Source organism: Polaromonas sp. 39-63-25 (assembly GCF_002278925.1).
GTDB lineage: Bacteria > Pseudomonadota > Gammaproteobacteria > Burkholderiales > Burkholderiaceae_C > Polaromonas.
Genome location: NZ_NCJH01000015.1, coordinates 1 through 57,671 on the forward strand (window position 1 = coordinate 1; position 57,671 = coordinate 57,671).

A 57,671-nucleotide genomic window follows, 5' to 3' on the forward strand; every position below is an offset into this window, starting at 1 on the left:
CGCCCCGGCGGGCGACTCACTTTCTCTTGCTTCGCCAAGAGAAAGTAAGCAAAGAGAAGGCGACCCGATGGTCTGGGTCCCTCCGCTTCGCTGCGGGCAGCCTGCGGTGCTCGACAAAAGCGGGGTCTCGCTCGAACTCGCCTTCGGCTCAGACAATCGCGAGCCCTGATCCGCTTTTGTCTGCGCTCCTCGGCCCAGCCCGACGGGTGTGGGAAACGAATACGAATGCAAATGCGGATGCGGGGAGGCGAGGACGCGCTTTGCGCGTCCTCGCCGGAGCCCGATTACGTACCCGTACCCGCTCCCGACCCCACCACCCTTCTGGCTGCGCCGAGGAGCGGAGGTCCAGCCGGATCAGGACGGGCGATTGTCTGAGCGCAGCGAGTTCGAGCCCGGCCCCGGCTGGACCGAGCACCGCAGGTTGCCCCCGTAGCGCAAGCGAAGGGGGTCGCAGACAGCAGGGTCGCCTTTTCTTTTGCTTACTTTTCTTTTGGCGACGCAAAAGAAAAGTGAGTTGCCGCCGGGCAACCCCCGGCTTGCTGGCAGACAGCCCGCCTCCAAACCCTGCCCCGCGACAGCCGCGACACCCTCTTCCTGCTGGTGGTCATCGCCTGGGTGCTGTTGCCGCAAGTCAGCGAGTTGCCCTGGTGGTGCAGCGCGCTGGCGGCCGGTATGCTGCTGTGGCGCGGCCGGCTGGCCTTTGGCAACAAACCGCTGCCGAACAGATGGTGGCTGCTGGGTCTGCTGGCCGTTTCCATCGCCGCCACGCTGGCGACCCACCGCACGTTGCTGGGCCGGGATGCCGGCGTCACGCTGATCGTGATCTTGCTGGCGCTCAAGACGCTGGAACTGCGCGCCAGGCGCGACGCCTTTGTGGTGTTTTTCCTGAGCTTCTTCACGATGCTCACCAATTTTTTCTACTCCCAGTCGCTGCTGACGGCCTTCAGCATGCTGCTGGGCCTGCTGGGCCTGTTGACGGCCCTGGTCAACGCCCACATGCCGGTCGGCAAGCCGCCGCTGCTGCAGGCCGCAAAAACCGCCGGATGGATGGCGCTGCTCGGTGCGCCGGTGATGGTGCTGCTGTTTGTGCTGTTTCCGCGCCTGGCGCCGCTGTGGGGCGTGCCCTCGGATGCCATGACGGGCCGCAGCGGCCTGAGCGCCACCATGCAGGTCGGCACCATTGCCAGCCTGGCACTCGACAGCAGCATCGCCATGCGGATTGCGTTTGAAGGCCGGCCGCCGCCGCAGCGCGAGCTGTACTTTCGCGGGCCCGTGCTCTCTGCCTTCGACGGGCGCGAGTGGCGGCCCTCCAGCACATCGAGTTTTCCCCAGCGCTACCGCCTTCCCGCCAGCCTGGAAGTTCAAGGCCCGCCCGTCGCCTACCAGGTCACGCTGGAGCCCACGAGCCGGCCCTGGCTGTTTGTGATGGAGGCCGCGGCCGAGAGCCCCAGCCTGCCTCCCGGCTACCGGACCCGCATGAACAGCGACCTGCAATGGCTGACAGACCGGCCCATCACCGACCTGGTTCGCTACCAGGTGAAAAGCCACCCGGTGTTCAGGCACGGACCCGACCGGCAGGAAGTAGGCCTGCAGGAGTTTGTCGAACTGCCGCCCGGCTTCAACCCGCGCACCCTGGCGCTGGCCGCCGAGATCCGGCGCGACCCGCGTTACGCACGGGCCGACACCGAGGCGCTGGTGCAGGCGGTCATGGAGAGATTGCGCACAGGCGGCTACACCTACACGCTGGAGCCCGACGTGTACGGCGCCAACACCGCCGACGAGTTCTGGTTCGACCGCAAGGAAGGTTTCTGCGAACACATCGCATCAAGCTTTGTGGTGCTGATGCGCGCCATGGACGTGCCGACCCGCATCGTCACCGGCTACCAGGGCGGCGAGATCAACTCCGTCGACGGCTTCTGGGTGCTGCGCCAGAGCGACGCTCACGCCTGGGCCGAAGTCTGGCAGGCCGGCCAGGGCTGGGTGCGTGTGGACCCGACCTCGGCCGTATCGCCAGGACGCACCGGCGCCTTCCAGCGGCTGGCGGCACCGCAAGGGCTGGTTGGGCAGGCCCTGGGCACCTTCAGCCCGACGCTGTCGGCGCAGCTGCGCGCCACCTGGGAGGCCGTCAACAACCGCTGGAACCAGTGGATCCTCACCTACACCCAGGGCAAGCAGCTGCAACTGCTCAAGGACATCGGTTTTGAATCCCCAAGCTGGGAAGACCTCGCCTACGTGCTGATCGGCATCGTCGTGGCGCTCAGCCTGGCCGGGGCGGCCTGGACCCTGTGGGACCGCAGCCAGCACGACCCCTGGCTGCGCCTGCTGGGCCGCGCCCGCAAACAGCTGGCCAGGGCCGGGCTGGACAGCCATGCGGCCACCTCCCCGCGCCAACTGGCGCTGCAGGTTTTGCAGCGATACGGCGACGAGGGCCAGGCGCTGCACGACTGGCTGCTGCAACTGGAAGCGCAGCGTTATGCAGCCACGCCCACCGGCGGCACAGCCACCCCCTTGGCCCGGCTCAAGAAACAATATGCCGGCCTGCGCTGGCCGGCCTGACTTTTTTTCCCGCCCGACATAGTGGGTTATGCGCTTGGCGCCATACTGTCAGCCTACCGCGCTTTCTTTCCGTTTTTCTGGACCCGCCCTCTTCCGCATGATTGCCCGCCCGTTTTCTCCCCCTGCCTCGCCCCGCTTCCTGGCTGCTCTGCTTTTGATAGCTGTCGGCGCAGGCACAGCAAGCGCCAGCACCGCAAAAGACCTCAAACCCCGAAGGATCAAGGTGCAGCAGGCGGCCGGGCAGGACACCGCCTACGCTGGCCGCCCCGAAGCCATGCGTTTTGCCGAAGACATGGCCAGCCGGCGCGACCTCGACGTGTCATGGGTGCGCAACGCCATCGGCCAGGCGCGCTTCAGCCCCACCGTCGCGCGGCTGATGCAGCCGCCGGCCAAAACGTTCACCAAGAACTGGCGCGTCTACCGCAGCCGTTTCATCGACCCGGTGCGCATCGCAGCCGGCGCAGCTTTCTGGCAAGACAACCAGGCCAGCCTGGCGCGCGCTGAACAGGAATATGGTGTGCCCGCCGACATCATCGTCGGCATCATCGGCGTGGAAACCATTTACGGGCGCGACACCGGCAAGTTCCGCGTGCTGGACGCGCTGACCACGCTGGCCTTCGACTTTCCGTCCAGCCATCCGCGCGCCAGCGAACGTAGCGCATTTTTCAAAGGCGAACTCGAACAGTTCCTGAGCCACCAGAGCCGCCTGGGCAGCGACCCCTTGGGCCCCCGCGGCAGTTATGCCGGCGCCATGGGCATGCCGCAGTTCATGCCTTCGAGCTGGGTCAAGTACGCGGTGGACTTCGACGGCGACGGCAAGGTGGACTTGTGGAACAGCCCCGCCGACGTGATCGGCTCGGTCGCCAGTTATTTCAAGGCCTTCAACTGGCAACCCGGCATGCCCACGCATTACCCGGTCCGTTTTGATGCGGCCACGCTGGACATGGACACGCTGATGGCCCCCGACATTTTGCCGACCTTCAGCATGGCCAGCTTCACCGCCAGGGGCGCAGTACTTGAAGGCCAGGCGCTGAACCACACCGGCCCGCTGGCGCTGATCGAGCTGCTCAATGGCGACCCCAACAACGGCGGCAGCGCGCCGAGTTACGTCGCGGGGACTGAAAATTTCTATGCCATCACGCGCTACAACTGGAGCAGTTATTACGCGATGGCGGTGATTGAGCTGGGGCGGGAAGTGGCGGCGCGGGTGAAATGAGATTGTCAAGTAAGAGCTGCCACGCAGACTCTTGCTGTTGCACCGGCTGTGCTTTGGAACCTATCTGGTTGGAGGAAAGAACTCAACAACGGACAGGTCCGACAAGAAAAACGGGTCGATGGTGTATTGATCTTCCCCCAGATACTTGCTGTGGTCGTTTGGTCCGCTGATGATCGTTTCTGGTTTGAAGCTTGCCTTCAACAACACGCCACCCGATTGAACCGCATTCAGTCCGCCACCAAACATCCTCGCAGTCTCGATGCTCGACGTCCACGCCAAACCAATGGAGTGATTCTGCCAACGGCTCCGGTTTTCCCCGCGGTACAACTCCATCGACGTTCCCGTGTAAGGGCAAAGAATGCGACGTAGCAGCCGTACAAGTAACTGATCATCTGCAATCTGCTCTCGCATGACATGGCCCGCTTCAATCCAATACGTCCCAAAGCTGTCACGTACCTCTGAGACTGCGCCTGCGTCGTGTAGGAGTGACGTGGCATATGAACCCCAGCACTTCTGCTGCGCAATGATGCGGAACTTGTCGAGTGTCACGCGGCTATGCCCTAAACCGGCTCAATCGTGATGTCCACCAACATCTCCTCCTCCCCGCCGCCATGGCGTATGCCCTTGATGGGCGGGCAGGCGTTGTAGTCGGTGCCGACGGCCAGACGCACGTGGCGCTGGTCGATGGGGCAGCTGTGCGTCACGTCGATGCTGACCCAGCGCCGGGCCGCCACGTCGAGGCAGATGTCGGCCCAGGCGTGGCTGGCGAGGTCGGGTTCGTTGGCGGCGTAAAAATAACCGCTGACATACCGCGCCGGAATGCCCAGGCTGCGGCAGACGGCCACCATCACATGGGCCTGGTCCTGGCAGACACCGGCGCCGGCTTCAAAGGCCTGCAGCGCCGTGGTGGTCACGCTGGTGCTATTTTTTTGATAGCTGACAGCGTCCGCTACGCCTTGGCTCAGGGCCAAAAGCATGCTCAAGTCCGTAACACCAGCCTGCGTGGACGGCGGCACAAAGCGGCGGCCGAACTCGGCCAGCGAAGGATGCGGCGCCGCGAGCGCCGTCGGCCTCAGGAAAAAGGCCGGGTGCGGCATCGCCGCGTCGTCGGTGAATTCGGCGATGCCCAGCGTGTCGACCTGCCCCGCCGCGTTGACCAGGCTGCCGGTCACGTGAGCCGCCGCTTCGGCGACAAAGGTGTAGGAGTGAATGCTGTTGGCGAAGCCGTCATGCTGCTCATGCAGCACACCCGGCGCGCCCAGCGTCCAGAAAAGGACGGTTTGCGAGGGGCCGGACTTCGGCGTCAGCCACAGCGTCTGCAGCGCATAACGCAGGGGCTCGGTGTAGTGGTAACGCGTGGTGTGCCGGACGTGTAACTTCATAGGGCCCCCACGTTCGCTCGCTTCGAGCCTGCGGCAGCTCCCTGCCCCTCGCACTGAAAAAGGGGCCTCTGCGCCTGCGGCCCGGCAAAGCCGGTTCCGCGGCCCCTGCTTGATTGGAAAGTCCCACGTTCGTTCACTGCGCGCTCCAGGAAGGGGTGGCTTGCCTGGCGTGACCAGGCGCGCGGTGGTGCTTCACGCCGTCGCCGGAACCAGGAAGTCGCGGCTGATGTGGGTGCCGAGTTCGTTCACGCGGTCGAGGAACTGCGTCAGGTAGGCGTGCAGGCCGGTGGCCAGGATCTCGTCGATGCGTGCGTACTGCAAATCGGCATTGAGCTTGCCGGCGCGGCGCACGGTCTCGCAGGTCTGGTCGTCGGTGACCCTCGCCAGGTTGCTCACCACCTCCTGCAGGCTGGCGGCCAGCGAGCGCGGCATGTCGGCGCGCAGGATCAGCAACTCGGCCACGCGTTCGGGCTTGATCACGTTGCGGTAAACCCGGCGGTAAATCTCGAAGGCGCTGACGCTGCGCAGGATCGCGCTCCAGTGGTAGAAGTCGTACTCCTGGTCTTTCACACTGGCCGCGCCGTAAAAGTCGCTTTGCACCGCGTGGAACTTCACATCCACCAGGCGCGCGGTGTTGTCGGCGCGTTCGAGGAAGGTCCCCAGCCGCATGAAGTACAGCGCCTCGTCCTGCAGCATGGTGCCGACGGTAACGCCGCGCGACAGATGCGAGCGGAACTTGACCCATTCAAAAAACTGGCTGGGGTCGCGCTCGAAGTCGCCGTTGCGCAACATGCGGAAAATTTCGAGGTAGGTCTGGTTCTGCGTTTCCCAGACCTCGGTGGTCAGCGTGCCGCGCACGGCGCGCGCGTTCTCGCGAGCGTTTTTCAGGCAGGAGATGATGCTCGACGAATTTTTCTCGTCACGCACCATGAAGTCCATCACATCGCGCGCGTTCACGCCGCCGTATTTGCTTTCATAGGCGGCCGAGAGTTCGCTGATGCTGAGCAGGCCCTTCCAGCCCACTTGCGCCACGGCCGTGGATTGCGGCAGCAGCGAGGTCTGGTAATTGACGTCCAGCATGCGCGCGGTGTTTTCGGCGCGCTCTGTGTAGCGCGACATCCAGAAAAGGTGATCAGCGGTTCTTGAAAGCATGGTGATTCCCTTCCTTCAGTTGGAGGCCAGCGACTGCGTCTGGGACTGCCCGGATTGCGATTGGGACTGGGTCTGCATGGGGCTGTCGCCATCTTCAAGCACCCAGGTGTCCTTGGTGCCGCCGCCCTGCGAGGAGTTGACCACCAGTGAGCCGTCCTTCAATGCCACACGGGTCAGGCCGCCCGGCACCATCTGCACGGTTTTTCCGCTCAGCACAAACGGCCGCAGATCGATGTGGCGCGGCGCGATGCCGCTTTCGACATAAGTCGGGCAAGTCGACAGGCTCAGCGTCGGCTGGGCGATGTAGCCGGCCGGGTTGGCCAGCACGGCCTTGCGGAAGTCCTCGATTTCGGCCTGTGTCGCCGCCGGGCCGACCAGCATGCCGTAACCACCGGCGCCGTGCACTTCCTTGACAACCAGGTCTTTCATGTTGGCCAGCGTGTACTTCAGGTCGTCTGCATTGCGGCACATGTAGGTCGGGACGTTTTTCAGGATGGGTTTTTCACCGAGGTAGAACTCGATCATCTTGGGCACATAGGGGTAAATCGACTTGTCGTCGGCCACCCCGGTGCCGATGGCGTTGCACAGCGCCACGTTGCCGCTGCGATAAACGTTGAGCAGGCCGGCACAGCCGAGTGTGGAAGTCGGACGGAAGGCCAGCGGGTCGAGGAAGTCATCGTCAACGCGGCGGTAAATCACGTCCACACGTTTCGGGCCGCGCGTGGTGCGCATGTAGACGAAGTTGTCCTTGACGAACAGGTCCTGCCCCTCGACCAGCTCGACGCCCATCTGCTGGGCCAGGAAGGCGTGTTCAAAATAGGCCGAGTTGTACATGCCGGGCGTCAGCACCACCACCGTCGGTTCGGCGCGGTGCGCCGGCGAGTTGTCGCGCAGGGTTTCCAGCAGCAGGTCGGGGTAATGCGCAACCGGGGCAACGCGGTTCTCGCTGAACAGGTCGGGGAAAAGCCGCATCATCATCTTGCGGTCTTCCAGCATGTAGCTCACGCCGCTGGGAACGCGCAGGTTGTCCTCGAGCACGTAGTACTCGCCCTCGCCCTGCGCGTTGGGCGCGCGCACGATGTCGATGCCGCTGATGTGCGAGTAGATGTTGCCGGGCACCTCGACGCCCATCATCTCGGGGCGGAACTGCGCGTTCTGGAAAATCTGCTCGGACGGAATCACACCGGCCTTGATGATCTCCTGGTCGTGGTAGACATCGTGGATGAAGCGATTCAGCGCGGTGACGCGCTGGATCAGCCCTTTTTCCATGCTGGCCCACTCGTGCGCGGGGATGATGCGCGGGATCAGGTCGAAGGGAATCAGCCTTTCGGTGCCGCCGGTTTCGGAGTTGCCGTCGTCCTTGTCACCATACACGGCGAAGGTGATGCCAACGCGGCGGAAGATCATTTCGGCTTCTGCGCGCCTGGCCTGCATGACCTGATCTGGTTGTCTGGCCAGCCAGCGCTGGTAGGCCTGGTAGTGCTCGCGGACGCTGGACGCCGTTGCATTCATCTCATCAAACATGGGGCGGCTCATCGGCTTGGTCTCCAGCAGGTTTACGAATGGATCGTTATGCAGCTAGCTTAGCAAGTAATGCGCCAGCCGTTCGTAGGCCGATCACTATTTGTGCAGATTTCTGCTTAGGGCGCCGCGTCCATCCGGTGCTGCCAGTAACGCAGCGCCGCCTGCCGCTGGCAGCGGACCTCCGCCGGGTGCTGGCTGGCCCAGGTGGCGGCGCCGCAGACCGGGGAAGCGACCACAACAATCCCGCGCTCGCGGTAACGCGCCAGCACCGCCTGCGCCGGGTGGCCAAAACGGTTGCGGTAACCGGCCTGCGCCAGCGCCAGCGTGGGCTGCACCGCATCCAGAAACGCCGCGCTGGACGAGGTCTTGCTGCCGTGGTGCGGCACCAGCAACACGTCGGCCCGCAGCGGCGCGCCGGCGGCCACCAGGCGCTGCTCCTGCGCCAGCTCGATGTCGCCGGCCAGCAAGGCGCTGCGCCGACCGTTGGACAGGCGCAGCACGCAGCTCATCGCGTTGGACCGGGCCGGCGTTGCATAGTCGCCGGCGGCCGGATGCAGGACCTCGAAATCGACCCCGTCCCACTGCCAGCGCTGGCCCGCCACACAGCGGGTGGCCGGGCGCAGCGCCTGCAGCTCGTGGCCGTCTTCGATGGAACTGAGCAGGGCCGCCTGCGGTTGCATCGCCAGCACGGCCGGCGCGCCGCCAATGTGGTCGCTGTCGCGATGGCTCAGCATCAGCGTGTCCACGCGCTCGCCGAGGGCACGCAACAAAGGCACCAGCACCCGGTGCCCGGCGTCGCTCTCGCGCGAAAAGCGCGGCCCGCTGTCATAAACCAGCGTGTGGCCGGCGGTGCGAACGACCAGCGCATTGCCCTGTCCCACATCGGCGGCGATCAGTTCGAACTCCCCGGCCGGCGGGCGCAGCGGCTGCCAGAGCAGTACCGGCAGCAGCAGCGGCAGACCCAGCGCCCGCCAGTGCCAGGGCAGACGCATGGCCAGCAACAGACCGCCAGCCACACCGGCCACCGCACACCACAGCGGCGCGGCCGCCACGCTGATGCTGGCCAGCGGCCAGCGCGCCAGCCATTGCAAAAATACCATCAGGGCCGCAACCGCCCCGGCGGCCAGATCCCAGACCGGCGCCCACACCACGCCCAGCATGGTCAACGGCGTCACGAGCAAGGTCACCCACGGAATCGCCAGGCCGTTGGCGAGCAGGCCAACCAGCGACACCTGGTTGAACAGCAGCAGCGACAGCGGCGCCAGCGCCAGGGTCACAATCCATTGCTCGCGGGCAGAACGAAGCACAGACTTTGCTGCAGCACCCAGCCAGACGGGCAGCATGGCCGTCCAGCGCGAAGTTTGAGAGTCGTTTTGGCCTCCAGCCCTTTCTCCACGGGCGCCGGTAGCTCCTGAATTTGTAGCATGCTGCGGCGGGTGCGAGCCCGCTGCGAACAATACGCCTACCGCCACAAACGACAGCCAGAAGCCGGCCTGCAGCAAGGCCCAGGGATCCAGCGCCACCACCACCGCCATGGCCAGCAGCCACACCTGCGGCCACGGCCAGCGTTTGCCGCTCTGGCGCAGCAGCACCACGGCCGCCAGCATCCAGACCGTGCGCTGCGCCGGCACGCCCCAGCCGGAAAACAGCGCGTACGCCGCGGCCAGCAGCAGGCCGCCCCAGGCTGCGGCGCTGGCGGCCGGAACCGCCAGACACAGGGCCGGGCTCCAGCGCGCCGAACGCCGCCACAGCCAGCCGACGGCCTGCGCGGCCAGCCAGGCAAACATGGTGATGTGCAATCCTGAGATGGACATGAGGTGGGCCACCCCAGTGGCGCGGAACACATCCCAGTCGGCGCGTTCGATGGCGTTCTGGTCGCCGACCAGCAGGGCCGCCACCACGCCGGCCAGTTGACGATCGCTCACGCGTGCATACACCGCGTCACGCATCCACTGCCGCGCCCGCTCGACCGGATGGCGCCAGCCGTCGGCCAGCATCTGCGGCGGCGCATCGCGCGGTCCGGCACGCACATAACCGGTGGCTTGCAGGCCCTGCTCCCACAGCCAGAGTTCGTAGTCGAAGCCGTGCGGATTGCTGTTGCCGTGCGGCGCCTTCAGTCGCACCGTCATCCGCCACTGCTCGCCAGCACGCAGGTTTTGCGGCTGGCGCTGCAGGGCAAGAAGCGCCGCGGGAGCGTCCAGGCTTTCGGTATCCACGGCTTCCCGGCTGCCAAAACCTGCATACCAGCCGAGGTAGAGCTGCGGCGGCATAACCACCGGCTGCCCGTCCAGCCGGGCGCTCTCCACCGCGAACCGGAAACGCAAGCCGTCGTCGCTGCGCTGGGGCATGGCCAGCACCCGGCCCGTCACCACGATGTCCCTGCCTTCCAGCGCCGGAGCCAGTGCACCGGCCTGGAAGGCAGCCGCGCGCAGGCCGGTCAGTGCAAACCCTGCCGCCAGTGCGAGCACCAGTGTCGCCAGGCTGCGCGCGGACCAGGCCGCCTTCGCCGGGGAGGTTACCGCCGCCACCAGGCCGGCCAGCACGGTAGCAGCGCCGGCGATGCCGGCATACCATCCGGCATCCCACAGCCCGCGCTGCTGCAACTGCAGGGCGGCGCCCGCCACAAAACCGAGCAGGACCGGGCCCAGCAGCCTGGCCCCGGGAGGCGTCGCGGCTGACATCACTTTCACCAAAACGCCCCCCTGTTTTTTTCTGCCCGGCAGTTTCCGATCCCGTGCTTAACGGAGAACTCAGGCCTCGCGCTGACAGCCATGTCGGTCTTTGGCGCAGCTCTTGCTTGTAGGGATCGCGTTAAAACCGCTATTCAGCCGCCGGTTGCGACCGGCGTGCTGTTTCTGCGGCATAGTGCCAACACAGCTCCTGAAATATTCGAAAAGCGAGATTGCCTTGTCCATTCACGTTGCCCTCAGTCACATCACCCACTACCAATACGACCGGCTGGTTCGCCTCGGCCCGCAGGTGGTCAGGCTGCGACCAGCGCCGCACAGCCGCACCAAGGTGTTGTCGTATTCGCTGACGGTGGAGCCCAAGGGCCATTTCATCAACTGGCAGCAGGATCCGTTTGCCAACTACCAGGCAAGGCTGGTGTTTCCCGAGCCAACGCGCGAGTTCAAGGTCACGGTGGACCTGGTCGTCGAAATGGCGGTGTTCAACCCGTTCGACTTTTTCCTCGAGCCCGAAGCCGAGGAGTTCCCTTTCAAGTACAGCAAGGAACAGGCGCATGAGCTGGCGCCCTACCTTGCCACCGAGCCGGCCACACCGTTGCTCAAGAGTTATCTGGCCGGCATCGACCGCACGCCCAAACGCACCATCGACTTCCTGGTCGGGCTGAACCAGAAGCTGCAGCACGACATCAAGTACGCGATCCGCATGGAGCCGGGCGTGCAGACGCCGGAAGAAACCCTGCAGCTCGCCGTCGGTTCCTGCCGCGACACCGGCTGGCTCATGGTGCAGCTGTTTCGCCACCTCGGCCTGGCCGCTCGTTTTGTCTCGGGTTACCTGATCCAGCTCAAGGCCGACGTCAAGTCGCTCGACGGCCCCAGCGGCGCCGAGGCCGACTTCACCGACCTGCACGCCTGGTGCGAGGTGTTTCTGCCCGGCGCCGGCTGGGTCGGCCTGGACCCGACCTCGGGCCTGATGGCCGGCGAAGGCCACATCCCGCTGGCCTGCACGCCCGAGCCCTCGAGCGCGGCACCGATTGAAGGCGGCGTGGACAAGAGCGAAGTGGAATTTGCCCACCACATGGGTGTGCAGCGCATCTACGAATCCCCGCGCGTGACCCAGCCTTATACAGACGCGCTGTGGGCCGATGTGCTCAAGCTCGGCCACCAGGTGGACCAGGACCTGCTCGCTGGCGATGTGCGCCTGACCATGGGCGGCGAGCCGACTTTTGTCGCCACGCAGGACCGTGATGCGGCCGAATGGAACATCGACGCGCTGGGCCCGACCAAACGCGGCTACGCGACCGAACTCGTGCAGAAGCTGCGCGCCGAATACGGCAACGGTGGCTTCCTGCATTTCGGCCAGGGCAAGTGGTACCCGGGCGAGCAGCTGCCGCGCTGGGCCCTGAGCATTTTCTGGCGCAAGGACGGCCAGCCGGTCTGGCAGAACCCGGCGCTGTTCACCGACGAACGCCAACCCTGCAGCTACACCAGTGACGATGCGCGCCGTTTCACCGAGACGCTGGCCGGCAAGCTGGGCCTGTCCGCCCAACACATCACGCCGGGCTACGAAGACACCTGGTACTACCTGTGGCGCGAGCGCCGGCTGCCGGTCAATGTGGACCCGTTCGACACCAAGCTCGACGATGCGATGGAGCGCGCGCGCCTGCGCCGCGTGTTCTCGCAGGGGCTGGACGCGGTGGTGGGTTATGTGCTGCCGCTCAAGGTTCGTGATGAAAGCGCAAAAGGCAAAGGGCCCCAATGGTCCACCGGCCCCTGGTTTTTCCGCGATGAACGCATGTATTTGATGCCCGGCGACTCGCCCATGGGTTACCGCCTGCCTCTGGATTCGGTGCCCTGGGTCTCGAAAACCGATTTCCCCTACATGACCGAGGCCGACCCGTTTGCGCCGCGGGATGAATTGCCGTCTGCAGATACGCTCGCCGAGCGCTACAACGCAGCCCGCAGCCTGAGCGTGCCCGCTCCGGCCGCACCTGTTGTCTCCGCAGCCGTGGCCGGCGCCCGGCACAACAGTGCCAGCATGCTGGCACAGTACATGGCGCGTTACATGACGGGCAACGCTTCGCGCAACGAAGCCAGCCGTTTGATGCAGTTCAGGAACACCACGTCCAGCGTGGACATTCGCTTCGACCAGGGCGCCAAACCGGGCGTCCGGCCGGCGGCCACGGCGGCACCGGCCATTGCGCCGGCCGACCCCTCTGCCCGCATGCCCAAACCCGGCGAGTCCGCCGCCTGGCTGACACGCACCGCGCTGTGTGTGGAAGTGCGCGACCCGACGCGCGCCAATGGCCCCCAAGACAAACCCAAGGCAGCGCCCAAGGAAAAAGGCGCGAAGGCTGAGACCGGCGCGCTCTACATCTTCATGCCGCCGCTGGAGCGCCTCGAAGACTACCTGGACCTGCTGGCCGCGGTAGAGGCCAGCGCGCAGGCCCTTAGCCTGCAGATCGTGCTCGAAGGTTACCCGCCGCCACGCGACCCGCGCCTGAAGATGCTGCAGGTCACGCCCGACCCCGGCGTAATCGAAGTCAACATCCACCCGGCCTACAACTGGAACGAGCTGGTCGAACACACCGAGTTCCTCTACAAGATCGCGCACGAGACACGCCTGTCGGCCGAAAAGTTCATGACCGACGGTCGCCACACCGGCACCGGCGGCGGCAACCACTTTGTGCTCGGCGGCGCCACACCACCGGACAGCCCCTTCCTGCGCAAGCCGGAAATGCTGGGCAGCCTGATTGCCTACTGGCATAACCACCCCTCGCTGAGCTATCTGTTCTCGGGCATGTTCATCGGCCCGACCAGCCAGGCGCCGCGCGTCGATGAAGCGCGCAACGACCAGCTGTATGAACTGGAAATCGCGCTACGCGAAATCGCCGCCAACCGCGAAAAATACGGCCAGGACATGCCGCCGTGGATCGTCGATCGCACGCTGCGCAACATCCTGGTCGACGTCACCGGCAACACGCACCGCAGCGAGTTCTGCATCGACAAGATGTACTCGCCCGACTCGGCCACCGGCCGCCTGGGCCTGCTGGAGCTGCGCGCCTTCGAGATGCCGCCGCACGCCCGCATGAGCATCGTGCAGCAGTTGCTGCTGCGCGCGCTGGTGGCGCGTTTCTGGAACAAGCCTTACCACGGCCGAATGACGCGCTGGGGCACCGAGCTGCACGACCGCTTTTTGCTGCCGGGTTTTGTGCGCATGGACTTTGCCGACGTGCTGACCGAGCTCAACGAAGCCGGCTACGCCTTCGACATGGCCTGGTTCGAACCCCATTTCGAGTTCCGCTTCCCGATGATCGGCCAGGTCAAGGCCAACAGCATCGAGCTGACCCTGCGCAGCGCGCTGGAGCCCTGGCATGTGATGGGCGAGGAAGGCTCATCCGGCGGCACCGTGCGTTATGTGGATTCCTCGCTCGAACGTGTCGAGGTCCATGTCACCGGCCTCAACGACAACCGCTACGTCATCACCGCCAACGGCCGCGCCCTGCCGCTGCAGAGCACCGGCACGGTCGGCGAATACGTGGCTGGCGTGCGTTACAAGGCCTGGAACCCGCCCTCGGCCCTGCACCCGTCGATCGGCGTGCATGCGCCGCTGACCTTTGACATCGTCGACACCTGGATGGAACGCTCGCTGGGCGGCTGCCAGTACCACGTGGCGCATCCGGGCGGCCTGAGTTACGACACCCTGCCCGTCAATTCGTACGAAGCCGAAAGCCGGCGCCTGAACCGCTTTTTCCAGATGGGCCACACCGCAGGCAAGATGCGCGTCCAGCCGGCGCAGCCGAGCCGGGAGTTTCCGTTCACGCTGGATCTGCGTTAGCGCCCCCGGCGAGTACGCGCAGACGGTCCACGCAGACCCTGAATGCGCCGTGCAGTTCCGCCGGCTGGCGAATCTCGAAGTCAAACGACAGCCGGGCCAGCTGGCGCGCAAACCAGTCCAGGTCATCGGCCTGCGCGTGCAACAGCACGCCACCGGCGCAGGGCTGGAACAGGCCGACACCTTCAAACAGTTGTTCCTGCGCGGTTTCCATCGCGGTGCGCAGCAACACCTGGATGCTGAAGGCCCGCGGCAAGGTGGCGATCCCCAGCGCGAGATGTTGCACCGCGTCGAAGTCTGCCGGTGGCGTGAACACGGCATTGAGCGCCTGCACCTCCAGCACCCGGTCCAGCCGGAAGGAACGCAGATCCCGGCGCAGGTGGCACAGGCCCACCGCATACCAGCGCCCCCCGCGGTGGGCCAGGCCATAAGGGTCCAGATCCCGCTCGGTGAGCACACCATCGGCAGAACGGTAAGCCAGGTGCACACGCTGGCAGCCGTGGGCAGCGCTGCTCAGGGCCAGCAAGGCGGTGTTGTCGCTCGGGGCGACTGAACGGGCCATATCCAGCCTCACCGTCTCGCCCAGAGCCCGGATGCGGTTTTTGAGCTTGCCGGGCATCACGCGCTCCAGCTTGGCCTGCGCGCTTTGCACCGCGGGCGCTGCTTCGGCCAGGCCCAGGCCACGCGCCGCCACCAGGCCGACCGACAGGGCCAGCGCCTCGTCGTCGGTAAACATCATGGGCGGCAGCTTGAAGCCGGCCATCAGCCGGTAACAGCCGTAGCGGCCACGCTCGGCCAGCACCGGAATACCCAGGTCTTCCAGCCTGGCGATGTAGCGGCGCAAGGTGCGGCCGTCCACCTCCAGCCGCCGCGCGAGTTCGGCGCCACTGAGGCGGCCATGGGTCTGGAGCAGTTCCAGCACCGTGAGCACGCGTGTGGTGGGCGAATACATGCGAACGAGTTTAAAACCTAATCAGGGCCAATATCGCCCTATTACGCTTTTACATTGAATTCCTCAGGGGCCGATGACCGGCCTCAGACACAAGGAAATATCCATGAGCATCGCCATCCAGGCCGCTACCGCCCGCCACAAAGAAAGCGGGCGGCATGATTTCGATTTCCTGCACGGCCGCTGGCGGGTGCACAACAGGCGCCTGCGCCAACGCCTTCTAGGGTGCACCGAATGGGACAGCTTTGAAGCCACGCAATACTGCCAGCCTCTGCTGGACGGCCTCGGCAACACGGACGAAATGCGCAACGAGGCGGGGCCTGTGGGCGTTTCACTGCGCCTGTTTGACCTGCAGGCCCGGCAGTGGGTGATCTACTGGGTCGCCCCGCATGACGGTCTCCTGCAGCCTCCCGTGCGCGGGGCTTTTGCGGGGGGTACCGGCATTTTTGAAGGCACAGACGTTCATGACGGCCGGCCGGTGCGCGTTCGCTACATCTGGTCCAACACAAGCGGTGACACCCCGCAATGGGAACAGGCCTACTCGGCCGATGAAGGCATCAGCTGGGAGAACAACTGGGTCATGTCGTTCACACGCACGGAAGCTTGAAATGGACATGCCCGCTTTGACCCAGACCGCCCACCTGTGGCTGTTTTTTGCCATGGTGTTCGGCATCATCGTGCTACCGGGCCTGGACATGGCCTTTGTCATGGCCAGTTCGCTGATGGACGGACGCCGTTCCGGCCTGTCTGCGGTCGCCGGCATCGTGGCCGGCGGCGCGGTGCATGTGACCCTGGGCGCCATCGGCATTGGCGTGGTACTCAAGCTGTTCCCGGCGGCGTTCAACGCCATGCTGATGGCCGGGGCGCTGTACATCGCCTGGATCGGCCTGTCACTGTGGCGCGGCGCTTCGGCGCTGGGCGAGGTCGGGGAAACACGCTCTCGCTCCCTGCCGGCGACTTTCGGCCGCGCCCTGCTGACCTGCCTGCTGAACCCGAAAGCCTATGTCTTCATGCTCGCCGTCTTTCCGCAATTCCTGCGGCCCGAGTACGGGCCGGTCTGGCTGCAGGCCGTGGTTCTGGGGCTGATCATCGCCTTGACACAGGCGGGGGTGTATGGCGCCCTGGCCCTGGGCGCAGCGGGTGCCCGGGACTGGCTGCGCGGCCATCCTGAAGGTCAGGTCAAGGCCGGCCAGGCTGTCGGCGCAGTGCTGGTGCTGGGGGCTCTGTACACCGCATGGGGAGGATGGCGCGGTTTTTGACAGGTGCGTCCCCGCTGGCCTCGGGATCGCCCATAAATTGTCTTATGGCTGCAACAACGGTGGCCACTTGCGCTGCCATCGTGTGCTCCGGGCCAGAACAATAGGCCGCGGACCTGCCCGCGCGTTAGGGAAGCGCTGAAGAAGTCCTTGCGGATGCGCGGCAGCCGGATCGGGATGGAATGCAGGGCGGATTTCGCAGCCAATAGCTGACTATTGGCAAGAAATTCAACGCCGCAGACCGCCCGAGCCCGGCTGATCGCGCGCCGCAGGGGACTTGTTCAGCGCTTCCTTAGGCATAAAGGCATACTTGGGCCACCGTGGAAAACAACCCCTCCCTTTTCGCAGCCGCCGCGCTGGAAGCACTTGGCGACCTGGCAGCAGCGTTGGCGCTGCCGGCTTCCATCGGTCATTTTGACGAGTTGCACGGCCGGACCCTGGACAAGGCCCCGCCCGCGGCCAGTCAGATGCAGGGCCAAAGTCAAAGCCAGACCCCACAAATGCTGCAGCTGGCGGGTGCCCCCGCGGCGCCCGTTCCAGCGTCCGGTGCCGGCCCCACCGCTGCCCCGGCGGCCAGCCTGGCACCCGACTGGAGCCGCTTCTTCAACTTCCTGGGCGGCGACGGTTTTGACGACCTGAACCACCGCACCGCCAACCTGCAGCGCCAGATCCGCGACAACGGCGTGACCTACAACGTTTATGCCGATGCCAACGGCCCGCAGCGGCCCTGGTCGCTGGACCTGTTTCCGCTGATCCTGTCCGCGCAGGACTGGGCGCAGATTGCCGCCGGTGTGCAGCAGCGCGCCCGGCTGCTGGAGCGCATCATGGCCGACGTGTACGGCCCCCAGCAGTTGCTGGCGCTGGGCCTGCTGCCTGCAGCGCTGGTGCAGGGCCACCCCGGCTACCTGCGCGCCATGCACGGCGTAGTGCCGGCCGGCGGCACTTTTCTGCACATCGCCGCCTTCGACCTGGCGCGCGGCCCCGACGGGCGCTGGTGGGTGGTGTCGCAACGCACCCAGGCACCTTCAGGCCTGGGTTACCTGCTGGAAAACCGGCTCGCGATCTCGCGGCTGTTTCCCGAGGCCTTCCGCGAACTGAAGGTGCAGCGCCTGGCGGCCTCCTACAAGGCGCTGGTCGATGGCATGAAGGCGGCCAGCCCGGCGCACGCGCGCGGCGAGGAAAGTCGCATCGTGCTGCTGACCCCCGGTCCCTACAACGAAACCTATTTCGAACATGCCTACCTCGCACGTTACCTCGGCCTGACTTTGGTCGAAGGCAGCGACCTGCTGGTGCGCGACGACAAGCTCTACCTCAAGACGCTGCAGGGGCTGGAGCCCGTGCACGGCCTGCTCAAGCGCCTGGACGACGAGTTTCTGGACCCGCTGGAACTGCGTTCAGACTCCACGCTCGGCGTGCCCGGCCTGCTGCAAGCCATACGTGCAGGCAACGTGCTGGTGGCCAATGCCCCGGGCTCGGCCTTTCTCGAATCCAGCGCGCTGCTGGGCTTTCTGCCGGCACTGTCGCGCCACCTGCTCGACGAGCCACTGGCCCTGCCCTCGCTGGCCACCTGGTGGTGCGGCGAGCAGGCTGCGCTGCAGGCGGTCCTGCCGCGCCTGAAGGAATGTGTCATCAAGGGCACCTATCCGGCGTCGGGCATTGAATCGGTGATTGCGCAGACCTTGTCGCGCCGCGAACTCGATGAATGGGCCGGTCGCCTGGTCCGGCGTAGCGAGGACTACACCGTGCAGGCCTACCTGCCGCTGTCCCAGACCCCCACTTGGCAGGGGCAGCGGATTGCCCCGCGCTCGACCATGCTGCGTGTGTTTGCGGTGGCCGACGGCGCGGGCTCCTGGCAGGTTCTGCCCGGCGGGCTCGCGCGGCTGGCCGGCCCTAACGACAAGATTGCATCCATGCAGCAAGGCGGCAGCAGCGCCGATGTGTGGGCGCTGGCTGAATCTGCACCGCCGCGCAAGGCGACGACCGGCGCCGCCACGGGCTCCCCCACCGACAACGGCTCACCGTCGGCCGTCAGCCTGGCGGCGGAACCGGGCGCCCAGCCCCGAGCGGCGACCCCTGTGCGGCACAAGCCCCCGGTCACCAGCCGCGCCGCCGAAAACCTGTTCTGGCTGGGCCGCTACACCGAGCGCACCGAAAACGCCATCCGCATGGCCCAGCTGACCCTGCAGTCCCTCAACGGTGAATACCAGACTTCACAACCGCTGCTGGCCTGGCTGTCCGAGCTGGCAGTGAAAAACGGCCTGGTGATGGACACGGTGCCGCCTGCGACGCAGTCGCGCCGCGTGTTCGAACGCTCACTGATTGCCAGCCTGGCCGATACCGATCAGGCCGCCAGCGTCGGCTACAGCCTGCGTGCGCTCAAGGGCGCGGCTTCGGCGGTGCGCGAGCGGCTGTCGCAGGAGCAGTGGCACGTGATCATGCGGGCCGAGGCTGATTTTTTCTCACGCTGCAAAGCCTTCAGCGGCCCCGAACACCCCGCGTCGCAGGCGCTCGAATACTCGTCGGTGGAAGCGCTGGCCGCGCTGGAGTCGGCCAGTGGTTTCCTGGCCGCCATGACCGGCGCGCAAACCGACCGCATGAGCCGCGACGACGGCTGGCGCCTGCTCAGCACGGGGCGCCACATCGAGCGGCTGAACACGCTGGCGTCCGCACTGATCCTCGGCTTTGAAACCGGCGCCGTTTTCGACGAAGGCGGCTTCGGCGCCATCCTCGCACTGTTCGACAGCACCATCACCTTCCATGCCCAATACCAGCAGCAGCGCGATGTGCGGGCGCTGCTTGACCTGCTGGTGCTGGACCGCGACAACCCGCGCTCGCTCGGCTGGGTCACCCAGACGCTGCGCGGCCGCCTGGCGCGCCTGGCCGAAAACACCGTGGGTGCACCGCAGCCGGTGCCCGACCTGACGCCCGCCCTGCCCGACCCCGGCAGCTGGCTGCTCAGCGACCTGTGCATCCCCGCCGCCGGCGCGCCGAACAGCGAACCGTACGCAGGCCTGCTGGCGCAGCTCGAGTTGTGCTGCAGTGCCGCCTTCGAGCTGTCGGACACGCTGAGCCGGCGCTACTTCAGCCACGTGGCCCCTGACGAACACAGCCTGGGCGCCTGAGTTCCCGGCGCCGGCTGCACCTTTCCTTTTTCCCGCCATGCTGCTTCACCTTGTTCATGAGACGCGTTATGCGTACAGCCCCACCGTCGAAAGTGCCCACCATGTGCTGCACCTCAAGCCGGCCAGCCACGCCGGCCAGCAACTGCTGCGCCACCAGCTGACGATCAGCCCGCAGCCGGCACGGCTGCAGGAACGGACCGACGTGTATGGCAACACCCGCACCTATTTCTCGCTGCACACGCCGCACGACAAGCTGACGGTGGTCGCCGACAGCATCGTCTCCACCCTGGCGCTTGCCGCAACGCCCGAAGACGCGCCGGCAGGCCTGTCCTGGGAGCAGGTGCGTGAGCAGTTCCGCTACCGCGCCGGCGCCGCCTATGACAGTGCCTGCGAATTCCTGTTCGCCTCGCCCTACATTCCGCGCGACGAGGCGTTTGCGGAATTTGCACGGCCCAGCTTCACCCCCGGGCGGCCCTTGCCCGAAGCGGCGCAGGACCTGATGGAACGCATCCACACCGGCATGGTCTATGACAGCGAAAGCACCGAGGTGGGCACGCCGGCGCTGGAGGCGCTGCAACTGGGCAAAGGCGTGTGCCAGGACTTTGCCCACATCATGGTCGCCTGCTGCCGCGCCATGGGTGTGCCGGCGCGTTATGTCAGCGGCTACCTGCTGACCACGCCCGCACCCGGCCAGCCGCGCCTGATCGGCAGCGATGCCTCCCATGCCTGGGCCTCGGTGTACTGCCCGGTGGAAAGCGAGGCCGGCGGCCTGGCGCTGGCGGAAGGACAAAGCCCGGGCGTCTGGCTGGACTTCGACCCCACCAACAACCGCGCCCCGGGCGAGGACTATGTCACGCTGGCCACGGGTCGCGATTTCCTGGACGTCTCGCCGATGCGCGGCGTGATACGCGGCGGTGCGCGCCACGTGCTGGACGTGGCGGTGACGATGACCCCCATCGCCAAGCTGCCCGAGCCCGAGTGATGCCGCCGGACGGCGGCGCCCGGACTAGAATTGCTGGTCGTCCATCAGAATAGCTATCTTTTTCATAGCTGCTTTCGCCCGTCGAATAAGGGCCCAGCGCCTATTTCGTTCAATTTTTTCGACCCACCCCCTTCAGGAGCGTTTCATGACCCAACCCACCGGCCCCATCTACGACAAGCTGAAAACCCTGGGCATCACCCTGCCGCCGGTCTCCACACCGGCAGCGGCCTATGTGCCTTTTGTGCAGACCGGCAAACTGGTTTTCCTCTCCGGCCACATTGCCAGAAAAGACGGCAAGCCCTGGGTTGGGCAACTCGGCAAGACCATGAGCACCGAGGAAGGCAAGGCCGCGGCACGCGCCATTGCGATCGACCTGATGGGCACGCTGCATGCAGCCGTCGGTGATCTCGGCAAGATCACACGCATCGTCAAGGTGATGAGCCTGGTCAACTCGACCGGCGACTTCACCGAGCAGCATCTGGTGACCAACGGCGCCAGCGAACTGCTGGGCGAGGTGTTCGGTCCGGCCGGCAGCCATGCCCGCAGCGCTTTTGGTGTCGCGCAAATCCCCATGGGCGCCTGCGTCGAGATTGAGCTGATCGCCGAAGTGGCATAAGCACACCCCGTGGAGCCTTCGCCTCCTCCCCCTTGCAGGGGGCGGCGCCTTGCGACCGGCGAAGCCGGATCGCGGCCCCTGCTGGCAATGCGGTGCAGCCTCTTTACCGTTCGGGCTGAGCGTGTCGAAGCCTGTCCGCCTTGTGAGGCCCCTTCGACAGGCTCAGGGCGAACGGACAAATGGTAAGTTCAGGCGCGTTCGCTGACCCAGCCCTGCACCGAAGCCAGCGCCGCTGGCAGTTTGGACGCATCGGTGCCGCCAGCCATGGCCATGTCAGCCTTGCCGCCGCCCTTGCCGCCGACCTGCTGGGCCACGAAGTTGACGAGTTCGCCGGCCTTGACCTTGCCCACGCTGTCGGCAGTCACGCCGGCCGCGATCTGCACCTTGTCGCCGTCGACAGCGGCCAGCACGATGACCGCCGTTTTCAGCTTGTCCTTGAGCTTGTCCATGGTTTCGCGCAGGGTCTTGGCATCGGCGCCTTCGAGCTTCGCGGCCAGCACTTTCAGGCCCTTGACGTCGACCGCCTGGCTCATCAGCTCATCGCCTTGCGCCGACGCCAGCTTGCCCTTGATGGCCGTCACTTCCTTCTCCAGATCGCGTATCTGCTCGAGCAGGCCGCTGACGCGGGCCGGCACTTCATGCGGTGTGACCTTGAGCGTGCCGGCCACCCCGCCCAGGGTGGCTTCCATGGTCTGTACATGGTTCAGCGCCGCCAGGCCGGTGACGGCCTCGATGCGGCGCACGCCGGAGGCCACGCCGCCCTCGGCCGTGATGGTGAAAAAGCCGATGTCGCCGGTGCGTGCCACATGGGTGCCGCCGCACAGTTCCTTGCTCGAACCAATGCTCAGCACACGCACCTGGTCGCCGTACTTCTCGCCGAACAGCATCATGGCGCCGGTTTTCTGGGCGGCTTCCATGTCCATCACGCTGGCGTCGGTCGCGGCGTTGGCCAGGATCTCGGCGTTGACGCGCGCCTCGATCTCGCGAATCTGCTCGTCGGTCACGGGTGCGTTATGGGCAAAGTCGAAACGGGTTTTCTCGGCATCGACCAACGAGCCCTTTTGCTGCACATGGTCGCCCAGCACTTCGCGCAAGGCCTTGTGCATCAGGTGGGTGGCGCTGTGGTTGCGCACGGTGGCGGCGCGCACGGCCAGGTTGACCCGTGCCGACACATGGTCGCCCACATTGAGCGTGCCTTGCGCCACGCTGCCGTGGTGGCCATACACATCGGCCTTGATCTTCTGGGTGTCACCAACTGCAAAATGCGCCGAGCCGCTGACCAGTTCGCCCTGGTCGCCGACCTGGCCGCCGCTTTCGGCATAAAACGGGGTGTTGTCCAGCACCACCACGCCCTGCTGGCCGGTCTTGAGCGCCGCCACCGGCACGCCGTCGGCATACAGGGCAACAATTTTTCCGCTGGCTTCCAGGGCTTCGTAACCGGTGAACACATTGCCTTCACCGGTGTACTCGAGCGCACGGTCCATCTTGAACTTGCCGGCGGCACGCGCCTGGTTTTTCTGTTTGTCCATCGCTGCAGTAAAACCGGCCTCGTCGACCTCGACGCCGCGCTCGCGGCAGACGTCGGCCGACAGGTCGAGCGGGAAACCGTAGGTGTCGTGCAGCTTGAAGGCCACGTCGCCGGGCAGCATTTTCGGAGCCTGTCCTGAGCCTGTCGAAGGGGCCAGGGCCGTGTCCAGGATGGTCATGCCGATTTCCAGCGTCTCAAAGAAACGCTCTTCCTCGGCCTTGAGCACGGCGGTGATACGCGCCTCGTCGCTCCTGAGCTTGGGATAAGCCTCGCCCATCAGCCTGACCAGATCGGCCACCAGCTTGTGGAAAAACGGGGTTTTCTTGCCCAGCTTGTAGCCGTGGCGGATCGCGCGGCGGATGATGCGGCGCTGCACATAACCGCGGCCCTCGTTGGACGGGTTGACGCCGTCGCTCACCAGGAAGGCGGTGGCGCGGATGTGGTCGGCGATCACACGCAGCGACTTGTTGTCCAGGTCCTTCTCGCCGGTTTCGCGCGAAGCGGCCTTGATCAGCGCGTCAAAGATGTCGATCTCGTAGTTGCTGTGCACATGCTGCAGGATGGCAGCCAGGCGCTCCAGGCCCATGCCGGTGTCCACGCAGGGCGCGGGCAGCGGCTTGACCGAGCCGTCGGGCTGCATGTCGAACTGCATGAACACGTTGTTCCAGATCTCGATGTAGCGGTCGCCGTCCTGCTCGGGCGAGCCGGGCGGGCCGCCGGCGATCTCGGGGCCGTGGTCGAAGAAAATCTCGCTGCAGGGGCCGCAGGGGCCGGTGTCGGCCATCATCCAGAAGTTGTCGCTGGCGTATTTGGCACCCTTGTTGTCGCCGATGCGCACCACGCGTTCCGGCGGCAGGCCGATTTCTTTCGTCCAGATGTCGTAGGCCTCGTCGTCGTCGATGTAGACCGTGGCCCACAGTTTGTCGGCCGGCAGCTTGTAAACCTCGGTCAGCAGTTCCCAGGCCCACTTCAGCGACTCGCGCTTGAAGTAGTCGCCAAAACTCCAATTGCCCAGCATCTCGAAGAAGGTGTGGTGGCGCGCGGTGTAGCCCACGTTTTCGAGGTCGTTGTGCTTGCCGCCCGCGCGCAGGCAGGCCTGGACCGAAGCCGCACGCACATAGGAGCGCTTGTCGGTGCCGAGGAACACATCCTTGAATTGCACCATGCCCGAATTGGTGAACATCAGGGTCGGGTCGTTGCCCGGCACCAGCGAGCTCGACGCCACCACGGTGTGGCCCTTGGACGCGAAAAAGTCCAGAAAGGTCTTGCGGATGTCGGCGACGGTGAATGTGGGTGTGCTCATGTTTTGGTAGTTGCTGGTGACGCCGGCGCCGGCCAGGCCAGGACCCGGAGCGGCCGACCGCACCTGGATGCTTGATTTGCCTGAACTTTTGATTATAAGTTTCGCGGACCAAGCGCCCGCCCGCTCTGCGTAATACCGCCCGACGCGCTATGCTTGCAGGCTGTACCAATGAGCCGCGCCGCAGCGGCACCCCCGAAAGAGACCCCCATGGACATGAAAACCTCCCCGATTTCGCTGCTCAAAGACCCCAGCCTGTTCAAAACCGACGCCCTGATCAACGGCCAGTGGGTCAAGGGCAGCTCGCGTTTCGACGTGAATGACCCCTCCACCGGCCTCAAACTCGCCGACGTGGCCAACCTGGGCGCCAAGGAGGCCGAAGCCGCGATTGCCGCCGCCAATGCCGCCTGGCCCGCCTGGCGCAGCAAGACTGGCAAGGAGCGCCACGCGATCCTGCTCAAGTGGTACCAGCTCCTGATGGCCAATGTCGAGGACCTGGGCCGCATCATGACCGCCGAACAGGGCAAACCTTTTACGGAAGCCAAGGGCGAAGTCACCTATGGCGCGAGTTTTGTCGAGTGGTTTGCCGAAGAGGCCAAACGCGTCAACGGCGAAACCCTGCCCCAGTTCGACAACAACCGCCGCCTGATGGTCCTGAAGCAGCCCATCGGCGTCTGTGCGGCGATCACGCCCTGGAACTTCCCGCTGGCCATGATCACCCGCAAGGTGGCGCCTGCCCTGGCCGCCGGCTGCCCGGTGGTCATCAAACCGGCCGAACTGACGCCGCTGACGGCCCTGGCCGCGGCCGAGCTCGCCGTGCGCGCCGGCGTTCCCGCTGGCGTGCTCAACGTGCTGACCGCCGACAGCGACAATTCCATCGCCGCCGGCAAGGTGTTCTGCGCGAGCGACGTGGTGCGCCACATCAGCTTCACCGGCTCCACCGAGGTCGGCCGCATCCTGATGGCGCAAAGCGCACCCTCGATCAAGAAACTCTCGCTGGAGCTCGGAGGCAACGCGCCCTTCATCGTGTTCGACGATGCCGACATCGACTCGGCCGTCGACGGCGCCATGGCCAGCAAGTACCGCAACGCCGGCCAGACCTGCGTCTGCGCCAACCGCATCTATGTGCAGGACGGCGTGTACGACAAGTTCGTCGAAAAATTCGCCGCCAAGGTCAAGCTGCTCAAGGTCGGCAACGGCTTCGAGGAAGGCGTGGTGCAGGGTCCGCTGATCGAGGACGCGGCTGTGGAGAAAGTGCAGCGCCATGTGGACGACGCGATTGCCAGGGGCGGCAAGCTGATGGCCGGCGGCAAAAAGCTCAAAGGCCAGTTTTTCGAGCCCACCGTGATTTCGGAAGCCACGGGCGACATGCTGTGCGCCAAAGAGGAAACCTTCGGCCCGTTTGCGCCGGTGTTCCGCTTCAAGCACGAGCAGGAAGCCATCGACGCGGCCAACAACACCGAGTTCGGACTGGCCAGCTACTTCTACAGCCGCGACATCGGCCGCATCTACCGCGTCGCCGAGGCGCTGGAATACGGCATGGTCGGCATCAACGCCGGCGTGATCGCCACCGAACACGTGCCATTCGGCGGCGTCAAGCAGTCGGGCCTGGGCCGCGAAGGCTCCAGCCACGGCATGGAAGAGTACCTGGAAATGAAATACCTTTGCCTGGGAGACATCCTCAAATGAACCGCCGACTTTTCATCCATGCCGCTGTCGCCGTCGCAGGTGCTACGTTTTTAGTAGCTGCCGGCGCCCAGGGGACGGGGGCTACAGGCCAAAAACGCCATAAACTCGTGGTCCAGGTGAGTGACAACGACCCGGCCAAATGGAACCTGGCGCTCAACAACATCAAAAACGTGCAGGACGACGTGGGCGCCGCCAACGTCGATATTGAAATCGTCGCCTTCGGTCCCGGCATCGGCATGCTCAAGCTGGAGTCGCCGGTCGGCGCGCGTGTGGCCGAGGCCATGAAAGCCAACGTCAAGGTGCTCGCCTGTGAAAATACCCTGCGCGCCCAGAAACTGAACCGGGACGACATGTTGCCCGCCATCAGCTATGTGCCGGCCGGCGCCGTCGAAATCATGAAGAAGCAGGCCGAAGGCTGGTCTTATTTGCGGCCCTGAGCGTTTTTTGCCGCTTCTTCACTTTTATAATCGGCGAACGCGGGTGTAGTTCAATGGTAGAACTTTTGCTTCCCAAGCAAATAGCGTGGGTTCGATTCCCATCACCCGCTCCACATTTCCCTCTCTCCCCACTCCAGCCTTCGCCGGCGTGACGCTCACACGGCGACCGCAGGACTGTCCACCACCACGCCAAGGGTGAAGTAAAAGGTCGCGCCCTGCCCTTCGCCAGCCTCGGCCCATACCCTGCCCCCATGCCGGTCAATGATGCGCTTGACGGTAGCCAGCCCGATGCCGGTGCCGGCATAGTCGGTGGAGGAATGAAGCCGCTGGAAGGTTCCGAACAACTTGTCGGCGTAGGCCATGTCGAAGCCGGCGCCATTGTCCCTGACGAAATAGACGGTTTCGCCGTCTTCCCCCGTTTTGCACCCCACATCGATGCGCGCCGACGGCTGCAGGGACGTGAACTTCCACGCGTTGCCCAGCAGGTTCTGGATCACCACCGACAGCAGGAGCGGATCGCCTAGCGCCAGCAGGTTCTCCTGGATATGGATGTCCACCTCGCGCTCCGGCTCGCGCTCGCGGCAGGCCTGGACCACCTGTGTAGCAATTCTTGCCAGATCCACCGTTCCCGCACGCAGCGGGTCCCGCGACAGCTTGGCGAGCGAAAGCAGGCCTTCGATCAGCTCACCCATCTGGCGGGTGCCGGCGCGGATGCGGCTGAGGTAGTGTTTTCCCTGGGCGCCGACTTTTTCCGATGCCATGCGTTCTATCAGCTGGCTGAACCCGTCGATGGTATTGAGCGGAGACCGCAGGTCGTGTGAAACGGAATACGAAAACGCTTCGAGCTCGCGGTTCACGGCCTCGAGCTGCGAGGTGCGCTGCCGCACCCGCTCTTCCAGTTCTGCATTGAGGCGCAGGATGCTTTCCTGGGCCTGCTTGCGCTCGGTGATGTCCTGGGTCGAGCCATGGAGCCGGATGACCTTGCCGCTGTCATCACGCACCACCTCGCCAATGACCCTGACCCAGACCCGGCGTCCATTGGCAACGATGATCTCCATTTCTTCATCAAAGGGCGTCCCCCTGTCGATGCAGGCTTTCATGACTGCTTCTATCTTCGCCCGCCATCCGGGCGACCCATAAAACTCCAGGGCTTGCTGCAGGGAGGGACTGGTTCCGGGCGGCACCTCGTGGATATGGCAGACCTCGTCGGACCAGACCAAATGATCCGCCGGCAAATCCAGCATCCAGCCGCCTATCCGCGCGGTGCGCCCTGCAATCCTGAGCAAGGCTTCGCTCTGGCGCAGCTTGTCCTGGATGGCCCGGCGCTCCGTGATGTCTTCGGTCACCGAGATGATGTGTGTGGCCTCCCCTGATGCGGAGCGCACCATGGACACCGTGGAATGAACCCACACGGCGGAGCCGTCCTTTTTCACATAGCGTTTTTCGTCCGAGAAGCTCTCCAGCTCGCCGGCCAGCATCCGGTCCCTCTGCGCGGCGTAGCGGACCCGGTCGTCCGGGTGGGTCAACTCGCGCGTGTCCATGGCCTGCAACTCGGCTTCGGTGTATCCCACGATGGCGTAGTAGGCCGGGTTGGCCATCAGGAAGCGTCCGTCGGGCGTGTTCATCACGATGCCTGTTGCCGCGGTGCCGAACATCAGCTGAACCATGTCCTGGCTCACCTTGAGCTGCTGCTGCACTTCGGTGCGCCGCAACACCTCGGTCTGCAGCTGCCAGGTGCGCTCGCGGACACTGCGGCGCATTTGCAGATTCCAGAGAAGCACCAGGGCCATCAACGCGACGACACCAAGAACCGCGCCGGCCAGCCATCGCACGGCGGAAGGAGGCAGGCCCGTCCTCGGTTCGAACATCAGCCCCGCCAAGGAGTAGTCCGCCTTGACCATGCCCAGGCTCGCCAGCGTCCGCGCGATGGACTCCAGCCGACCGGGGTTCAGATGTCCGATCTCCACCAGATCGGGCAACACCAATGGCCGCATCTGCATCGCCTCGCCCAGCAGGGCCTCGCGGGTCAGCCCTCGCTGGCGTACACCTTGCATGCCGATGATCAGGTCGGCTATTTCCTGTTCGTGAGTGAAAGCATATTCCCAACCCTTGCGGGTGGCGCGCAGGAAGGCGGCCGTGCGCTCGGGCGCTTTCTCTGCCTGGGCCTCGGTCGTGAAGAGGATGTCACCATAAAAATCAACGCCATAGTCCAGGCTGCGCATGGTCGCAGGCGCCACGCCGCGGGCGCGAAGCAAGGCGGGCTCCACCGTCGAATAGGCGGACATGGCGTCCACCCGGCCCTCGATCAAATCCTCGAGCTTCCAGGACTGCGGCAGGATGTTGACGCGCTGGGGGTCGATACCCTCGCGCTTGAGCACGGCACGTAGCTGGATGCTGCCCTGACCCTCGGAGAGCATGACCCTGGCGCCGACCAGGTCGCTGGGTGAGCGAATCCCGCGGTCCGCCCGGCTCATGATGACGTAAGGCGAGTGCTGGAATATCGCCGCCAGTGCCACCAGAGGCCGCCCGTTGATGCGGTCGATCAACAGGTCCGAATCGCCAATGCCATATTGCGCGTCGCCCTTGAGAACCGTGGCAATCACCGGCCGGTCTGCACCGCCCTCGCGAATCGTGACGTCCAGGCCTTCATCTCGGTAAAAGCCCTTGGCCAGTGCGGCGTAATAGCCGGCAAACTGGAACTGGTGCAGCCACTTGAGCTGCAGGGTGACGCGTTCGGGTGGTTTGGCGTCGGGGGCGGCATGGGCCGGACTGGTACAAAAAACCCAAAAGGCAATGACCGCAAAAATCGTCATACCCGCCACCAGTCGACTCACCGGATTCGGCAAGGCCTGGGGCGAGCGGGGCATGCGAAACATCGTGATTTCAGTCTAGCATGCGCTTTTTGCTCCATGTGGCATCTGAGCACCCCTTCCGTCAAGCGGATAACACTCTCCAGAACACTCAGCCGACTCCTGAATGCTACATTTACAGGAGCATCTCGCGTACGTTTCACAATGCCTGCAGGGCCAAAATTGCTTCTCTCCTGCGCCAGGCCAGATCGGTATCCCGACATGTTGGCATGTACTGCGCGAATGCATCCCGCGCCCCTCAACATCCAGCCGAAAACCAAAAAGCCGGGCAGGTGCCCGGCTTTTCTGCTTAGGCGATCCTTACAGCGCTCTGCAGACCGTGAAGCCCGTCGTCGCCTCAACATAGTTGACTGCGGCTGGCGCGGCTGCCGCAAGTGCAGCGGTGGTAGCGCGAACAGTACCGGTATTGCTGATGCCGTCATCCAGCAGGCGATCGAGAGCACCCGCCTGCTTGCCTGTCAAATTGTTCAGGCACACCACATTCACAGCGCCAAATCCCCAAACAGTGTTGGTCAGACCGATGAAACCACCCGCAGCATTTTGGGGCAGCGTGGTCAACAGGGGGTCACCCTCAATAAAACCGGCATAACGCAGTGCTCGAATGCCCTGCGTGTTTTCAGAAGTAACCGCCGCGGTAAAAGGACTAGCGCTGGCAACGCCAATCAGGCCATTATTGACAGATGCAGTAAATGCCACAGCACCCCAACCGCGCGCCGTGTGAGTCGTTGCGGTCAGGTCATCACCGGGCAAGCCCCGATAGCGATCCTGATAACTCCGGACAACGGCAGTCATGCTTTCCATGTCCTTCGCCATGTTTTTGATGCGCGTGTTTTCGATCAGCTCCTGGCCCTTGAGAACGCCAGCCAGCAACAGGCCAACGATCACCAGCACGATTGCGATTTCCACCAAAGTGAAACCGCCCTGCTTTTTCAATGTTTTCATTGATGACTCCAAAATGATTGCACGATACGGAATGCATCGGTAATCAAATGTATCTTTTGTTTTAAAGCTGGGGGAGTCAGGAATTTTTACAAGGCATGCGCAGCGTGATCCGTACCCCCTGACCCAAGGGCTCTGCGCAGAGGTTGCCGCCCGACTGAAGGGCCTGCTTGCGCGCCTGGTACATACCCAAACCCTTGTTAACCGACCCGGACGTCGCCCAGGGCTCAAAAAGCTTGTCCAATGGAATCTCCAGCGGCAGCTGCGGTGTTTCGAAATGGACAACGATGTCCTGCCCTTCTTCGATCACCCGGACCCTGCAGCGCGCTGGCAGCATGCGCTCGCGCGACAAGGTGGATACATTGCCCAGCACGTTGTCGAGCACTGTCGCGAGGGCCTGCTCGTCCCACTGCAACCAGGCACCGCCTTCGAGTTCGATCTCGACCTGGTGCAATTCTCCGGCTTGGCGGATGTGTTCATCCAGATCGAGCATGAGCGCCGACTCGGGATCTTCCTGCGACGTCAGCGGCGCCGAAAGTGATGGCTGCCAGGTGGGATTGAGCAAGGCCTTCGCCATGCGCTCTGCCTTGTTGGCCGCCAGGGCGGCATTGCTGCGCAAACGCCGCGCGCGGACCATCAGCGTCTGGTCGTCCTGTGCTGCCGCAAAGTCTTCTGCCACCAGTTGCACCCATTGCGCCAGATTGCGCATGTCGTGCTGCAAAAAAACGCCTACCCGCGCACGCTGGCTGACCGCTGCCACCAGTGCAAGCTGACGGGCCGCCAAGGCACCTTGAAGCATGGCAAACAGCACCTCGGCGGCCTGCACGGCAAACAGGTGGCGCTCACCGCGCAAACCTTTGAGCCCGATGCGAAAGTCCAGCGAAATATCGTCAAACTGGAAGCTCTGACAAAGGACGCGATCATCAAACCGCCGCTGGCCCCGCGCATCGGTCGCTGCCGCCCCATGCACTATGGCCGGAATGGGGGGACCCATCCGGGTGAAGACCGGTGAGCCATACCAGTTCCCCCGCCAGTCCATGCTGATCAGGCCCAGCTGCGCAAGCGTACGCTGATGCAGGACCAGCGTGCCCAGCAAGTCATCATGCAAGGCCTCGCGCAAGGCCAGCAGCTGGTCCATGCGCCGGCGATGCAGGCGGCTCAGGTGGCGCAGCCACAGCATCGTGAAACCGATGCTCAGGCCCGCCACCACCAAAGCCACCGCGGCATCGTAGAGATCGGTCATGACGATGCTCTTTCAATGCCAAACTTCTTCATGAAGTAGTACAAATGCTCACGGGTCAGCCCCAGCTTGCGGGCCGCTTGGGCCACATTGAACTGACTGTCGGCCAAGACCGAGCGCACAAGTTTTTCCTGCGCCGCCTCGCCGAATTCCCTGACGCCCTCCCCAACCAGAGCCGTCAGCGTCATGCGTGCCTGTCCGTCGGTGCTCAGCTGTTTTTCAGCCTGCAAAAACAGCACGGCACGGGCCAGGGCTTCTCGAAGACGCTGGCTGCTGGCGGGTTTGTTCAAGAAGTCAAAGGCGCCAAGACCGATGGCCTTCAGGGCCACCGAGGGCTCGTCCTGACCGGTGAGGACCACCACTTTCAACGAGGGCTGCTCCAGCATCAGCAAACGCAACAGTTCCAGGCCTGCGGTCGGTTCGTTTGGATGCGGGGGAAGCCCCAGATCTAGCAAGGCGAGCTCAACCGGGATCGGACTCTGCCGCGCCATGCCAAGCGCCTGTGGCGGAGAGTCAGCGGACAGCACGTGGTAGCCCATGTCCTCCAGCGAACCGCACCACCAGTCGCGCAAGGAGGCATCGTCTTCAACGACCAGGACAGTGCGCTTGTCGGACATGGTCTATTTGAGAATGCCCATGTTTGTCATGTTCTGAAACACCGTCGCGACAGTCTGCCATTGCAGGATGTCGTCAAACGCGCCATTCGTCGCGGTGGGCTCTGTACGCGGGTGGGTCACATACACGACGTTGCCGTCCAGGTTGGCCGCCTCGTCGGCGCCCCCCCCACCGGGGAGTTCGGCCCCGTTTCGGGCGGTAGACCACACCACGAAGGCTGGCTGCACGACGAGATTTGCAGCTGCGACGCCGCATGTTGTCGCAGTGATACCGGTCGACGATGCACACACCTGCTGCAGCTGCGCAACAGCGGGCTGCTGCGCAAGCGGGACCGGAACGCCGCTTGCGTAGTATGCACTCTTGATGCCGCCTGACTGTGTGAAGGGGTAGCACGGCGTCACGGAACAATCAATGGGCGTGGGAGCATTTCCGGTACCCGCATAAGTGATTTGAGTGACTGCATAGCGAATGCCAAAACCCCAGGCATCTTGCATGGTGCCGTTCGCGCCGCGTTCGTCCAACCCCAACGTACGCGCAGGCACAAAACCGTTATTGAAATTGGCGCACTGCCCCACAAGGCCGATGACCACCTCGTCGCCGTTGCTGGCCGCGCTCGCAGGGCACGGCAAGCGCCGGTTGGCAATGGCAAACGCCATGATGGCCTCCGAAGCTTGCTTGATGCGCTCTTGGGTATCCCTGACGTTTTTATTGTCGAGCTGTGGACCGATGGCCGCAACAATACCGCCGAGGGCCAAGCCAACAATCACCAGCACCAGTGCGATTTCTATCAGGCTGAATCCACGCTGTCGCATTCTGCTCACAGGCAGAAAACGCACCGTATCTCGGGGATATTGATTCATATTTTTACTCCTTTGGGGTACTTCCACCCGTGCCCGCCTTGGGCGGAATAATCCGGATAGCCCCCGGCGGCAACAAATCGACCGCCTGCCCCGAAGGCACATCAATCACCTGCCCCGGCCTGGCCTTGAGTTGCATGTCCTGGCCCCCAGACTGCAACACACCCGCCTGCCCTGCCAGCGTGCGCAAGGGATTGGCTGCGGCCCGTCCATAAAGCGGCTGGTCATTAACCCACACCGTGCTGCGGTTGCCTGAACGGACCACCACGCCACTGACGACCAAGGTATCCGGCAAGCCCGTGGCGGCTTCACCAGATGGATCCTTTGGAAGTACCTGCACGCCACCGTCTGCATTGCCGGCAGCGTTACGTACCGATTCAAGATTTCGGCGCTGTGCAGGCGAAAGAATCAACGCTCCAAGCTCACCGGACAACAGGGCAACGCCAGGAACGGTCAGTGCTGGCCCTGCCGTCTGCGCCATGGCTGCACAGGCAGTCAGCGCTGTCAGGCCAAGCGCCACAACCCGGCCCCCGAACCGCGGAGCCTTGACAACCGTTGGGGAGAGTTTCATCACTGGCTCCCTCTTCATGGCACTTTAGGCGCTGCGCCTTCGGCCACCACGTACAACCACGACAATTCACAACGTACATCGACCGCTGGAACCGAACGGCCCGCACTGGAGAAAGTTTTCTGATCGTAAACGCAGCTGTCGACCGTGAAGTAACCCGCGTTGCCGCCCTGCAGGCGCGCCAGCAGGTTCATCCACTCTTGCTCATGGACACCGCTGACACCGAGCTTCATGGGCACCCGTACCAAGTGGGCCACGGTTTCACCGGTCTTGTCGTCGTTCAGGGGTTTGATTTTTTCCTGCGCGCCCAGCTCCCACACCAGGGTACTTTTGCGCAGGTCGCGGGCCGCACCTTCCAGGGCTTCGAGCATGGCCAGCCTGTCGGGCGTGTGGGCAAAGCGCGACTGCTTGAGCTTGCCAAACATCTGCAGATTCTCCTCCAGTCTGGCCCGGTCGGACTGGGTGTTCTCCAGCGACAGGTTGGCGGCGCCCAGTGCTGCCTGAGCCTTGCTTTGCTCCTGCGCGATGCTCTGGGCCCACCAGCTTGCGCCACCAACCAGCGCAGCAGCAAGGGTGCACATGATCGCGCCCAGCACCAGCGGCCGGGCGGCCATGCGCCAGACGCTGCGTGGTTTTTGCAGGTCAGTCATGGTGCAACCTTCTCCAGACACAGGTCCAGCGTACGTGCGCCCACCTCGCCGAGCGTGCCGGTCTGAACCTGCACCGGGTCCAGCGTCACTGTGGACTTGAGCAGAAAGGCCGACCAGCCCCCGGTATTCAAACCAGCAAGCAAGCCGTCCTGCAGCTGCAGCGCCTGTCGCTGTGTCAATGCCAGCGGAAGCGCCGCCGTGAAGCTCAGCAAGGCAAGGGCCGGTTTGGCAGGCTCCACAGCAGGTGCAGCAGCGGCGGCAGCATCAACCACCTTGGGGCACCCAAAAGGCTGGGCAGGCGCGGGTGGCACGCCGGCGGCTTGCACCTGCAGACGTGGCAATGCCCAGCTGATCTTCTGCGCTTCCACGCCCGGTGCACCTTTCAATGCGCCGGCCAGATGTTGCAGACCGGCAAACTGGTCGGGCTGCGCTGCCAAGGTCTGCTGCCAGGCCTGTACCGAGGCCACCGCGAGGCCGGCCTGGCTCAGGTCGCCCTTGGCGCGCAGGACTTCCTGGCTGGCCTGCTGGTTGATGACCGCCGCGCGCGCCAGTTGCTCCTGCGCCAGATTGCGCTTGCCCCAGGACAGCCACAACAAGTCCGCCGACCACAAGACGGCCACGGCCAGAACGGCCATGCCGCCATACTTCGCACCGGCAGCGATCTGGGCAGCGCGCCATTGCGTGCGTGATTCGTCCGGCAAAAATTGCAGCTGCGCAGAGGCCGACTTGAGCCGCGGCAGCAGCCGGGCATAAGCGTCGGCCACGCCTTCAATGAATTGCACGTCTAGCGCAGGGTCACTGCCCACCTCTGCAAGTGCCTGCTCATCATCAAACGGCAACCACATCTGCGTGGCGACCGGCTGGTCGGCGCTGCCCAGCCATTCCTGCGAAATCAGGTACTGAACGGTTCTGCGCGCTTCGGCCAGTACAAAGGCCGCCGACAGGCTGCCTTCACCCACACTCAGGGCCAGCCTCGAAAACAGCGGCGTCTTGCCGCGGACCAGCACCTGCCGCAACCCGGCAGGGGTGGCCACCAGGGCCAGCGTGGGCCGAAGGCTGGCGGGCTCCGGCGCCATCGGTGGCTGGCCTGGCAGCGGGTCGGTGCGTGGCCGCCGGGGCAACTTCTGCCTGACCTCCAGCGCGATCAGGGCCGACAGCGGCCACAAGCCCTTGACGCGAATGTGATGCGCCGTCAGGGCAGCCAGCCATTGGGCGATGCGCTCGCTTTGCCCCATGCCGATCAGGCTGACACGGGTCGGCGGCCGCCATGAGCCGGAAGGAACCAGCACGGCAGCGCGGTAGGGGTTGTCGCGCATCTGCTGCAACAGCCGGCGCTGCAACAACTGCTGCCGGGTACCGGCCAGCCAGATCGGCGGCAAGACATTGCGGATGTAGGCCTCGTCCATGATGTCGCTGACCAGCGAACAGTTGCCGCGCGCCGGCATGTGGGCGGCGATCCAGGCGACGGGGTCAACATCCACACCCGCTGCCGCCACAGGCTCAGCGCTGGCACCGCTCAGCCGGTACAGGTGGACCGACTGCTGCGCGATGACAATGGCAAATTCAGTCATGGCTAGGGCCTGTTCGCACTATTTATGCGAGTGCGAACGGGGTGAAAACAGCGCCAATCCAGGCGCGCGACGACGCTCAGCCTGGGCGGCTGGGCTAGGAGTGCAACGACGAGTGGCGCTGTTTTCACCCCGTTCCCTCCGGGTTGCGGCCAAAAAGGCCATGCGCAGCGTTGCAAAGCCTTGCCGGGCTCCAGCCCGGCTGCATTTTGCGCCTCGCGGTGGGCAGGCCCTAGAACTTGACCTTGGAAATCAGGTCGTATATAGGCAGCATCACGGACGACATGATCCAGGCGATCATGCCGCCGAGCACCAGCGTCAGCACAGGCTGTATCAGCCCCTGCAGTTTTTCAATGGCATCGTTGACTTCGCGGGTGTAGAAATAACTGACGTTTTCAAGCGCCTTGTCCAGGCCGCCAGTGCTTTCGCCGACCCGGATCATGCGTACCACCAATGCTGGAAACAGCGTGGTCGCGGCGAAGGAGTCCGACACTTTCTGTCCTTGGGAAATGCTCAGCGCGGCGCCGCTGATCGCCTTGCGATACGCCGCGTTGCCTGAGAGGCTCAGGCAGAACCCGAGCGCGTCGAGTACCGAGACGCCGCTTTTGTACATCAGCCCAAAGGACTTGGCAAAACGCGCCATGATGATCTTCTTGAGGATGGGGCCAAAGATGGGCGCCCGCAATTTGGCACTGTCTACCCAGAGCCTGGCAGCCGGAGACAGACGCACGGCCGTGATCCACAAGGCGGCAACCAGAAAAATCACCAGGGGAATGGTGTACCAGTAATTGACCAGAAAGCCGGAAAAAGCCACCAGTGCCCGTGTCTGGATGGGCACTGTACCGCCCAGATTCCTGATGAACCCAAGCAACTGTGGCACGAGGTAGATCATCAGAAAGCCAACGGCTCCGAGCACCACGGTGCCGGCAAAGACGGGATACATCAACAGCTTTTTTGTCTGCGCAGCAATCTCGTCCGACCACTTCAGGCTTTCCACAAGCTCGGCCAGCACCTCCGGCAACTTGCCGGTGGCTTCGCCGGTACGAATCAGGTTGACATTGACCTTGTCGATGCCCGCAGGCGACTGCTCGAGCGCCTCCGACAGGCTGGCGCCGCCCTCGATACGATCCACCAGGTCCGAGATGAAACGCCGCACGGTGGGTGTGTCGGCAGAGTCGCGCAAATCGATCAGCGATTCAAACAAGGGCACACCTGCATGGCTCATCGTCTGCAAGTGGATGAAGATGTTGATGAGCTCCTTGCTCTCCAGCTTCTTGCGGGCAAACAGCGTGGCAGCGCGTACCGGCGTGGCTTTCAGCAGCTCCAGCTGCATGCGGCCCAGGCGCGCTTCCAGGTCCGACTCGCTGGTAGCGGACTGGCGCCCCGAGATGGTCCGGCCCTCGGCCGTGATCGCGCGGTAATTGAACTCCAGCATCAGTTGGCCAACCGGGTCAGGTCCACCACACGGGCCACCTCTTCAAGCGAGGTTGTGCCTGCCAGCACGCGGCCCAGCCCGTCCTCGGCCATGGTGGTGAAACCGTTGCTGCGCGCGTGGGCCAGCAGCTCGGGCGTACGCGCGTTGCGCGACAGCAGGTCGTCCAGGCCCATGTCGAAGCGCAGCAGCTCCATGATGCTGGTTCGCCCCTTGTAACCCTGGTTTTTACAGTGGGCGCACCCCACGGCGCGGTACAGGGTCAGCGGCAGATGGTGTGCAACGCCCAGCAGCGACTTTTCAACATCGCCGGCTTCGTAGGCAGCCTTGCACTTGGGGCACAGCAGACGCACCAGGCGCTGCGCGACGATGCCAATCAGGTTGCCCGTCATCACGCTAACGGGAATGCCCAGATCCAGCAACCGGGCAATGGCCAGCACCGCCGAATTGGCGTGCAGGGTTGAAAACACCTGGTGGCCCGTCATGGCGGCACGAAAAGCCATCTCGGCCGTCTCGTGGTCGCGGATCTCGCCGACCAGAATGATGTCCGGATCCTGCCGCATCATGGAGCGGATGCCGTTGGCAAAATCCATCTTGGGGTTGTCGGCGGCGGAGGCCTGGCGGATACGCGCCATCGGGTATTCGACCGGGTCCTCCAGCGTCATGATGTTGACGCTCTCGGTGTTCATCTCGTTGAGGATGGAGTACAGCGTGGTGGTCTTGCCGCTGCCGGTCGGTCCCGTCACAAGGATGATGCCGTAGGGCCGCGCCAGCATCAACCGCAAGGTGTTCATGCGGTCGGCAGGCAGCCCCATCTTGTCCATGGGCACGATGGACTTGCGCCGGTCGAGCACACGCAGGACGAAGTTCTCGCCATGGATGGTCGGCTGCGCAGCCGCGCGAAAGTCAACATCGTGCCCACGTATGACCATCGAAATACGCCCGTCCTGGGGTGCCCGCGTCTCGGCGATGTCCATGCCCGACAGGACCTTGAGCCTGACCGACAATGCCGGCCAGTACTGCTTGTGCAGCACACGCACCTGACGCATGACGCCGTCGATGCGGTAGCGAATTCGCAAAAAACCTTCTTCGGGTTCGAAGTGAATGTCGGAAGCACCTTCGAGCACGGCATCGGCCAGCAAGGCATCGATGAGCCGGACAATCGGGTGCGCAAAAGCCTCCGCGCCCCGCATGGACAGTGCGCTGTCGTCCATCTTGCCGGTGCGCAGCCCCTTGAGGATGTCGTCGATGGACAGCACATAACCGTAGAAGCGGTCGATGGCGGCCTTGATGTCGGCTTTGGACGCCAGTCGCCAGCGCAGTGAAATATCGGCCGGCACGGCGGAGCGGCACTGGTCCATGGCCACGACGTCGTTGGTGTCGCTGATGGCGACCGTCAACTGACGGCTCTCGTCGTCAAAACCAACCGGAAAAACGTCGTAGTTCTGCGCCAGCGTTTTCGGGATGAGTTTGATCGCCCCGTCGTCGGGGACCATGTCGTCGAGGCGGATCGCCTCGGTGGCACTGGCCGCAGCCATGATGGCCGTCAAGTCATCGAGCGACAACATGCCCAGGCTGACCAGGATGTCGCCGAAAGAGCCGCCGCGCTTTTCACGCTCGGTCCAGGCAATCTCGGCCTGGTCGTGCGTGATCAGGCCGCTGCGCTCGAGCTCAAGGTAAAACGACGTCGGGTTGTAGACGTCGAGTTTGGCGTTCATCGGGACGCCCCCGCAACCGCGCCCGCCTTCAATGCAGCCAGCCTGGTGCGTGCGCTGGTTTCGTCAAACCCCGAGGCCCGTCCCTGGGCCAGCCCTATCGCGGTTTCGTAGTACTGCGCCGCGAGGCCGGACTTTCTCAGGTGGTCCAGCGTCACCGCCAGGTTGTAGGCGAATTGCGGCTCCTGGGGCGCTGCGGAATGCGCCTTGAAAAACAGGGGTTGCGCCTCGGACCAGCGCTTTTCGCCGGACAGGACCAGCCCCAGGGCATTGTTCAGATCGGCCTCCTGCGGCGACCGGGCCAGCATTTCCCGGAGCCTGGACTCCTGCTGGGGTTCGCCCGCGTTGGTGATCAGGCTGCTGAGGCCGGCGAGCGCCGTGGCGTTTTGCGGCTCCAGGCGCAAGACCCGCTTGTAGGCATCCATGGCCGGTTCGCGCTGATTGGCGGCATGTGCAATGACGGCCAGGCCGAGCCAGGCATCACGCTGAGTCGGGTCGGCCCTGAGAACGTCCTGATAGAGCCGGGTGGCTTCAGTGGTCTTGCCCGCCTGGTAGGCCGCGTACGCGGCATCCATGAGCGAGGCAGGTCTTGCGGCATTGGGACGCAATGCCACACCAGGTCCGCCAGGGGCGGCACCCGACTCAAGGCGGCTGTCGCCGCCGATTGGCGTCTGCCTGGCCGCGGTGTTGCGCGCAGGATTTTGCGCCACTGCGCGGGGACGCGACATCACAGGCGCCGGGCCAGAAGATGTGCGGGTTGGGCCGCCAGCCACCCTTGGCGCGGACGGCGGGACCATGCCGGCAACCGGCTGTGCGGCGGCAGGGGCGCTCTTGTCCGTCCCGGCAACCGCCGTCGTTTCACTGGCCGCAGCGGGCAGATTGCCGGGCGCAGCAGCATCAGATGGGGATGCCGGAGATGCATCGGGCGCAGCGACCTGCGGGGCCACGACTGGCACGATGGGCTTGCTCGCAAGCAGTGTGCTGGAGGACCCGAAAAGCACATCCCCAAACAGCAAAAAGGCGGCCAGAGGCAGTGCCACCACCAGCGCCACCGCGGCAAGCAACCATTGCCGTCGCTGCGGCTTGTTCGGCACCTTGCGAACGCCGGCACCCGCCATCGCGCTCGCTGCCGAGATCGCCTGGCGCTGCGTGGTTCCCGGAACGGGTGCAACCCGGTCCAGGGACCCCGTCGCGGTCGGCGTTGTTTCGGGGGCTTGGGACACGGGAACTCGCCCGGCGAAGGGCCCCGTTGAGGGGCGCACTGGTTCGCGCGCCGCTTGGGCGGCGGCCCAGCCCCCGGTAACAGCCCCCGTACTCTGGCCTGCTTCGGCAACCGTTGGCCTGGCATAACGTCCGTAGGGCTGAGTCGGGGTCCGGGGATCGGCCACCGCGGTCGCGGTCTCGGGTGCGGCTTGCGGCAACGGCGCGGCGGCGGCGGGTTCGTCCGACACCAGCGTCAGGTCCGGAAAACCCGTCTCGGGCGCCGGTACCAGTGGCGCCGCGGAAGCGTGCATATCAGCTCCGGTCGGTTCCTGGGTTGGTATCGAAGGCGGTGTCTGCGCCTGCAAGGTCAACTCGGCGCCGGATGTCTGCGCCTGGTCCTCAGGTGTGTCCGCCACGGGCGCCGGGCCGGCGCCGGTCGCAGACGCGTCCAGCTTGCGCTTGCGGGAGTCCTCCTCTGCCCGGCGGAGCGCGTCGAGCAACAAGCTCATGGCCGGCGCCCCACAGGCACCGGTGTGCCGATGGAAAGCTGACTCCGGATAAAGGAGGCGTCGCCATCAATGCTCGAGTCGCGCAGGATGGTGGGACGCAGAAAAATGACCAGTTCGCTTTTGTTGGACTGGTTGCTGCGGAGCTTGAACAGTTCGCCGACGACCGGCACATTGCCCACGCCGGGAAGCTGGTCCGTGGCGTTGCTCTGGTCGTCCTGCATGAGACCGCCCAGCACCGCGGTCTCGCCGTCCCGTACCTTCATGATGGACTCGAACTCGCGCGTCTGTATTTCAGGAATCCGGTTGGTGACACCGGCTGTCGCCAGGGCGGGACTCGGATCATTGACATAACTCATGATCCGGGACACGGACGGACGCAGGTTCAGCGTGATTTCGTCGTCGTCGCCGACCTGGGCCGTCACGTTCATCAGAAAGCCCACCGGCACGGTGTTGATGGTGGTGGTGTAAACCGCTGCAGTGGGGGCCACACCAAGTGAGCCTGGCGTGCCCGGTGTCACCGAGATCGTGAAATACACCTTGTTGTCCACCACCTTGAGCAGCGCGGCCTGGTTGTTCATGACACTGACCTTGGGACTGGAAAGCACGCGGGTCTTCCCGAATGATTCGAGCAGGCGCACGGTCGCAGAAATATCGGTTTTTCCGAAGGATTTCTGGGCGGTAAAGGTACCAAGAGAAGCTGGGTTGACGCCCGTCAACAGGGCTGTTCCACCGCCGGCGGCCATCACCAGGCTCAGCGGTGTGGAGACCGCGTTCCGGACGAACGACCAGTTAATTCCCTGCTGGTAGTCGTTGCTCAACGCCACTTCCACAATCGTGGCCTCGATCAGCACCTGCCGCCTGGCATTGCCAACCACCTGGTCGAGAAACTCGCGCACGCGTGCATGTTGCTTGCCTGTGGCGCGAACACTGATCACACCCGTCTCCGGATTGGCAATCACCGATGCGGCCTCGCGGTAAAGCGGTTGTGGTGCGGCAGCAGCCGCTGGCGTAGCAGCGCCTGTGATGGTTCGGGCGGTCGCACCCAGCGCCCCGGCCACAGAGGCCACAGGCGTTGGCGCAGCGGGCACTACAGCAGGTGCAGCAGCAGCCGTCGTTTCGATGACCTTGTCGGTTTCACGGAGCAAATCACGGATGTTTTCCGTGAGCGTGACCCAGAACCGGTTGTTGGACGTATTGCGAATTGACGCGGACGAGGAGTTGCCCGTGCCCGACGCAGTGCCCTGCCCGGTGGTCGCAACCTGCGACTCGGAGCCCGTGCTGCTGACCGAATCGCGGGAGATGTTGGGATAGTCGGCCTTGTACAGGCGCAGAAACGGCGTGTCGGGCAGCACGAACAGGTTCTTGCCGTCCAGCTCGTAACGCATGTCGACCTGCCGCGCAATGCGATCCAGCAGTTCGGAAATCGTCTGGTCCAGCGCATTGAGCGTGACGGTGCCGGTGATGCCCGGGTGAACATCGAGGTTCAGCTTGGCATCGCGGGCCAATGCAAACAGCAGGGTCTGAACGTTGACGTTGCTGACCACCACGCTGTAGGTTTCCTGCGGTTTGACCGCCCGGGGTGCGGGCAGACGCGGTGCGCCGGCCGAAAGCGGCGGAATGCTGACGACGTCGCCAGGCGGCTGGGCGAGTGGTGGCACCGTGCCGGGCTCCTCGACCAGGTGTCCTTTGGACATGGGTGGTGGCGGTGTGGCACAGCCTGCAAGCACCAGTGCGGCCAGCAAGACCAGCTTCCAGGCGGGGCAATCGATTTTCAAGGGACAGGCTCCTTACGGATGGCGTCGAGGCTGCGCACAACCGGGTTATAGCGCCTGATGGCAGCAGGAGCTGATTGTATGAACTCCAGGGCGTCCGCGCGGGTTTCGAAGTGCCCTGCATAGAGGGCGTGAGAGAGTTGGCGCTGGTAGAGCCGGTTGTGGACGAGCACCGGCACGGCGGGCTGCGCAGCGCCGTCCAGCGCTGCCTGGACTTCATTGGCCATGGCCAGTACTTCGGCATCCCGCGGGGCGCGCTGGGACAATAGCTGAACCGTGAACCCCTTGCTGGAGGGCTTGGCGATGAACTCGTCAGTGGCCTGCATGCGAACGGCCAGGGAGCTGTCCTTCAGCTTCGCAACCAGCGCGGGCTCCGCGATCGACGCGTTTCTGGCCCCAGGCGGCAGGGAATCCGTGGCAGCAGGCACGGCCCCAATGGCTGGACTGCGGGATGGGGCTGCAGCGGCGGCAACGGCCAGGACAGGGCCGGGAGCCGCTTTGACGGGCAAAACCGGCGGCGACGGCGAGTGTGGCGCCAGGCTATCAAACGGACGCGAAGCCGCCTCAGGCACCAGCGGCGTCACCGGCTGGGTCATCGCCGTGCGCTCACTCCTGTCCGGCCCGCGTCCACTGCCCAAAAGATACCCGACACCCAAGGCGATCAGCACCCCGAAGCCTGCCGGCGCAAACCTGCGCCACAGGCCAGCGGAGCTGCCGCTGGCTATGTTTGCGGCAAACAGCGTGGCGCGCCTGGTGGTCGGCAGGCTGTCGCCGACCGCGCGGCGCACCTGGTCAATACCCACTTGCGGCATACCTTCCGCATACGCCGCCAGCATGGACTTGTCGGCCAGCATGTTGAGCTTGCGGGTACGGCCCTCGGAGGCCTGAACCAGCAGGCGCAAAGCTGCGGCGTCAAACAGCTCGCCCCCCTTCCACCCGGCCTTGTGCAGGCGAAACATCAGGTAGGCCGACGCGTCCTGGGCATCGAGCGGTTGCAGTTCAAACCGGTGGCTGATCCTGTCCTTGACCTGCCTGAGTTGCGGTGCGGCCAGCAATTCGTCCAGCTCGGGCTGGCCAAACAGCACAATTTTCAGCAGTTTGTTCTGGGTCGTTTCCAGGTTGGACAGCAGGCGGATCTCCTCCAGCGTGGTCGCCGGCATGCTGTGCGCCTCGTCGATCACAACCACCACGCGCCGGCCCTGGGAGTAACGCTCGATGAGTACGGATTCCAGCGCCGCGAGCATGTGCGCCCGGTTGCCCTGCGGCGGCTCGGGCATCAGGTCGCGGGCAATGGCGCCCAGAATTTCGTCGCGATCAAAAACCGGGTTGGCCAGGTAAACCGTGTCCGACGGCAACGGCCGCAGCCGCTCCAGCAACATGCGGCTGAGCATGGTTTTGCCCATGCCGATTTCACCCACCACACTCACGATTCCCTCGTCATGCATGGAAGCAACGATCAATCCTTCGAGGATGTCGCCACGCTGGCCTCCGGTAAAGAAGAGTCCTGTGTCGGGTGTAATGCGAAAAGGATCCGTCGACAAGCCGAAGTGATCTAGGTAAAGAACACTCATGTTTTCAAATACTTGTTAAGGAATGCTCAAGTTGTGCGCGGTCATTTTTTCAATGGCGGCTGTATCAAGGATTATGCGTTTGAAACCAAAAATGCAAGAAATTGTTACACGCCCGATGGGGGCGACTGTTGCTTTCCGGGAATCCCGGGCGCGGCAGCGGGTCGGCCACCCTTGGCCGTGCGCATTCATGAAAAGGGCATCCGGGCGCCCCAGCGACTGACCCGAGGACGCCAATCCTTAAGGCTGGAGTGGCACAGGCGGCCGGGCCGGCCGGCACCAGTTGCGCGCCAGCGCCTGCCCGGGCGGCGCGCGCCCAGTCTCAGAAGGTGGGTGGGGAAATTTGTTGTTGTCGCCAGACGGCGTGAACGCGCCTGACGACGGAGGGCTGCCTAGAGCAGCTTGCAGCCGGTCTTGGCCTGCAGGGCCTCGAGGGTGACGCCGGGTGCCAGTTCAACCACTTTCAGGCCTTCCGGCGTGACGTCCATCACGGCCAGGTCGGTGATGATGCGGTCCACCACACCAACCCCGGTCAGCGGCAAGGTGCATTTTTCGAGGATTTTCAGGTCTTCCGTGCCGTCTTTTTTCTTCGCGACATGCTCCATCAGGATGATGACCCGCTTGACGCCGGCCACCAGGTCCATGGCGCCACCCATGCCCTTGATCATCTTGCCCGGAATCATCCAGTTGGCCAGGTCGCCATGTTCGCTGACCTGCATGGCCCCGAGGATGCTGAGGTTGATCTTGCCGCCGCGGATCATGGCAAAGCTGTCGTGGCTGCCGAAAATCGACGAGCCCTTGATGGTGGTCACGGTCTGCTTGCCGGCGTTGATCAGGTCGGCGTCCACCTCGTCTTCATACGGAAACGGGCCAATGCCCAGCATGCCGTTTTCGCTCTGCAGCCACACCTCGATGTGGTCGGGCACGAAGTTGGCCACCAGCGTCGGAATGCCGATGCCGAGATTCACATAAAAACCGTCTTCGAGTTCCTGCGCCGCGCGTGCGGCCATTTGATCCTGGGTCCATGCCATGTTCGTGCTCCTCAAACTTTACGGTCGCGGGTGGTGCGCTTTTCGATGCGCTTCTCGGGCGTGGGGTTGTGCACGATGCGGTGCACATAGATGCCGGGTAGATGGATGTCGTCGGGCGCCAGCTCGCCGGTGGCGACGATGCGCTCCACCTCCACGATGCAGATCCTGCCCGCCATGGCGGCGGCCGGGTTGAAATTGCGCGCCGTCAGGTTGAAGCGCAGGTTGCCCGAACGGTCGGCGATGTCGGCCTTGACCAGTGCCACATCAGGCACCAGCGAGCGCTCCATCAGATAGGTTTCGCCATCGAACTCGCGCAGTTCCTTGCCCTCGGCGACGAGGGTGCCGACACCGGTTTTCGTGAAAAACGCCGGGATGCCGGCGCCGCCCGCGCGCAGCTTCTCGGCCAGCGTGCCCTGCGGCGTGAACTCCAGCTCCAGCTCACCGGCCAGGTACTGGCGCTCGAACTCCTTGTTCTCGCCCACATAGCTGGAAATCATTTTTTTGATCTGCCGTGTCTCGAGCAGCTTGCCCAGACCGAAGCCATCCACACCGGCATTGTTGGAGATCACGGTCAGATTTTTGACCTGGCTGGCTTTGAGCGCTTCGATCAGGGCCTCGGGAATGCCGCACAGGCCAAAACCACCGACAGCCATCAGCTGACCGTCCTGGACGACGCCCTTCAGGGCCTCATCAGCGGAGGGGAAAATTTTATTCACAGAAATCTCCTGCAGAGCTTCGACACGAACCTAAAAGCATTACGATACTACCTATCCACATACGTAGTTATCCCTAAAGTCAAACCCGCACGCCCGGCTCACCTGCACCTCCATGGACATTGACTACCGCCTGGCATTCGACATGGCCCCCGTGGGCCTGGTGCTTTCGCGCAATCGGGCCATTGTCGACTGCAACCAGCATCTGTGCGAGATGTTCGGGGCCACGCGCGAGCAGCTCACCGGCCAGTCGTTCCAGATCCTTTACCCGAGCGCGGACGAATATGAGCGCATAGGCGCGCGCATGCTGCCCATTCTCAACGCCAAGGGGCACTACGCCGACGACCGCATCATGAAACGGGTGGACGGCCGCCTCAAGGGCGAGACCTTCTGGTGCCATGTGACGGGGCGCGCGCTGAACCGGGCATCGCCGCACGAGTCCGGCATCTGGACCTTCGAAGACCTCAGCTCACGCCGGCCGGTCAAGGCCGAACTCACCGCGCGCGAACGCGAGGTCGCCGCGCACCTGATGGACGGCCTGACCTCCAAGGAAATCGGCCGCGCCCTGGTCATCAGCCACCGCACGGTGGAGATCTACCGGGCCCGCCTGATGCGCAAGTACAAGGCCTCGACGACCGCCGACCTGGTGCACAAGCTGATGGCGGGTTGAGCCGGACGCTCTTTTATTGATAGCAGCTTCCGCTTTCCTGCAAAGGACTGGCGACTTCCTAGATCATCACCCTGGAAACACGTGCGGGCCTTTCGCCCAGATTATCCTGTTCGGGGCCGCCCGTGGCGGCCAGCTGGTCGAACGGCAGGGCCTGCTTGACCAGCATCACGGTGCACGGCGCCGCCATGGCGACCCGGACGGGTACCGTGGCCAGCAGCCGCTGCATCTGCAGCCCGTGGGTGGCCGCGCCCATCACGATCATGCTGACATGGTTGCCTTGTGCATAACGCAGCAGGGCCTGGGCAACGTCACCACTTTCGAGGATGTGGAAGGAGACCGTCTGGCCGCTCAGGTCCAGCGGCTCGGCCCATTGCCGCAGCATGCCGAGGTAGCGCCGGTGCACCGTGGTCTCGCTGGAGGCGGCGTCGTGGCCCGGCGTTTCACCCGGGCTGATGACACTCACGCAGGCCAGCCGTGCACCGGGCTCGGTACCGAGGGCACGCGACACGGCCCCGCGCAGGGAGTACAGGGTGGCGTCACTCACGTCGCGGTTGGGAACGGCCACCATGATGATGGGCACCTCGTCAATCTGCCGTGACGGCAGCGCGCTCGGCTGGTAGTGCATGCCGGCGGCGCGCACCCAGCGTTTCAGATGCGCCCAGAACCCGGTGGACCGCACGCGGCGCCCGCGGTCGGTCACCCGCACCTGCTGCGGATGGGACAGGTCGAAGGCCAGGTGCGCGGCGGACGCATAACGCCGCGCGGCCTCCGGTTCCAGGCAGCGCAGGATCATTTCCTGCAGCCATTCGGGGAGGGCCGGGCGCCACTTGCGCGGCGGCACCGGGTCCATCCACAGGCGCTGGCGCAGTCCGCCGGTGGTTTGCGGGTTGCCAAAAGGAAGCTCACGCGTGGCCAGCTCGTACAGCATGACACCGATGGCAAAAATGTCGCTGCGCGGGTCGCCGCGCATGCCCACCACCTGTTCCGGTGCCATCCAGGTGGGCGATCCCACAGCGGGGCGTAATTCCTCGGCCAGCAGGTCCGGGTAGTGGGCATGGCAGGACAGGCCGAAGTCGAGCAGCACCGCCAGGCCGTCCGGCCGGATCAGCACATTGGCCGGCTTGAGATCCAGGTGGCAGACGTCCTGCAGATGCAGGCTGTGCGCGGCCTGCGCCACGGCCGCGCCCAGCCGGGCGATCTCTTCAGCCGGCAGCGGTGCGGCATCATCGTCCAGCCATTGTTGCAGGGTACGCCCGGGCACGTGTTCCATGACGAGGTAGGGCAGCTTCGCCAGGTCGCCGGCCGCCACCAGGCGCGGCACGTGCGGCCCGGTGAGCACGGACAGGATCTGCCGCTCCACCTCGAAACCGACGATGTTTTCCGCACCGTCGCCCTCGGTCATGCGCGGCACCTTCATGACCATGGGAAAGGGCTCGCGCTGCGCAGCGCCTGCATAAGCAACCTCGTAGATGTGGGCCATGCCACCGGCATGCAGGCAGTCGCCTACCTGAAAGCCGTCAATCAACGTCCCGGGGTCCAGCAGCTTCACAAGCCCTGCTCCAGCCGTTTCGCAAAAACATCCGGCAGCCCCGCCGCCCGGACATCGGCCGCCGCCGCGAGGTGGTCATAGGCGACCCGGTGAAAGGTCAGTTCAGCGCGGACGGCATCAAAAATCGCATACATCGCGTCGGTGTCGCCATCACGCGGCTGTCCGACCGAGCCCACGGTGGCAATCCAGCGGCGATGGGGCGGTACCGGAATGGTGGCGCCCGATGTCGGCGCAAAACGCAGGAGCTTCTGGCTCGCGCCCCGGAAATACAGGGCCTGCTGGTGCACGTGGCCGCCAAAAACATAACGCACACGCGTGTCCGTGCAGGCCGCATGGAGGCTGGCCTCCGCCCGCGGCCCGCTGTCGACATACAGCCAGCGCTGCGGCTTGTCGGCGCTGGCATGCACCAGAAACATGGCGTCGTCGGTGGCGGTCAGCGGCAGGCCGGCGAGGAAATCAAGGTCAGAGGGCTCCAGTTGCGAGCGGGTCCACGCCGCACCACCGGCGTCCATCGTACCGGCCTGGCCCTGCGGAGTCACTGCCAACGCGTCGTGGTTGCCCTGAAGGACGATGGCGCCATCCTGCGCCAGCGCTCGCACCCGCCGCACCACCTGCGCAGGCTGTGCTCCGTAACCCACCAGATCGCCGAGCACGGCGAAACGCTGCGCGCCCTGGGCGGCGGCGTGGTCCATGCAGGCCTCAAACGCACGCAGGTTGGCATGAATGTCGGACAGCAGGGCAATTTTCATCGGTCGGTCAGTTCGAGGTGGTAAGCATCATCGCCCTTGAAACTGATCCCGGGCTTGCAATCGGGAACCGGCCGGCGTTGAGCCTCCCGCGCACAGGAGGGCGGCAACACCTACCGACCAGATTGCTATCATATCAATAGCTATCCGCGCTTGTATTCATTGGGCTGGAAGCCAAAAACACTTTAAAACAGAAGGTGCTCCCCGGAAATGCGACGGCAGCCGGCGCTGGCTGCAGGCTCAGAGAGCGCCCGGATCGGGCTCGCGGCGGATGGACTCCCGTGAACGGTGGTCGCGCAGCTTGTCCAGCGTGTGTTCGAGCACCCGCTTGAGCTTCTCGCTCGCACCCCGGAAGGCTTCATCCTGGCTGGAGGCGTGGTGGTTGACGGCCAGCGGCTCATGGTGTGCGAGCCGTGCCTCGATCATGCAGCGCTTGTGGTCGGTGCTGACCTTGTCGCTGTTCTCGTCGCTCATGTGCACCTCGATGCGGGTAATGTCATCCTTGAAGCGGCTCAGCGACTCGTTGAGTTCCGTGCTCGCCCACCGCTCAAATGACTCGCCGGTGTGAATGGTGTGGTTGGAGTTGACTTGAACTTGCATGTATTTTTCCTTTCAGGGTCTGCAACACGCGGCGTGAAGGCCGGGTTGCCATGACGTCACACGGCGGCGACTGAAAATTCATTGTGCGCCCTGCCCGCCTCATGGTGTGTAGTCCGCATTCCCCCGCCGGAGTAGGGAGACTGAAATCCGGGCGTTTCACGGCGCCGGCTGCAGGCGATATTTCTGCCCGCAGGCAATGCGGAAAATCGGACGCAAACCTTTGAAGGCATCACCGCAAAAAAAACGGACCCCGAAGGGCCCGTCATTCGCTGACCAGCCAGGCTGGATCATTTTTCCCCGGAAGGGATCTCGCCCTTCTTGAGAGCGGCAGCGGCCGTGGCTTTGCGCTTGGCCCGGGCCGCATCGCGCTCCTGCTTGGTGGCCGCCTTGGCGGTGCCGGCACCAGTTTCCTGGGCTGCAAGCGGCTTGACGCCCTGGCCGGCGACAGCGGCGCCTTCCGCTTTGCGGCCAGCCTTGGCAGTGGCTTTTTCAGCAGGCGTCGCCTTGGGCAGGGTCTGGCCCTTGGATTGTTCAGGGTCGGCTTCGCCCCCTTTGGTCTGGGCGAAGGCACTCACGGCCAACATCTGGGCAAGAACAAGACTCAGGGGAAGCAACAGTTTTTTCATGAGAAATCTCCAGGAGGGTTGATGAACGAGAGAATTAAGTATTTCACGCTACCGATATTCAGAACTTGAGATTTATCAACTGGACAGCATGAACCAGAACCACCCGCTGCGGGGCATGCGGCTCTCCGCCTGGTACTGCAGCACGGAAGTAGCGGAACAAAATGAAAGTGATGACTTCGTGCCCAGGGCAAGACGCCAGTCGCAGTGAAGGCTGTACGCCTTCGCCAGGATGGCAACGCCGCCGTGGGTGCGACGGCGCGCTTTCATGTTTCGATATTTCGGGCTGCAGTACTAGGGTGCCGTCTGCTGCCGCTGGTACTCCTTGCGTTTCATGTCGAGGTAGGCGGCACGGTCAACCTCATGCAACTGGCGGGCATATTTCTGGGTCGCCGCAAACCAGCCCTCCAGGCCTTTCTCGAAGCGCTGCGACGGCGGCACCGAAAGCGCATCGAGGTAGGTCTCAATCGCAAGGTAGTAGCGCATCGTGTTTCGCTCCACCACACCGCGCACACCACCGATGAGCTCTGGAGGCTGACCGGGAATGCCCGCTGTGGTCGGGGTGAACCCGACCTTTCCCCGGCCAAGGGTTGCCAGATAAAGCTGCATGGCGACGCGACCCGCGCGCCCATAGGCGAACGAGTACCGCATATGAATGAAGCTTTGCCCTTCCGAAATCGGGATGGCCTCCAGCAGAATCCGGTAGTCGTGTGTGTCCAGCGGACCATCAGCAGCTTCAAGCTCGATATCCAGATAGTCCGCCTCTACGGCCACCCTGCGGTACGAAAAAAGAACCGTGGACGCCTCAACCAGGGGCCGTTCATGCTTGCGACCGATCCGCACATCCAGCTGGGGAGCCCCCGCGGCAGTCCTGGCACGGCAGAACTTGATGTTCAGATGCAGGATCAGCACGTCGCACCAGTGCCCGGGGTCACTCAGTTCGGCACTGACCGTTCCGAACGGGTGCTTGACTAGGGCGTAAACATCCCCCTCCAGCTGCTGGTCGCTTTCAGTCGACGCCAGGTACAAGGGCCCCTGGAACTGATTGCTGGCAAGTTGAGGGCCCAAGGCAAGATGCTTGGCCCGCAAAGCGGCGGGCCCGAGCGCCTGGGAGCCGCCGGCGCCCCAGACAGGCATGAACAGCCCCAGCGAAAGCGACAACACAATCGCATGGCGGGCGACCCGCTGGATGGCATGAATGAACCACATCATGCCAACCATTATGGGTAGCCGGCGCAACAGGAACTTTGCGGCAGATCATGTCAAGTCGAGCCCACGCGCAGAAAAACCAGCCATGCCGGCCGGCCGGCGGTTTCCCGTCCTACTTGCCGTCAATCACCTCGGCAGCGGTGCGGAAGGCATCCACCGCCGTGGGCACACCGCAATACACAGCGGCGTGCAGCAACACCTCCTGAATCTCCGCAGAAGTTGCGCCGTTGTTGAGTGCGCCGCGCACATGCGCCTTGAGTTCATGCTGCTTGCCCAGCGCCGTGAGCATGGCCACGGTGATCAGGCTTCGCGTCTTGCGCTCCAGGCCCGGCCGCTGCCAGACATCCCCCCAGGCTTTGGCGGTGATGTGTTCCTGAATGGGACGGGTGAAATCGGTGACATTGGCGAAAGCATTGCTTACGAAGTCTTCGCCCATCACCTGCTTGCGGGTGGCGAGACCTTTGTCGAATGGGGAATCCATGGGTCAGGTGCTCCTGGAAAAATCACCAGCATAGCCGCTGACGCTCCTAACAAGCTGCGCCGACAGGGCCGACCCCAAAATCCCCTCACTCTGAACGTATCATTGCCCCAACATTCACCCGCCATGAGACAAGCCATGACCACGAGATACCCCCTCCCCGACCTCAACACCCTGCCCGATGACATCAAGGCCAAAGTGCTGGAGGTGCAGGAAAAAGCCGGCTTCGTGCCCAACGTGTTCCTCGCGCTGGCACGCCGTCCGGCCGAATGGCGCGCCTTCTTCGCCTACCACGACGCGCTGATGCTGAGGGAAGAGTCGGGCCTGAGCAAAGGCGACCGCGAGATGATCGTGACCACCACGAGTGCGGCCAACCACTGCCTGTATTGCGTGGTGGCGCATGGCGCCCTTCTGCGAATCTATGAGAAAAAACCGCTGGTGGCCGACCAGGTGGCGGTGAACTACCGCAAGGCCGACATCACGCCGCGCCAGCGCGCCATGCTGGACTTCGCCATGAAGGTCTGCCAAAAATCCGACGAGATCGAGGAAGCCGACTTTGCAGCGCTGCATGCCCACGGTTTCAACGATGAGGACATCTGGGACATCGCCGCGATCACCGCCTTCTTCGGCCTGTCCAACCGTATCGCGAGCTTTTCCAGCATGATGCCCAACCCCGAGTTTTACCTGATGGGCCGGATGCCGAAACAAAAATAGGGAAACAAGGGTCGCAACCCGGTCAGCGCAGTTTTCCGGGTTTACGTTCGGGCTTGTGCTGCTCCGCACGCTGGCAGGAGCGCCGGAAATCCTGCAGGGTTTTCTGCGCGCGGCCCAGCACGCTGCCTTCCGGGTAGTCGCCCGACGCGCCGAACTCGCCAAAAGGCGTGCCGGTGAGCAGTTCCAGGCCTTCACTGGCATGTTCGGCCGTGTAGATGTGAAACCGTCCCGCGGCCACCGCCTCCACCACCTTGCGCTCGAGCATCAGGTGGCGCCGGTTGCGGTGCGGAATCAGCACGCCCTGGCTGCCGTCCAGGCCGACAATTTCGCAGCTGCGGAAATAACCTTCAATTTTTTCGTTGATCCCGCCCACCGGCAGCATGTCGCCATGCTGGTTGATCGCCCCGGTCACGGCGACGCCCTGTTTCAGCGGCAGCCCGGACAGCGACGACAGCAGCACATACAGTTCGGCGCAGGACGCGGAATCGCCCTCGACGCCGTGGTACTCCTGTTCAAAAACAATGGCCGCATTCAGCGCCAGCGGCGCAATGTGGGCAAACAGCGCCGACAGGTAACTGTGCAGGATCAGCACCCCCTTGTCATGGATGGGGCCGGAAAGCTCCACCTCGCGCTCCACGTTGAGCAGGCCCTCGTCGCCGGCGTAGGTGCGCGCCGTGACACCCACCGGGAAACCGAAACGATGGTCGCCCAGGTCAATCACGGTCAGGGCATTGAGCTGACCCACCTTCTCGCCGGTCAGGACCAGCAGCCGCTCCCCGTCCGCAATGGTTTCCTGCTGGCGCTGCTCGGGGTAATCGTGCCTGTAGTTGCGGGCACGAAGCGCCGCCTCGACGTCCTGCAGATCCACCAGGGTCGCGCCCCGCGCACGGCCCATGGCGGCGCTCTCCATCACGAGTGCCTCGGTACGGGAAAAAATGGCGCTCTGGCGGGTCTGGTCGTCCACCTCGCGGTGGGAGTCTTCCAGCAGGCGCGCGACGGCCGCTGCGGAAAAGTGGGGCAAGCCCATCTTGCGGCAGGTGTGCGCCACAAAAACCGCCGAAGCCCGGCGGGTGTCCGCGCTGGCCGGAAAACTTTCCGCCACGTCCACCTTGCAGCGAAAACGGCGGGTGAATTCCGGATCGCTCTCCTGCAGGAGGTAGTACTCCTCGACGGAACCGATCAGGATGATCTTGACATCCGCATCGACGGGTTCCGGCTCCAGTGCCACGGCCGTCATGGGCGAATACGTCACGCCGGACTCCTCGATCTGCACGCGGCCGCTGCGCAGGAAGCGGCGCAGCTTTTCCCACACCAGCTCATCGGCCAGAAGGTCGTGCAGGTGCAGCATCAGGAAGCCGCCGTTCGCCTTGAGCAGGCTGCCCGCGCGTATGCGTGAGAAATCCGTGACCCGCACATCGTTGTCGGACTGGTACTCGATGCTGCCAAACAGCCTGCGCAGCAGGGGGTTGTCCTCGACCATCACCGGCGCGCCGGTCAGGCCGTGGTTGTCAACCACCAGGTTGACCCGGTAACGGCCCAGCACGGAAGCCAATGCCTCAAGCCGGACCTCCTCGTCGGTGTCGCCCGCCTGGAACAGCTCCAGGTTTTCGAGCACATCGTGCATGACCAGTTCCAGGTAGTTGCCCAACTTGACCGAGTCCTTGATCTGTTTGCGCAGCTCGTTGCGGATCTCCTGCAGTTCGTGCTCCAGCATCGGTTTGACCACCTGGCGGCGCAAGGCCGCCAGGCCTTCATGCAGGACCCGTTCCATGGAGCGGGTTTTATCGAGAAACCGGGCGATTTCGGCACGCAGCTCCTGCTCGGCGCGGTCAATCTCCACACGCCGCTCTTTCGGCAGGGCCAGCGCCTCGCTTTCAGTCAAGGCCCGGCCCTTGTCGTCCCTCAGGGTGAAGACCAGGTGGCCCGCCTCGCGAAACAATGAAAAGCTCCGGGCCTCGGCAAACGCATCCAGCTCCGCATAGGCCGGGTCCTCTTCAGCCTTGTAACTTTTTTCGATGCGTTCGCTTTCCGTGCGGAAATCCTGATCCACCAGGCGTTTTGGAATTTCCGCCTGAAGCGTTTTGGTCAACTGCAGCATGAGCTGGCGCAGCAGCCGGCCCTGCCCGGCCGGCATGCGCAAGGCCCGGGGCCGCTCCGGGGCCTCGAAATTGTTGAGATAACACAGGTCCGGCGGCACCGGCCGGCTGGCCGCCGCCGTCTGCATCATCTGCAGCAGCAGGGTCGATCGTCCCGTGCCGACCTCGCCCAGCACGAAAAGGTTGTAGTCGGGTTGCGCCATCGCCAGGCCAAAGCGGGCCGCGGTTTCGGCACGCTCCTGGCCGATCCAGTGCATCGGCTGGTCCAGCAGTTCGGACGTGTCCGCAAACCCCAAAAGCCCGGGGTCGATGGCGAGACGCAGATCAGCGGGAAGGACTTTGGCAACAGGCATGGCGGGTTCCGGCAAGGGGGAAGAATGGCCGGATTTTGCGCTTAGCTGACCAGCTGGCGCATCCAGTCGGGCAAGGCGGCGGCCTTCTGGCTCGGAAAGTCGACCCAGATCGTCGTGGCGCCGCCGGCGGCATAGATCACCCCGGGCTGGTCGGCGCGCTCCATCGTGCCCCAGCTCTCGAAGGTGGTGCGTGCCGGGTCGCTGACGTACATCTTGACCAGTACGTCGCCCGGGTATTCGAGCTGTTTGTAGAAATTGCAGAACGCATTGACGATGACCGGGCCTTCGCCCTGGGGGTCGGGCACACAGCCGATGGAATGCATCCAGTCGATGCGAACCGTTTCCAGGTAACGGAAATAGCTGGTGTTGTTGACGTGGCCCATGGCGTCCATATCGCCCCACCGGATGGGGACACGCATTTCGAAGACCAGTTTCTTGATGTCGGGAATTTCAATTTTCATGGCGCTGTGAAGACGAGGAGAGTCGAAGAAAAAGGACAAATGAAAGATGGCCGATGGACAAGCGCTCAGCGGCGCAGGCCTCAAAGCCCGAAGCCGTCATCCGCCGCAATGACAGCGCCGTTGATGAAGTGGCTCTGGCCGCTGGCCAGCATCACCAGCAACGCGTCCAGGTCCTCCGGCTTGCCGATGCGCTTGCGCGGCAGCATCTGCACCAGCCGTTTGCCCTGCTCGGTTTCCCAGTGGTGGTGGTTGATCTCGGTGTCGATGTAGCCCGGGCAGATGGCGTTGACGTTGATGTCGAACTTGCCCCATTCCAGCGCCATGGCTTTTGTCATCTGCACCACCGCCGCCTTGCTCATGCAGTACACGCCGATCTGCGGCAACACGCGCAGGCCGGCCATGGAGGCAATGTTGATGATGTGCGCGCCGGAAAAGGTGCCGGGCGCCGCGCCGCGCGACCGCGCCAGCATGCGTTTGCCGACTTCCTGCGCCACAAAAAAGGCGCCCTTGACGTTGGTGCCGAAGATGAAGTCGTAGTCTTCCTCGCCCACGTCCTGGATGCGCTGCGTGGTGCTCACGCCGGAGTTGTTGACGAGGATGTCAATGGGACCGACCTCGGTCTCGGCGTGCGCCACCGCCGACTTGATGCTGGCATGGTCGGTCACATCGAGCGACACCACATGCGCATCACCGCCTTCGGCCTCGATCTGCGCGCGCAAGTCCTTGAGCTTGTCCATCCTGCGGCTGGCCAGCACCACCGCTGCGCCGGCACGGCTCAAGGTCTTGGCAAACTGCGCACCCAGGCCGCCGGATGCGCCGGTCACGAGCGCGACACGCCCTGAAAGATCCAGGCTGTAAGCCATGCGAGGCTCCTCTTGATAAAAGTATGCCGATGCGAACGATCGTTCGAATCAGCGGATTCACGACATAAAATCAGGCGCAAGACCTGCGGCCGTCAACCGACGGGCAGCCATTCCTGAAATTCATTATCAGCGAGTCCACGATGAACAACCAAGAAATACTGGCCCAGTTCGGCCCCCGCGAAGCGATGGAATACGACGTGGTCGTGGTTGGGGGCGGCCCCGGCGGTCTGGCCACGGCCATTCGCCTGAAACAGCTGGCCGCAGAAAAAGGCGCGGAGCTTTCCGTGGTGGTGCTTGAAAAAGGCTCTGAACCCGGCGCGCACATTCTCTCCGGCGCGGTCATGGACCCCAAGGCCCTCACCGAACTGATCCCGAACTGGAAAGAACTTGGAGCCCCGCTCAACCAGCCCGTGACCAGCGACGAGGTGCTGTTCCTCAGCGAAACAGGTGCGACCAAAACACCGGCGTTTTTTGTGCCCGAATGTTTTCACAACGAAGGCAACTACGTGGTCAGCCTCGGCAACGTGGTGCGCTGGCTGGCGCAGCAGGCCGAGAACCTCGGCGTCGAGATTTTCCCCGGCTTTGCAGCGGCCGAAGTGCTTTACAACGACAACGGTTCGGTCAAGGGCGTGGCCACCGGCAACCTCGGTGTCGGCAAGGACGGCCAGCCCAGCGACCATTTCCAGCTCGGCATGGAACTGCATGGCAAGTACACCATCTTTGCCGAAGGCGCGCGCGGCCACCTGGGCCGGCAATTGATGGCGCAGTTCAAGCTCACCGAGGGCAAGGACCCGCAGGCCTACGCCCTGGGCGTGAAGGAACTCTGGGAAATCGATCCAGCCAAACACAAGCCGGGCCTGGTCGTGCATACCGCCGGCTGGCCCATGGACAGCCAGACCTATGGCGGCGGCTTCATGTACCACCTGGAAGACAACAAGGTCACGCTGGGTCTGGTGGTCGGCCTGGACTACAGCAACCCCTGGCTCAGCCCGTTCGAGGAAATGCAGCGCTGGAAAACGCACCCCAGCATCAAGGCCTACCTCGAAGGCGGTAAACGCATCAGCTACGGCGCACGTGCCATCACGGCCGGCGGCATGGTCAGTCTGCCCAAAACCGTGTTCCCCGGCGGTGCGCTGATCGGCTGCGAAGCCGGTTACCTCAATGCCGCACGCATCAAGGGCAGCCATGCCGCCATCAAGACCGGCATGCTGGCGGCCGAAGCCGCCTTCGACGCCGTGACCGCAGGCCGCCAGCACGACGAACTGAGCGCCTATCCGCAAGCCTTTGCCAAGAGCTGGCTGCATGCCGAACTGAACCAATCACGCAATTTCAAGCAGTGGTTCAAGAAAGGCGTGTATGTCGGCGCCTTCATGACCGGCATCGAACAGTGGCTGTTGCCCAAGCTCGGCATCCGCAACCCGCCATGGACGCTGCGCCGCAAGGTGGCCGACCACGCCACGCTCAAACCGGCGGCCGAGTGCCCGCAGATTGTTTATCCCAAGCCCGACAACAAGATCACCTTCGACCGCCTGAGCTCGGTGTTTGTTTCCAACACCAACCACGAAGAGCAGCAACCTGCGCACCTGACTCTCAAGGACGCCAGCGTGCCGGTCAACATCAACCTGGCGACCTACGCCGGTCCGGAGTCGCGCTATTGCCCGGCCGGTGTGTATGAGTTCGTGAAGAACCCCGACAACAGCGACCGTCTGCAGATCAACGCGCAGAACTGTGTGCACTGCAAGACCTGCGACATCAAGGACCCGACGCAAAACATCGTCTGGGTCACCCCCGAAGGCGGCGGCGGCCCCAATTACAGCGGCATGTAGGGCCA

Annotated in this window: 44 protein-coding genes and 1 tRNA gene; 14 read left to right on the forward strand and 31 right to left on the reverse strand. The window is 64.1% G+C overall.

The features are described 5' to 3' along the window. Positions 1-600: 600 nt before the first annotated feature. Entirely contained in the window at positions 601-2,556 is a 1,956-nt protein-coding gene (locus B7X65_RS16920; RefSeq protein WP_293595470.1) for a DUF3488 and transglutaminase-like domain-containing protein, read from the forward strand. A gap of 274 nt (positions 2,557-2,830) precedes the next feature. Then, on the forward strand, positions 2,831-3,772 hold the full coding sequence (mltB, locus tag B7X65_RS16925) for a lytic murein transglycosylase B (RefSeq protein WP_293595606.1): 942 nt from the start codon (positions 2,831-2,833) through the stop codon (positions 3,770-3,772). A gap of 60 nt (positions 3,773-3,832) precedes the next feature. Here mltB and B7X65_RS16930 read toward each other — a convergent pair whose 3' ends face one another. The 5 genes from B7X65_RS16930 to B7X65_RS16950 all read right to left on the reverse strand — a co-directional run bounded on the left by B7X65_RS16930 (position 3,833) and on the right by B7X65_RS16950 (position 10,511). Further along, on the reverse strand, positions 3,833-4,321 hold the full coding sequence (locus B7X65_RS16930) for a hypothetical protein (protein WP_293595471.1): 489 nt from the start codon (positions 4,319-4,321) through the stop codon (positions 3,833-3,835). Between the two features lie 11 nt (positions 4,322-4,332). After that, complete coding sequence (locus tag B7X65_RS16935) at positions 4,333-5,154, reverse strand: transglutaminase family protein (RefSeq protein ID WP_293595472.1); 822 nt, start codon at positions 5,152-5,154, stop codon at positions 4,333-4,335. 192 nt (positions 5,155-5,346) lie between these two features. Further along, complete coding sequence (locus B7X65_RS16940) at positions 5,347-6,306, reverse strand: alpha-E domain-containing protein (RefSeq protein WP_293595473.1); 960 nt, start codon at positions 6,304-6,306, stop codon at positions 5,347-5,349. Between the two features lie 15 nt (positions 6,307-6,321). Further along, entirely contained in the window at positions 6,322-7,842 is a 1,521-nt protein-coding gene (locus tag B7X65_RS16945) for a circularly permuted type 2 ATP-grasp protein (protein WP_293595474.1), read from the reverse strand. Positions 7,843-7,946: 104 nt separating this feature from the next. Beyond that, positions 7,947-10,511 (reverse strand): DNA internalization-related competence protein ComEC/Rec2, encoded by a 2,565-nt coding sequence (locus B7X65_RS16950; RefSeq protein WP_293595475.1) that lies wholly within the window; start codon positions 10,509-10,511, stop codon positions 7,947-7,949. 226 nt (positions 10,512-10,737) lie between these two features. Here B7X65_RS16950 and B7X65_RS16955 point away from each other — a divergent pair, with 226 nt between their 5' ends. Beyond that, positions 10,738-14,352 carry a DUF2126 domain-containing protein gene (locus B7X65_RS16955; RefSeq protein WP_293595476.1) on the forward strand — a complete coding sequence of 1,205 codons (3,615 nt, stop codon included), beginning with the start codon at positions 10,738-10,740 and terminating at the stop codon, positions 14,350-14,352. On the opposite strand, the gene B7X65_RS16960 is transcribed toward B7X65_RS16955, so the two are convergent. Then, a complete protein-coding gene (locus B7X65_RS16960) occupies positions 14,333-15,301 on the reverse strand; it encodes a YafY family protein (protein WP_293595477.1) in 969 nt (322 codons plus the stop codon). The two genes, B7X65_RS16955 and B7X65_RS16960, sit on opposite strands and share 20 nt — an antisense overlap. Before the next feature lie 103 nt (positions 15,302-15,404). On the opposite strand from B7X65_RS16960, the gene B7X65_RS16965 reads away from it, so the two are divergent. The 5 genes from B7X65_RS16965 to B7X65_RS16985 all read left to right on the forward strand — a co-directional run bounded on the left by B7X65_RS16965 (position 15,405) and on the right by B7X65_RS16985 (position 21,274). Continuing rightward, the gene (locus B7X65_RS16965; protein WP_293595478.1) at positions 15,405-15,905 is read left to right on the forward strand and encodes a hypothetical protein; all 501 of its coding nucleotides are present in this window, start codon (positions 15,405-15,407) and stop codon (positions 15,903-15,905) included. A gap of 7 nt (positions 15,906-15,912) precedes the next feature. Beyond that, on the forward strand, positions 15,913-16,557 hold the full coding sequence (locus B7X65_RS16970; protein WP_293595479.1) for a LysE family translocator: 645 nt from the start codon (positions 15,913-15,915) through the stop codon (positions 16,555-16,557). A 317-nt stretch (positions 16,558-16,874) separates the two neighbouring features. Beyond that, complete coding sequence (locus B7X65_RS16975) at positions 16,875-19,676, forward strand: circularly permuted type 2 ATP-grasp protein (RefSeq protein ID WP_293595480.1); 2,802 nt, start codon at positions 16,875-16,877, stop codon at positions 19,674-19,676. A 37-nt stretch (positions 19,677-19,713) separates the two neighbouring features. Next, positions 19,714-20,658, forward strand: coding sequence for a transglutaminase family protein (locus B7X65_RS16980; RefSeq protein WP_293595481.1), 945 nt, complete (start codon positions 19,714-19,716; stop codon positions 20,656-20,658). A 145-nt stretch (positions 20,659-20,803) separates the two neighbouring features. After that, on the forward strand, positions 20,804-21,274 hold the full coding sequence (locus tag B7X65_RS16985) for a RidA family protein (RefSeq protein ID WP_293595482.1): 471 nt from the start codon (positions 20,804-20,806) through the stop codon (positions 21,272-21,274). Positions 21,275-21,462: 188 nt separating this feature from the next. Here B7X65_RS16985 and alaS read toward each other — a convergent pair whose 3' ends face one another. Further along, positions 21,463-24,105 carry an alanine--tRNA ligase gene (alaS, locus tag B7X65_RS16990; RefSeq protein ID WP_293595483.1) on the reverse strand — a complete coding sequence of 881 codons (2,643 nt, stop codon included), beginning with the start codon at positions 24,103-24,105 and terminating at the stop codon, positions 21,463-21,465. Between the two features lie 207 nt (positions 24,106-24,312). Here alaS and B7X65_RS16995 point away from each other — a divergent pair, with 207 nt between their 5' ends. The 3 genes from B7X65_RS16995 to B7X65_RS17005 all read left to right on the forward strand — a co-directional run bounded on the left by B7X65_RS16995 (position 24,313) and on the right by B7X65_RS17005 (position 26,341). Next, the gene (locus B7X65_RS16995) at positions 24,313-25,791 is read left to right on the forward strand and encodes an NAD-dependent succinate-semialdehyde dehydrogenase (RefSeq protein WP_293595484.1); all 1,479 of its coding nucleotides are present in this window, start codon (positions 24,313-24,315) and stop codon (positions 25,789-25,791) included. Continuing rightward, complete coding sequence (locus B7X65_RS17000; RefSeq protein ID WP_293595485.1) at positions 25,788-26,228, forward strand: DsrE family protein; 441 nt, start codon at positions 25,788-25,790, stop codon at positions 26,226-26,228. Before B7X65_RS16995 ends, B7X65_RS17000 begins: the two co-directional genes overlap by 4 nt. Before the next feature lie 39 nt (positions 26,229-26,267). Beyond that, positions 26,268-26,341: transfer RNA gene (locus tag B7X65_RS17005), tRNA-Gly, on the forward strand. Between the two features lie 42 nt (positions 26,342-26,383). On the opposite strand, the gene B7X65_RS17010 is transcribed toward B7X65_RS17005, so the two are convergent. From B7X65_RS17010 to B7X65_RS17080, 15 genes are all read right to left on the reverse strand, one after another. Next, positions 26,384-29,095, reverse strand: a complete 2,712-nt coding sequence (locus B7X65_RS17010) for an ABC transporter substrate-binding protein (RefSeq protein WP_293595486.1) — start codon at positions 29,093-29,095, stop codon at positions 26,384-26,386. Positions 29,096-29,398: 303 nt separating this feature from the next. Continuing rightward, positions 29,399-30,040, reverse strand: coding sequence for a type II secretion system protein (locus B7X65_RS17015; protein WP_293595487.1), 642 nt, complete (start codon positions 30,038-30,040; stop codon positions 29,399-29,401). Between the two features lie 76 nt (positions 30,041-30,116). Further along, positions 30,117-31,280: a hypothetical protein gene (locus B7X65_RS17020; RefSeq protein WP_293595488.1), complete on the reverse strand. Its 1,164-nt coding sequence runs from the start codon at positions 31,278-31,280 to the stop codon at positions 30,117-30,119. After that, on the reverse strand, positions 31,277-31,894 hold the full coding sequence (locus tag B7X65_RS17025; RefSeq protein WP_293595489.1) for a response regulator: 618 nt from the start codon (positions 31,892-31,894) through the stop codon (positions 31,277-31,279). Before B7X65_RS17025 ends, B7X65_RS17020 begins: the two co-directional genes overlap by 4 nt. 3 nt (positions 31,895-31,897) lie before the next feature. After that, the gene (locus B7X65_RS17030; RefSeq protein WP_293595490.1) at positions 31,898-32,752 is read right to left on the reverse strand and encodes a type II secretion system protein; all 855 of its coding nucleotides are present in this window, start codon (positions 32,750-32,752) and stop codon (positions 31,898-31,900) included. A gap of 4 nt (positions 32,753-32,756) precedes the next feature. Further along, positions 32,757-33,320, reverse strand: a complete 564-nt coding sequence (locus tag B7X65_RS17035) for a hypothetical protein (protein WP_293595491.1) — start codon at positions 33,318-33,320, stop codon at positions 32,757-32,759. A gap of 14 nt (positions 33,321-33,334) precedes the next feature. Further along, positions 33,335-33,967: a hypothetical protein gene (locus B7X65_RS17040; RefSeq protein WP_293595492.1), complete on the reverse strand. Its 633-nt coding sequence runs from the start codon at positions 33,965-33,967 to the stop codon at positions 33,335-33,337. Continuing rightward, the gene (locus B7X65_RS17045; protein WP_293595493.1) at positions 33,964-35,538 is read right to left on the reverse strand and encodes a hypothetical protein; all 1,575 of its coding nucleotides are present in this window, start codon (positions 35,536-35,538) and stop codon (positions 33,964-33,966) included. Before B7X65_RS17045 ends, B7X65_RS17040 begins: the two co-directional genes overlap by 4 nt. A 229-nt stretch (positions 35,539-35,767) precedes the next feature. Beyond that, positions 35,768-36,970: a type II secretion system F family protein gene (locus tag B7X65_RS17050; protein ID WP_293595494.1), complete on the reverse strand. Its 1,203-nt coding sequence runs from the start codon at positions 36,968-36,970 to the stop codon at positions 35,768-35,770. Continuing rightward, positions 36,970-38,685 carry a GspE/PulE family protein gene (locus B7X65_RS17055; protein WP_293595495.1) on the reverse strand — a complete coding sequence of 572 codons (1,716 nt, stop codon included), beginning with the start codon at positions 38,683-38,685 and terminating at the stop codon, positions 36,970-36,972. The genes B7X65_RS17050 and B7X65_RS17055 overlap by 1 nt, the downstream gene beginning before the upstream one ends. Beyond that, on the reverse strand, positions 38,682-40,394 hold the full coding sequence (locus B7X65_RS17060) for a tetratricopeptide repeat protein (RefSeq protein ID WP_293595496.1): 1,713 nt from the start codon (positions 40,392-40,394) through the stop codon (positions 38,682-38,684). The genes B7X65_RS17055 and B7X65_RS17060 overlap by 4 nt, the downstream gene beginning before the upstream one ends. Continuing rightward, positions 40,391-42,088: a pilus (MSHA type) biogenesis protein MshL gene (gene mshL / locus B7X65_RS17065; protein WP_293595497.1), complete on the reverse strand. Its 1,698-nt coding sequence runs from the start codon at positions 42,086-42,088 to the stop codon at positions 40,391-40,393. The genes B7X65_RS17060 and mshL overlap by 4 nt, the downstream gene beginning before the upstream one ends. A 77-nt stretch (positions 42,089-42,165) precedes the next feature. Next, positions 42,166-43,737, reverse strand: coding sequence for an AAA family ATPase (locus B7X65_RS17070; protein WP_293595498.1), 1,572 nt, complete (start codon positions 43,735-43,737; stop codon positions 42,166-42,168). 389 nt (positions 43,738-44,126) lie between these two features. After that, positions 44,127-44,765: a CoA transferase subunit B gene (locus tag B7X65_RS17075; protein WP_293595499.1), complete on the reverse strand. Its 639-nt coding sequence runs from the start codon at positions 44,763-44,765 to the stop codon at positions 44,127-44,129. A gap of 11 nt (positions 44,766-44,776) precedes the next feature. Continuing rightward, complete coding sequence (locus B7X65_RS17080; protein WP_293595500.1) at positions 44,777-45,481, reverse strand: CoA transferase subunit A; 705 nt, start codon at positions 45,479-45,481, stop codon at positions 44,777-44,779. A 112-nt stretch (positions 45,482-45,593) separates the two neighbouring features. Here B7X65_RS17080 and B7X65_RS17085 point away from each other — a divergent pair, with 112 nt between their 5' ends. After that, entirely contained in the window at positions 45,594-46,148 is a 555-nt protein-coding gene (locus B7X65_RS17085) for a PAS and helix-turn-helix domain-containing protein (RefSeq protein WP_293595501.1), read from the forward strand. 58 nt (positions 46,149-46,206) lie between these two features. On the opposite strand, the gene B7X65_RS17090 is transcribed toward B7X65_RS17085, so the two are convergent. From B7X65_RS17090 to B7X65_RS17115, 6 genes are all read right to left on the reverse strand, one after another. Next, positions 46,207-47,697 (reverse strand): bifunctional serine/threonine-protein kinase/universal stress protein, encoded by a 1,491-nt coding sequence (locus B7X65_RS17090; protein WP_293595502.1) that lies wholly within the window; start codon positions 47,695-47,697, stop codon positions 46,207-46,209. After that, a complete protein-coding gene (locus tag B7X65_RS17095) occupies positions 47,694-48,446 on the reverse strand; it encodes a metallophosphoesterase family protein (RefSeq protein WP_293595503.1) in 753 nt (250 codons plus the stop codon). The genes B7X65_RS17090 and B7X65_RS17095 overlap by 4 nt, the downstream gene beginning before the upstream one ends. A 237-nt stretch (positions 48,447-48,683) precedes the next feature. After that, positions 48,684-49,043, reverse strand: coding sequence for an HPF/RaiA family ribosome-associated protein (locus B7X65_RS17100; protein ID WP_293595504.1), 360 nt, complete (start codon positions 49,041-49,043; stop codon positions 48,684-48,686). A gap of 287 nt (positions 49,044-49,330) precedes the next feature. After that, positions 49,331-49,669 (reverse strand): hypothetical protein, encoded by a 339-nt coding sequence (locus B7X65_RS17105; RefSeq protein WP_293595505.1) that lies wholly within the window; start codon positions 49,667-49,669, stop codon positions 49,331-49,333. Between the two features lie 291 nt (positions 49,670-49,960). Next, the gene (locus B7X65_RS17110; RefSeq protein ID WP_293595506.1) at positions 49,961-50,878 is read right to left on the reverse strand and encodes a hypothetical protein; all 918 of its coding nucleotides are present in this window, start codon (positions 50,876-50,878) and stop codon (positions 49,961-49,963) included. 109 nt (positions 50,879-50,987) lie between these two features. Next, positions 50,988-51,356, reverse strand: a complete 369-nt coding sequence (locus tag B7X65_RS17115) for a carboxymuconolactone decarboxylase family protein (protein WP_293595507.1) — start codon at positions 51,354-51,356, stop codon at positions 50,988-50,990. Between the two features lie 135 nt (positions 51,357-51,491). Between B7X65_RS17115 and B7X65_RS17120 the strand changes: the two genes are divergently transcribed. Beyond that, positions 51,492-52,067 (forward strand): peroxidase-related enzyme, encoded by a 576-nt coding sequence (locus B7X65_RS17120; RefSeq protein ID WP_293595508.1) that lies wholly within the window; start codon positions 51,492-51,494, stop codon positions 52,065-52,067. A 22-nt stretch (positions 52,068-52,089) separates the two neighbouring features. Here B7X65_RS17120 and B7X65_RS17125 read toward each other — a convergent pair whose 3' ends face one another. The 3 genes from B7X65_RS17125 to B7X65_RS17135 form a co-directional block, all read right to left on the reverse strand. Further along, complete coding sequence (locus B7X65_RS17125) at positions 52,090-54,516, reverse strand: Lon protease family protein (protein ID WP_293595509.1); 2,427 nt, start codon at positions 54,514-54,516, stop codon at positions 52,090-52,092. A 41-nt stretch (positions 54,517-54,557) separates the two neighbouring features. Next, positions 54,558-54,977: a thioesterase family protein gene (locus B7X65_RS17130; RefSeq protein ID WP_096699615.1), complete on the reverse strand. Its 420-nt coding sequence runs from the start codon at positions 54,975-54,977 to the stop codon at positions 54,558-54,560. Positions 54,978-55,057: 80 nt separating this feature from the next. Further along, positions 55,058-55,840 carry an SDR family oxidoreductase gene (locus B7X65_RS17135; protein WP_293595510.1) on the reverse strand — a complete coding sequence of 261 codons (783 nt, stop codon included), beginning with the start codon at positions 55,838-55,840 and terminating at the stop codon, positions 55,058-55,060. 140 nt (positions 55,841-55,980) lie between these two features. On the opposite strand from B7X65_RS17135, the gene B7X65_RS17140 reads away from it, so the two are divergent. Then, complete coding sequence (locus B7X65_RS17140) at positions 55,981-57,666, forward strand: electron transfer flavoprotein-ubiquinone oxidoreductase (protein WP_293595511.1); 1,686 nt, start codon at positions 55,981-55,983, stop codon at positions 57,664-57,666. The last annotated feature ends 5 nt before the right edge of the window (positions 57,667-57,671 follow it).

Excerpts from the sequence above, each read along its gene's own strand:
- mltB (WP_293595606.1), top strand. The coding sequence starts at position 2,831 with ATGCGTTTTGCCGAAGACATGGCCAGCCGGCGCGACCTCGACGTGTCA.
- B7X65_RS16935 (WP_293595472.1), bottom strand. The coding sequence starts at position 5,154 with ATGAAGTTACACGTCCGGCACACCACGCGTTACCACTACACCGAGCCC.
- B7X65_RS16940 (WP_293595473.1), bottom strand. The coding sequence starts at position 6,306 with ATGCTTTCAAGAACCGCTGATCACCTTTTCTGGATGTCGCGCTACACA.
- B7X65_RS16945 (WP_293595474.1), bottom strand. The coding sequence starts at position 7,842 with ATGAGCCGCCCCATGTTTGATGAGATGAATGCAACGGCGTCCAGCGTC.
- B7X65_RS16950 (WP_293595475.1), bottom strand. The coding sequence starts at position 10,511 with ATGTCAGCCGCGACGCCTCCCGGGGCCAGGCTGCTGGGCCCGGTCCTG.
- B7X65_RS16960 (WP_293595477.1), bottom strand. The coding sequence starts at position 15,301 with ATGTATTCGCCCACCACACGCGTGCTCACGGTGCTGGAACTGCTCCAG.
- B7X65_RS16965 (WP_293595478.1), top strand. The coding sequence starts at position 15,405 with ATGAGCATCGCCATCCAGGCCGCTACCGCCCGCCACAAAGAAAGCGGG.
- B7X65_RS16970 (WP_293595479.1), top strand. The coding sequence starts at position 15,913 with ATGCCCGCTTTGACCCAGACCGCCCACCTGTGGCTGTTTTTTGCCATG.
- B7X65_RS16980 (WP_293595481.1), top strand. The coding sequence starts at position 19,714 with ATGCTGCTTCACCTTGTTCATGAGACGCGTTATGCGTACAGCCCCACC.
- B7X65_RS16985 (WP_293595482.1), top strand. The coding sequence starts at position 20,804 with ATGACCCAACCCACCGGCCCCATCTACGACAAGCTGAAAACCCTGGGC.
- alaS (WP_293595483.1), bottom strand. The coding sequence starts at position 24,105 with ATGAGCACACCCACATTCACCGTCGCCGACATCCGCAAGACCTTTCTG.
- B7X65_RS16995 (WP_293595484.1), top strand. The coding sequence starts at position 24,313 with ATGGACATGAAAACCTCCCCGATTTCGCTGCTCAAAGACCCCAGCCTG.
- B7X65_RS17000 (WP_293595485.1), top strand. The coding sequence starts at position 25,788 with ATGAACCGCCGACTTTTCATCCATGCCGCTGTCGCCGTCGCAGGTGCT.
- B7X65_RS17010 (WP_293595486.1), bottom strand. The coding sequence starts at position 29,095 with ATGCCCCGCTCGCCCCAGGCCTTGCCGAATCCGGTGAGTCGACTGGTG.
- B7X65_RS17015 (WP_293595487.1), bottom strand. The coding sequence starts at position 30,040 with ATGAAAACATTGAAAAAGCAGGGCGGTTTCACTTTGGTGGAAATCGCA.
- B7X65_RS17020 (WP_293595488.1), bottom strand. The coding sequence starts at position 31,280 with ATGACCGATCTCTACGATGCCGCGGTGGCTTTGGTGGTGGCGGGCCTG.
- B7X65_RS17025 (WP_293595489.1), bottom strand. The coding sequence starts at position 31,894 with ATGTCCGACAAGCGCACTGTCCTGGTCGTTGAAGACGATGCCTCCTTG.
- B7X65_RS17030 (WP_293595490.1), bottom strand. The coding sequence starts at position 32,752 with ATGAATCAATATCCCCGAGATACGGTGCGTTTTCTGCCTGTGAGCAGA.
- B7X65_RS17035 (WP_293595491.1), bottom strand. The coding sequence starts at position 33,320 with ATGAAACTCTCCCCAACGGTTGTCAAGGCTCCGCGGTTCGGGGGCCGG.
- B7X65_RS17040 (WP_293595492.1), bottom strand. The coding sequence starts at position 33,967 with ATGACTGACCTGCAAAAACCACGCAGCGTCTGGCGCATGGCCGCCCGG.
- B7X65_RS17045 (WP_293595493.1), bottom strand. The coding sequence starts at position 35,538 with ATGACTGAATTTGCCATTGTCATCGCGCAGCAGTCGGTCCACCTGTAC.
- B7X65_RS17050 (WP_293595494.1), bottom strand. The coding sequence starts at position 36,970 with ATGCTGGAGTTCAATTACCGCGCGATCACGGCCGAGGGCCGGACCATC.
- B7X65_RS17055 (WP_293595495.1), bottom strand. The coding sequence starts at position 38,685 with ATGAACGCCAAACTCGACGTCTACAACCCGACGTCGTTTTACCTTGAG.
- B7X65_RS17060 (WP_293595496.1), bottom strand. The coding sequence starts at position 40,394 with ATGAGCTTGTTGCTCGACGCGCTCCGCCGGGCAGAGGAGGACTCCCGC.
- mshL (WP_293595497.1), bottom strand. The coding sequence starts at position 42,088 with ATGTCCAAAGGACACCTGGTCGAGGAGCCCGGCACGGTGCCACCACTC.
- B7X65_RS17070 (WP_293595498.1), bottom strand. The coding sequence starts at position 43,737 with ATGAGTGTTCTTTACCTAGATCACTTCGGCTTGTCGACGGATCCTTTT.
- B7X65_RS17075 (WP_293595499.1), bottom strand. The coding sequence starts at position 44,765 with ATGGCATGGACCCAGGATCAAATGGCCGCACGCGCGGCGCAGGAACTC.
- B7X65_RS17085 (WP_293595501.1), top strand. The coding sequence starts at position 45,594 with ATGGACATTGACTACCGCCTGGCATTCGACATGGCCCCCGTGGGCCTG.
- B7X65_RS17095 (WP_293595503.1), bottom strand. The coding sequence starts at position 48,446 with ATGAAAATTGCCCTGCTGTCCGACATTCATGCCAACCTGCGTGCGTTT.
- B7X65_RS17100 (WP_293595504.1), bottom strand. The coding sequence starts at position 49,043 with ATGCAAGTTCAAGTCAACTCCAACCACACCATTCACACCGGCGAGTCA.
- B7X65_RS17105 (WP_293595505.1), bottom strand. The coding sequence starts at position 49,669 with ATGAAAAAACTGTTGCTTCCCCTGAGTCTTGTTCTTGCCCAGATGTTG.
- B7X65_RS17110 (WP_293595506.1), bottom strand. The coding sequence starts at position 50,878 with ATGATGTGGTTCATTCATGCCATCCAGCGGGTCGCCCGCCATGCGATT.
- B7X65_RS17115 (WP_293595507.1), bottom strand. The coding sequence starts at position 51,356 with ATGGATTCCCCATTCGACAAAGGTCTCGCCACCCGCAAGCAGGTGATG.
- B7X65_RS17120 (WP_293595508.1), top strand. The coding sequence starts at position 51,492 with ATGACCACGAGATACCCCCTCCCCGACCTCAACACCCTGCCCGATGAC.
- B7X65_RS17125 (WP_293595509.1), bottom strand. The coding sequence starts at position 54,516 with ATGCCTGTTGCCAAAGTCCTTCCCGCTGATCTGCGTCTCGCCATCGAC.
- B7X65_RS17130 (WP_096699615.1), bottom strand. The coding sequence starts at position 54,977 with ATGAAAATTGAAATTCCCGACATCAAGAAACTGGTCTTCGAAATGCGT.
- B7X65_RS17135 (WP_293595510.1), bottom strand. The coding sequence starts at position 55,840 with ATGGCTTACAGCCTGGATCTTTCAGGGCGTGTCGCGCTCGTGACCGGC.
- B7X65_RS17140 (WP_293595511.1), top strand. The coding sequence starts at position 55,981 with ATGAACAACCAAGAAATACTGGCCCAGTTCGGCCCCCGCGAAGCGATG.